At 44.2% G+C, this 57671-nt stretch carries 44 protein-coding genes and 1 tRNA gene (2 of these 45 only partly in view); 17 read left to right on the top strand and 28 right to left on the bottom strand.

Annotated features, from left to right (window positions below; all coding sequences use genetic code 11):
• A protein-coding gene (locus tag CZ794_RS03610) for a glycosyltransferase (RefSeq protein WP_087040247.1) crosses the window boundary here: on the bottom strand, positions 1–1004 show its 5' portion. The gene continues 406 nt to the left of window position 1, outside the view; 1004 of the gene's 1410 nt are visible here — the first part of the coding sequence; the start codon lies at positions 1002–1004; the stop codon falls past the left edge of the window.
• A 107-nt stretch (positions 1005–1111) separates the two neighbouring features.
• Positions 1112–2695 carry a glycosyltransferase family 2 protein gene (locus CZ794_RS03605; RefSeq protein ID WP_087040246.1) on the bottom strand — a complete coding sequence of 528 codons (1584 nt, stop codon included), beginning with the start codon at positions 2693–2695 and terminating at the stop codon, positions 1112–1114.
• Positions 2696–3414: 719 nt separating this feature from the next.
• On the opposite strand from CZ794_RS03605, the gene CZ794_RS03600 reads away from it, so the two are divergent.
• From CZ794_RS03600 to CZ794_RS03590, 3 genes are all read left to right on the top strand, one after another.
• Entirely contained in the window at positions 3415–3819 is a 405-nt protein-coding gene (locus tag CZ794_RS03600; RefSeq protein ID WP_087040245.1) for a hypothetical protein, read from the top strand.
• Positions 3820–4279: 460 nt separating this feature from the next.
• Positions 4280–6637 (top strand): ATP-binding protein, encoded by a 2358-nt coding sequence (locus CZ794_RS03595; protein WP_087040244.1) that lies wholly within the window; start codon positions 4280–4282, stop codon positions 6635–6637.
• A gap of 47 nt (positions 6638–6684) precedes the next feature.
• Positions 6685–7626 carry a response regulator gene (locus CZ794_RS03590; RefSeq protein WP_087040243.1) on the top strand — a complete coding sequence of 314 codons (942 nt, stop codon included), beginning with the start codon at positions 6685–6687 and terminating at the stop codon, positions 7624–7626.
• A gap of 142 nt (positions 7627–7768) precedes the next feature.
• Here the strand turns inward: CZ794_RS03590 and CZ794_RS03585 are convergent, their stop codons facing one another.
• The gene (locus tag CZ794_RS03585) at positions 7769–8137 is read right to left on the bottom strand and encodes a hypothetical protein (RefSeq protein WP_087040242.1); all 369 of its coding nucleotides are present in this window, start codon (positions 8135–8137) and stop codon (positions 7769–7771) included.
• Positions 8138–8469: 332 nt separating this feature from the next.
• On the opposite strand from CZ794_RS03585, the gene CZ794_RS03580 reads away from it, so the two are divergent.
• The 3 genes from CZ794_RS03580 to CZ794_RS03570 all read left to right on the top strand — a co-directional run bounded on the left by CZ794_RS03580 (position 8470) and on the right by CZ794_RS03570 (position 12063).
• Complete coding sequence (locus CZ794_RS03580) at positions 8470–9333, top strand: LysR substrate-binding domain-containing protein (RefSeq protein ID WP_179207232.1); 864 nt, start codon at positions 8470–8472, stop codon at positions 9331–9333.
• Between the two features lie 275 nt (positions 9334–9608).
• A complete protein-coding gene (locus CZ794_RS03575) occupies positions 9609–11033 on the top strand; it encodes an aspartate ammonia-lyase (protein ID WP_087040240.1) in 1425 nt (474 codons plus the stop codon).
• Between the two features lie 268 nt (positions 11034–11301).
• Entirely contained in the window at positions 11302–12063 is a 762-nt protein-coding gene (locus CZ794_RS03570; RefSeq protein ID WP_087040239.1) for a class I SAM-dependent methyltransferase, read from the top strand.
• Between the two features lie 92 nt (positions 12064–12155).
• Here the strand turns inward: CZ794_RS03570 and CZ794_RS03565 are convergent, their stop codons facing one another.
• Positions 12156–13010, bottom strand: a complete 855-nt coding sequence (locus CZ794_RS03565; RefSeq protein ID WP_087040238.1) for a patatin family protein — start codon at positions 13008–13010, stop codon at positions 12156–12158.
• Positions 13011–13160: 150 nt separating this feature from the next.
• On the bottom strand, positions 13161–13571 hold the full coding sequence (cadR, locus tag CZ794_RS03560) for a Cd(II)/Pb(II)-responsive transcriptional regulator (RefSeq protein WP_087040237.1): 411 nt from the start codon (positions 13569–13571) through the stop codon (positions 13161–13163).
• Positions 13572–13739: 168 nt separating this feature from the next.
• Here cadR and CZ794_RS03555 point away from each other — a divergent pair, with 168 nt between their 5' ends.
• Positions 13740–15893 (top strand): heavy metal translocating P-type ATPase, encoded by a 2154-nt coding sequence (locus CZ794_RS03555; RefSeq protein WP_087040236.1) that lies wholly within the window; start codon positions 13740–13742, stop codon positions 15891–15893.
• Between the two features lie 335 nt (positions 15894–16228).
• Positions 16229–17164, top strand: a complete 936-nt coding sequence (locus tag CZ794_RS03550; RefSeq protein ID WP_256958851.1) for a LysR family transcriptional regulator — start codon at positions 16229–16231, stop codon at positions 17162–17164.
• Between the two features lie 214 nt (positions 17165–17378).
• Here CZ794_RS03550 and CZ794_RS03545 read toward each other — a convergent pair whose 3' ends face one another.
• From CZ794_RS03545 to CZ794_RS03525, 5 genes are all read right to left on the bottom strand, one after another.
• Complete coding sequence (locus CZ794_RS03545; RefSeq protein ID WP_218778299.1) at positions 17379–18695, bottom strand: DUF3100 domain-containing protein; 1317 nt, start codon at positions 18693–18695, stop codon at positions 17379–17381.
• Positions 18696–18776: 81 nt separating this feature from the next.
• Complete coding sequence (locus CZ794_RS03540) at positions 18777–19940, bottom strand: M20 aminoacylase family protein (protein ID WP_087040234.1); 1164 nt, start codon at positions 19938–19940, stop codon at positions 18777–18779.
• 18 nt (positions 19941–19958) lie between these two features.
• A complete protein-coding gene (locus CZ794_RS03535) occupies positions 19959–21500 on the bottom strand; it encodes an aldehyde dehydrogenase family protein (protein ID WP_087040233.1) in 1542 nt (513 codons plus the stop codon).
• On the bottom strand, positions 21501–22427 hold the full coding sequence (locus CZ794_RS03530) for an NAD(P)-dependent oxidoreductase (RefSeq protein WP_256958855.1): 927 nt from the start codon (positions 22425–22427) through the stop codon (positions 21501–21503).
• Between the two features lie 385 nt (positions 22428–22812).
• Positions 22813–23244: an Lrp/AsnC family transcriptional regulator gene (locus CZ794_RS03525; protein ID WP_087040231.1), complete on the bottom strand. Its 432-nt coding sequence runs from the start codon at positions 23242–23244 to the stop codon at positions 22813–22815.
• A gap of 167 nt (positions 23245–23411) precedes the next feature.
• On the opposite strand from CZ794_RS03525, the gene CZ794_RS03520 reads away from it, so the two are divergent.
• From CZ794_RS03520 to CZ794_RS03510, 3 genes are all read left to right on the top strand, one after another.
• Positions 23412–24506, top strand: a complete 1095-nt coding sequence (locus CZ794_RS03520; RefSeq protein ID WP_087040230.1) for an ornithine cyclodeaminase — start codon at positions 23412–23414, stop codon at positions 24504–24506.
• 239 nt (positions 24507–24745) lie between these two features.
• Complete coding sequence (locus CZ794_RS03515) at positions 24746–25705, top strand: arginase (RefSeq protein ID WP_087040229.1); 960 nt, start codon at positions 24746–24748, stop codon at positions 25703–25705.
• Between the two features lie 95 nt (positions 25706–25800).
• Positions 25801–27216 carry a YjiH family protein gene (locus tag CZ794_RS03510; RefSeq protein WP_087040228.1) on the top strand — a complete coding sequence of 472 codons (1416 nt, stop codon included), beginning with the start codon at positions 25801–25803 and terminating at the stop codon, positions 27214–27216.
• A gap of 248 nt (positions 27217–27464) precedes the next feature.
• Here CZ794_RS03510 and CZ794_RS03505 read toward each other — a convergent pair whose 3' ends face one another.
• The 4 genes from CZ794_RS03505 to CZ794_RS03490 all read right to left on the bottom strand — a co-directional run bounded on the left by CZ794_RS03505 (position 27465) and on the right by CZ794_RS03490 (position 34799).
• Complete coding sequence (locus CZ794_RS03505; RefSeq protein WP_087040227.1) at positions 27465–29114, bottom strand: BCCT family transporter; 1650 nt, start codon at positions 29112–29114, stop codon at positions 27465–27467.
• Between the two features lie 182 nt (positions 29115–29296).
• Positions 29297–31804, bottom strand: a complete 2508-nt coding sequence (locus CZ794_RS03500; RefSeq protein WP_087040226.1) for a CoA transferase — start codon at positions 31802–31804, stop codon at positions 29297–29299.
• A gap of 247 nt (positions 31805–32051) precedes the next feature.
• A complete protein-coding gene (locus tag CZ794_RS03495; protein WP_087040225.1) occupies positions 32052–33542 on the bottom strand; it encodes a CoA-acylating methylmalonate-semialdehyde dehydrogenase in 1491 nt (496 codons plus the stop codon).
• 75 nt (positions 33543–33617) lie between these two features.
• Entirely contained in the window at positions 33618–34799 is a 1182-nt protein-coding gene (locus CZ794_RS03490; protein WP_087040224.1) for an iron-containing alcohol dehydrogenase, read from the bottom strand.
• A gap of 241 nt (positions 34800–35040) precedes the next feature.
• Between CZ794_RS03490 and CZ794_RS03485 the strand changes: the two genes are divergently transcribed.
• Together CZ794_RS03485 and CZ794_RS03480 are read left to right on the top strand one after the other, a co-directional pair.
• Positions 35041–35817, top strand: a complete 777-nt coding sequence (locus CZ794_RS03485; protein ID WP_087040223.1) for an IclR family transcriptional regulator — start codon at positions 35041–35043, stop codon at positions 35815–35817.
• A 346-nt stretch (positions 35818–36163) separates the two neighbouring features.
• Positions 36164–37144: a YhdH/YhfP family quinone oxidoreductase gene (locus tag CZ794_RS03480; RefSeq protein ID WP_087040222.1), complete on the top strand. Its 981-nt coding sequence runs from the start codon at positions 36164–36166 to the stop codon at positions 37142–37144.
• Positions 37145–37453: 309 nt separating this feature from the next.
• On the opposite strand, the gene CZ794_RS03475 is transcribed toward CZ794_RS03480, so the two are convergent.
• The gene (locus CZ794_RS03475) at positions 37454–38137 is read right to left on the bottom strand and encodes a transglutaminase family protein (RefSeq protein ID WP_256958850.1); all 684 of its coding nucleotides are present in this window, start codon (positions 38135–38137) and stop codon (positions 37454–37456) included.
• Between the two features lie 856 nt (positions 38138–38993).
• Positions 38994–39070 (bottom strand) — tRNA-Val (locus tag CZ794_RS03470).
• 262 nt (positions 39071–39332) lie between these two features.
• Between CZ794_RS03470 and CZ794_RS03465 the strand changes: the two genes are divergently transcribed.
• Positions 39333–40310, top strand: coding sequence for a glutathione S-transferase family protein (locus tag CZ794_RS03465; RefSeq protein ID WP_087040220.1), 978 nt, complete (start codon positions 39333–39335; stop codon positions 40308–40310).
• Between the two features lie 123 nt (positions 40311–40433).
• Here the strand turns inward: CZ794_RS03465 and hemB are convergent, their stop codons facing one another.
• The 5 genes from hemB to CZ794_RS03440 form a co-directional block, all read right to left on the bottom strand.
• Positions 40434–41441: a porphobilinogen synthase gene (hemB, locus tag CZ794_RS03460; RefSeq protein WP_087040219.1), complete on the bottom strand. Its 1008-nt coding sequence runs from the start codon at positions 41439–41441 to the stop codon at positions 40434–40436.
• A 249-nt stretch (positions 41442–41690) separates the two neighbouring features.
• On the bottom strand, positions 41691–43493 hold the full coding sequence (locus CZ794_RS03455) for an efflux transporter outer membrane subunit (RefSeq protein WP_087040218.1): 1803 nt from the start codon (positions 43491–43493) through the stop codon (positions 41691–41693).
• Positions 43490–46720, bottom strand: a complete 3231-nt coding sequence (locus tag CZ794_RS03450; RefSeq protein ID WP_087040217.1) for an efflux RND transporter permease subunit — start codon at positions 46718–46720, stop codon at positions 43490–43492. The genes CZ794_RS03455 and CZ794_RS03450 overlap by 4 nt, the downstream gene beginning before the upstream one ends.
• A 35-nt stretch (positions 46721–46755) precedes the next feature.
• Positions 46756–48156, bottom strand: coding sequence for an efflux RND transporter periplasmic adaptor subunit (locus tag CZ794_RS03445; protein WP_087040216.1), 1401 nt, complete (start codon positions 48154–48156; stop codon positions 46756–46758).
• Between the two features lie 613 nt (positions 48157–48769).
• Positions 48770–49699 carry a polyprenyl synthetase family protein gene (locus CZ794_RS03440; RefSeq protein WP_218778301.1) on the bottom strand — a complete coding sequence of 310 codons (930 nt, stop codon included), beginning with the start codon at positions 49697–49699 and terminating at the stop codon, positions 48770–48772.
• Positions 49700–50376: 677 nt separating this feature from the next.
• On the opposite strand from CZ794_RS03440, the gene rplU reads away from it, so the two are divergent.
• The 3 genes from rplU (at position 50377) to lolA (ending at position 52106) form a co-directional block, all read left to right on the top strand.
• Positions 50377–50688 carry a 50S ribosomal protein L21 gene (rplU, locus tag CZ794_RS03435; protein ID WP_062845087.1) on the top strand — a complete coding sequence of 104 codons (312 nt, stop codon included), beginning with the start codon at positions 50377–50379 and terminating at the stop codon, positions 50686–50688.
• Between the two features lie 91 nt (positions 50689–50779).
• Positions 50780–51037, top strand: coding sequence for a 50S ribosomal protein L27 (gene rpmA, locus CZ794_RS03430; RefSeq protein ID WP_062845086.1), 258 nt, complete (start codon positions 50780–50782; stop codon positions 51035–51037).
• 370 nt (positions 51038–51407) lie between these two features.
• Entirely contained in the window at positions 51408–52106 is a 699-nt protein-coding gene (lolA, locus tag CZ794_RS03425; RefSeq protein WP_087040214.1) for an outer membrane lipoprotein chaperone LolA, read from the top strand.
• Positions 52107–52272: 166 nt separating this feature from the next.
• Here lolA and scpB read toward each other — a convergent pair whose 3' ends face one another.
• The 7 genes from scpB to rplM all read right to left on the bottom strand — a co-directional run.
• Entirely contained in the window at positions 52273–52836 is a 564-nt protein-coding gene (gene scpB, locus CZ794_RS03420; RefSeq protein ID WP_087040279.1) for an SMC-Scp complex subunit ScpB, read from the bottom strand.
• Positions 52837–52960: 124 nt separating this feature from the next.
• A complete protein-coding gene (locus CZ794_RS03415; RefSeq protein ID WP_179207231.1) occupies positions 52961–53800 on the bottom strand; it encodes a ScpA family protein in 840 nt (279 codons plus the stop codon).
• Positions 53801–53805: 5 nt separating this feature from the next.
• Complete coding sequence (locus CZ794_RS03410) at positions 53806–54411, bottom strand: O-methyltransferase (RefSeq protein WP_087040212.1); 606 nt, start codon at positions 54409–54411, stop codon at positions 53806–53808.
• A gap of 17 nt (positions 54412–54428) precedes the next feature.
• Entirely contained in the window at positions 54429–55514 is a 1086-nt protein-coding gene (locus CZ794_RS03405; protein WP_087040211.1) for a tryptophan--tRNA ligase, read from the bottom strand.
• Positions 55515–55630: 116 nt separating this feature from the next.
• The gene (locus CZ794_RS03400; protein WP_087040210.1) at positions 55631–56719 is read right to left on the bottom strand and encodes a lipid A biosynthesis acyltransferase; all 1089 of its coding nucleotides are present in this window, start codon (positions 56717–56719) and stop codon (positions 55631–55633) included.
• Positions 56720–57078: 359 nt separating this feature from the next.
• Positions 57079–57465, bottom strand: coding sequence for a 30S ribosomal protein S9 (gene rpsI, locus CZ794_RS03395; protein WP_062845080.1), 387 nt, complete (start codon positions 57463–57465; stop codon positions 57079–57081).
• Between the two features lie 10 nt (positions 57466–57475).
• Positions 57476–57671, bottom strand: partial view of a 50S ribosomal protein L13 gene (rplM, locus tag CZ794_RS03390; RefSeq protein ID WP_062845079.1) — the 3' portion only. It continues 233 nt past the right edge of the window; 196 of the gene's 429 nt are visible here — the last part of the coding sequence; the start codon falls outside the window, past its right edge — the gene reads right to left on this strand; its stop codon occupies positions 57476–57478.

The raw sequence follows: 57671 nt of genomic DNA, 5'->3' as shown, positions 1-57671 counted from the left end.
CCAATAACAGGCGTACCGCAAGCCAGACTCTCTGCCAGTATCAACCCATAAGGCTCATCCCAAGTACTGGTAAACAGCATGGCTGTCGCTTGGCACAAATACCGATTTACCTCATCTTTTGTGACATGACCCACGTAATCAAACAGCGGTGACGAATTGCGTGTGCGGTCTTCTGCCAATAAAGGTGCCACGTACTCGTCAAAGTACGCCTCGTTACTTTTAGGCCCTGCAATGATGAGTTTTTTACCCGCTTCCAGACAGTATTGCATCGCCAAATGCGTGCCTTTTTCGGGGCAAATGCGTCCGTACCAAAAGTAACTGTCATCTTCGTTATTGGTATCTTTAGCAGTATCGATATCGATATCGAGATTGGCGACAAAAGACGCCACATCGATTCCGTTATACACCACTTGTGAAGGGACAAACTCAGAAAAGAGTCGCTGCTGATGTTGGCTGATGGATGTAAATTGAGTCTTGGTGCCATGACATAATGTCAGAAGTGCCAAGCGCAGCTGAGGAAATATAGGCGTGTGAAAAGTCGTAAAAAAGCGCTCGCCAAATGCTTGACCGGTCATCATAGGGATATGATGCAGACTGTGATTGTGCACAATATCAATCTCACCGCGGGCATCACGATCGATCAAATCACGTAATGCGCTTTGATAGACCAAATAATGATACAGCTCCTCGCGGCTCATCCCTAAGGATTCATGCTCATTATCATAGACCGTCGCATCGAATTCTTCTCGCGTTAAGAAGGGAATTAATGTCGCCTGTGTGTGACTGTCTTCATGCGCATAAAGCAATACCTCGTGACCTTGCGCCACCAGCTCATCACATAAGAGCTGGGTAATCATTTCAAGACCACCCGCATATGGCTGGGCGATTGGGTATAGGCAATGAGCAATGATGGCTATACGCAGTGGCTGGTTTGGTAGAGTAGTAGGACGAATCTTATCAAGATTAGTAGTCGTTAAAAAATCAGATGACGTGTCAAAAGACATAAGAACCTCAAAGTAAAAATAGCAATGGATAGACGCTAAAAATGACTCAAAATAAGTACTAAACAATCAGTACCACGTTTAAAAAACCACCATAGAGCGTTATACGGCTAGTAATTGATGGTTTTTTTATCCTCAAAGACGGCCGTGATGTCAGCTGTTCTTATCGGTTTGACTTGCTTATGCAAAGTAGTGATAGCAGGCTTTGATTTGGTGCTGATACTGGGCGCTTTTTGTGCTGTCGCCACAAAATTATCCATCGCCACTTTTGCTGCTGCCAGCTTCAACAAACAGACAGTCATTGCACACAAAAACAATACTGGTGAGTAAAGCGGTGAAAAAGGCGCAACGCATATCGCGGTTATGAGATTTAGGGTCAGCAGCAGCTTTGGTAAAGCGGCGATATTCGCCAGTTGTACAGAACGACTGGTCTGAATAAATTCTTGCTTTGGGGTACATATAAATGGCTTGGTACGTCCCCACAATACAGGCAACCACGATAGTGCGCCAAGCTCCCAAAAGTTAAGATGCATCAACCATGCTCGCAGTTTTGTATGGGTGCTGGTCTGATAACTGTTATCCACTTGTTTATTCAGCGGTGATTCATCATGACAGTACGCCCACAAACGTCTGCCCAAAAAGACTGCGTAACTGGCGTACACTAAATACAAAGGCGTGAGCACAGACATATCTAAGTGACGATTGAAAAGTGCTACGCCAATCACTAGCAAGGCGCACATTTGCAAAAAGATAAAAAACCCTGTGAAATTGATCCAAGCACTGAGCTGTGAGAGGTGAGCACGCGTATAAGACAAACGCTCAGATATACGCAATATGCTGTCAGATTCTTTGGCGGGCAAAAAAAACGGCTTTGCGGCGTAATCGTGCAACACTTGCATGTTGCCATAGATCCAGCGTCGACGCTGAGACATCAAATCGTTCAACGTATTGGGCAACAATCCTGTGGCAATGACTTGCGGTATAAATTTACTGTGAAAGCCTTTTTGGTGCATGAGAACACCCATCTGCGCGTCCTCGGTAATCGAAGCCCCAGACCAACCGCCCAAACTTAATAGCGCTGAGCGGCGAATAACCGCATAAGTCCCTGTCGATAAGGCACGATCTCGATTAAGAGAGCGATATAGATGATGATTGAAGTAATGGTTCAGCTCGCTTTGCGCATCCACTTGCCTGCTATTGCGATAAAACTGCGGAAACTGAAGTAAGGAGTGGTCAGGATGGCGTTTGATGGCATCAGCAATGGACGATCTTGCTTGTGGCAACGCTTGATAGTCACTATCGACCACCACCAGATGGCTACAGTTGGGATTCATCAATCCCAATGCCAAATTCAACGCTCCCGCCTTAAAACCTGCCACAGCGTCAATATGATAAAAATGCACTTGCTGCGTGGGGTCTAAGCTGGCACAAAACGCAGCTAACGGCTGATATAGCGAGGTTGCCGTATTATTATTATCGATAATAATGATTTCATCTTGAGGAGCTTTTACAGCGAGTAGGGATTGAATGGTAGCAATGACCATTGCTGGTGGTTCAGCGCGTGTCATAAGTTGAAAGCTTAAAGCTGGCTCTTGGCTGGCAGGTGAGTGCGCTTTTTGTAGCGAGTGTTTTATAGAAGTGCTCGCTATATTTTTTAGTGTTTTTTTACGAGGTACTCCATTGTTGACCAACATAATTTGTCCCTATGTGTCATCTAATATGCAGTGCTTTGTGAGCAATAGTTTTGTGAGCAAGAATAAAGAAAGTTAAATATGCAATTATCTGATTGATTATTAGTGGCATATCCAATACGTGAAGTATCATAGCCTAAGGGTTGGCAAGACATTACGGCTTAAGTGTTTCATACACCTTAATAATGTAAGGCTGAGTAAATTTTGTAAAACGCGCTAAACCAACTGTTCGGCTTTGGTTTTGACTAAAATATTAGAGATAAAAAGTGGAGGTGTTCTGACATTGCTTATCAATAAAGCAATACGATGATTTGGGAAAAATTAAAAAAATGTATCATTAAGTAAAATGGTCTATATATAACAAAACATGAATAATCGTCATGATTACACTGTAAATTTCTTTAATGTTGTAACAATAAATTTTTATGATAAATAAGCAATTACGAACCTGTGTTTCTTATAAAAATTTCCTACAATATATTTAATTATATTAATATAATCAGATACATACATAACAACTATAATAAGTATCCGTACTAATTCTCTTAAGGATTTAATAAAAACACACAGAAACACCCTAAGAGTAGTAAGCGCTTATTTTTTAACTGATTTAAACTGACGGTTAAGTTGCATTACTAAGTTCCATTATCACTGAGATTTATTATTCATATTATTAAGTAATGCCATGAACGTTAATTTTATACTTATCTAAGGATAGTCAGATGAAAACAATAGCCTCAAACAACCCACTGCGAAGCAAGCTTTGGCTTGCATTACTTGTTGGTGCTGTCAGTATTAGCGCTTGTAGTAATGAAGTGGAAGAGACGCCTGATAGTACGATGGAACCTACTGAAACGGTAGATACTACTGAGCCTGTAGGAGAGAGTAATACCATGGCATCGACGGATACTATGAATTCGACGGATTCCACCGAGTTAGCGCCAGTCGAAACATCGGAAGGTACAGATATGAGCATGAGCGCACCGATGGACGAACCAGCGATGGATCCAAATGCAAGTATGGGTACGGCAGACAGTCCGATGAGCCCAGATGGAACAGCGACTGACGATATGGCCAATATGGGAAGCACGGATGTAGAACAAGCGCCAGCAGGTACAGCGCAATAAGTTGGACATAAGTCCGATAACATTGCGATATACTCATTACTTTTTAAGCCTATTGCCACCGTTAAAACTGAATACAATAGGTAATAGATAGTCAAATGACTGTCGACTGATAATCACAGCGTTTATTGTGAGTGAGGAAATTATTTTTCTTACTGATGATGGGCGCTGTTTTTTTGCTGGTTCTTTCTAACCCCTCATATCTTATTCCAGTTCGTACAAGTAATATCTCTTCAAAGTCACCGTAAGTTTATTTTTAATAAAATCTCTTTTACCAAGTTAATTCTTCAACTTGTCATGATTCGTTATCTGTTTGTGTGCCTTTTGTCACTCTGTTGTCATAACCACGCCGTATCCTTAAGCGCATTATAAATCGTTGCTGCATTAACCTTTATGGCTATCCACTTAGTGGATGTCGATATTAGGTAATACAAAAAGTAGCACATAGAGATAAGGTGTTTTTATGAGGGGAGCTGGGCGGCTCGGTAGTATCACCACACGTATGCTGATTATCTTAGCAGTGGCTTTTGCACTCATTATTATGATGGTTTATTGGGTTATCGAAACGCAAGGTAAGCCGCGCATATTGGCGATGACCTCTGAGACAGTGGTTGAAACAGGCAACGAAGTGATCAATAGCATCATGACGAGCATCAATCACGTAGACGGATTGGCAAAAGCCAGCAGTGCGATAGCGGGCGGATTGCCAAAACAAGATGCCTTATACAATGTCGCCTTTGACAACCTCATGCGCCAAACCGATCAAAGAATTGTCGGCGGCGGTGTGTGGTTCGATCCCAATATGTATGTTGAGGGACGAGAGCGCAAATCATTCGTGTGGGCGCGTGACCGCTCTGGCACGATGCAGCAGACCGAGCGCTATAATCAAGTCAGCCAAACGCCCAATGCCTATTATCGTGACTGGTGGTATATCCCTGCGATGTATGCGCGTCACGACCACTGCGTCTGGAGCCGAGCGTACTTTGATCCAGTCAGCAATCAGCCGATGATGACGTGTGCCAAAGCGCTATATGGCAGCCGTAACCAAACCTTTGATGGGGTAGTCACCTTCAATTTGCTGTTGGATAACCTCGGTACGGCCATGCAAAAATGGCAAAAAAAGGTAGGCGGCTATATGTTCTTAGTGGATTTGGACAATCGGTTCTTAACCTTTCCGGATCAAGCCATCGTTACCCAAACCACCAAAGACAACCCTCAAGGTGAGATGGTCACCGCGCAGCAATTTGCTGAGAGCAATCCCAGCTTTGCTCCGATTGCCAATAGTCTTAACAAGGTCAATGAGACGCTCATCGATGAAGCGGTTGCCAAAGATGAAAGTCGCTATACACTCGCGGCGCGCAGTATTTTGAGTACCACCAATTTGGGCAAAATCAGTGAGCAAGAATCCAAGCTACTCTCAGCGTTACTCCTTTTAAATGTCGATCAAACCTTTAATCTCGTGGACAGTCATCTGGTAGATACGATAAATGTACCCAATGATTTTGTATTACAAGAGCCAGCGACTGCTTTCGTCTTTCGCATGCCGTTTACGTATTGGAAAATGGTCATCGTCAAACCAAACAGTGACATGATGAGCGTTGCCAATGCACTATCAAACAAGCTGATTCAGGCAATGCTTTTGGGTTTCCTGCCGATTTTGCTACTAACAGCATGGGTGTTCCGTCATTACTTCACGCGCCCATTAAAGCGTATGGCCTTGGCGGTCGCAGACATGGGTAACTTGATTGAGCAAAAACAATATCAAAAACTGGGCGCGCACAAACTGCCCAACTCCAATGTCAGCGAGATTCAAGTCATCAGTGAGCAGACCAACCAATTGATCGCTCGCGTCGTTGAAAACGAAGGCGCGCTTGCCGAAATCAATGTCCATCTCGAAAAGCAAGTCGCCGCTCGTACCCAAGATTTGCAGCAGGCAATGGATGAGCTAAAAGCCTCACAAGTGCAGTTGGTACGCTCTGAAAAAATGGCCACACTGGGGCAAATGGTGGCAGGGGTGGCGCATGAGGTCAACACACCACTCGGCTATGTACGTAGCAATATGGAATTGGTCGGCGACAATCTCACCCGCTTCGACGAATTGATTACGCATACCGATCAATTGTTACAAGCGTTGAAGTCTTCCGAAACTGACCAAGAGCAATTGGCGCAGCTTATCGATCAAACTTTGCAGTGCTGTGAAGACATCAAAGCAGACGAGGTCGGTGAAGACTTGGCAGGTCTGATTAAAGATGGCTTATATGGCGTCGATCAGATTGCAGAATTGGTACTTAGTTTGCGTGATTTTTCTCGAATTGATGAGTCCAAAGTCAAAGACGTCGATATCAATGACTGCATTACTACCTCATTGGTCATGACGCGCAGCAATCTTAAGAGTATGGCAGTCACCACCGATTTGGCGACGCTGCCTTTGGTGCAGTGTAATCCCTCTCAAATCAATCAAGTGCTGCTGAATCTATTCAACAATGCGGCTCAAGCGATTGCACTTGATCATAAAGGCGAGTTGCACATTACCTCATCTGTCGATGAAGCACAGCAAAAGATTGTGGTGCAAGTCGCCGATAATGGGCAAGGCATCAATGAGAGCACATTGGCGCGTATCTTTGAGCCGTTTTTTACCACCAAAAAGGCAGGTGATGGCACAGGCTTGGGGCTGGCTATCAGTACTCAAATTATGGAGCAGCATGGCGGTAGTATCAATGCTCATTCGACCGTGGGCGAGGGCACAACCTTTACCCTTACGCTACCGATACAGTCTAAAGCTCGTGAAAACAAACCCTCACAAGCATTGTTCGAAAGTTGAGAGGTTTCTAACCATTTACTTCAAGAAATTTACTTATAGAGGGTGTCATGCAAAAACCAAAGATTGCCTTTATCGATGATGAGCCGCGCATTCTACGCAGCCTAAAAATGCATTTTCGTCAGTCACATGACGTGTTCATCACAACGGATGCCAACGAGCTGATGCAGTATGTCAGTGACCATGAGGTGCAAGTGGTTATCAGTGATCAGCGCATGCCAGACAAGCAAGGCACAGAGGTGTTGCGCGAGGTCAAAGAAGCTTCGCCAAATACCATTCGCATTTTATTGACAGGTTACGCTGATCTCAATGCAGTGATTGACTCAGTCAACGAAGGCGAGATTTATCGCTATATTACTAAGCCGTGGCAGAATGATGAACTCAAAAAAATCGTCAATAAAGCCACGGAGATTGCTCAGCAAACCAAAGGCATTGCACAAGATATCACTGAGACAAAGGACACTCAAAACCTTGAAGCCAATAGCCATAAAGGCAAGCGCAATATATTGGTATTGGATGATGATGAAGAGGTCTATCAGCAAATGAAGCAGTATTTTAAAAATACCTATAGTGTCAGTTGGGCAAGCAACCTTGAGCAAGCGGCAAAGCTGTTACAGAAAAAGAGCTTTGGCGTCACCATCACTGATGCCACGCTCAATGATGAAAACATCACGCCCATCGTTTATGCGTTAAAAAATCTTCAGCCGGATCTGATGGTGATTATGTTGACGGAATTTAAAGACGCGCACATGGTTATTGACTTGATTAACAAAGGTCAGGTATATCGTTGTCTACCGCGCCCGACCAATTTTACGATGATGAGTATCAGCCTTGATCGCGCCTTTGGCCATCATGAAAGATTGGTACAACAGCCCATATTGGCCACGCGGCATCATGTTGAAGAGGTCACAGAGTCAGAAGCATTTAGCTTTTCTGACAAGCTAAAGGGGTTTTTTAACAAATTCAGAGGGTGGCGTATCAGTCGACAGTAATACGGTCGATTCTCAATAAAACAGAACTAGAATGTTCCTTACATGCTGCTAAACAGAAGCTGCGCAACATTCATACCAGTCGCACTGTATCGGTTTTAACGTAAATCAACTATAACGAACGGCGCAAAATAATCGCCCTTTCTTAAGCCATTTGTATCACACCAATTTTTTTCTCCAGCTCTATGATTTGTAGCTTATAGTTTTTATAGTGATCTTTTTGGCTCGCTTCTTTTTTCTTCAAAGTTTTTTGCGAGATAAGGGTATATAGCGAGTTCAACCCTTTTTTGATACTTTTGATTTCTTTTGAGGATAGGCTCATATTCTTATCAAAATCGGGAGATTTGATTTTTGCGCATAACTCAAAAAGCGTCAGGTTAAAATTTTGATAGTGCTGGTGTATGAAGTCTTCTGTTGATTGGTTGCTATACTGAATGTTTTTTTGCATCAAGATAAGCAAAGCGCTATCAATCAAATTCTTTTCATAATCTGTCAAACACAGGTAACTGCTCATTATATCGACTCGCTGTTATTGCAATAAAAATCTTCATAGATATCAGTAAAATACGATGATTGTATACACTGTTTTCTCGTGGGTTGAGGGTACGTCATACTGCTGGTAATCCAAAAGAATCAACGCATTCTATAGAACAAAAATGAACGTATAATGACAATCGATGAGGTAAAAGGGGGAGACTGGTATCAACTTGTTTTGCGTACTGCCAATATCATATTTTCGTAGCTCTTGTCTGCGAAGGCACAGCGAACAAAAAAATATAATGTTGGCAGCAGGGTATCATTGTTATACCTTATCTGACCTTGATGATAATAAGTGTGGTGACATCAATGATAAGAGAGCTTAAAACCTTTGTAGCCGTTTGCGAATTGGACAGTTTTGCCGCAGCCGCTCGGCATATTAACCTGACCCAATCGGCAGTCAGTGCACAGATTAAAACCTTGGAAGACAATCTGGGGTTGGCATTATTTACCCGCTCTGCTCGTGCCATTACGCTCAATCCACAAGGCACTCGCATTTTACCCATTGCCAAAGAAATTCTGGCGCTTTATGCCACCATGCAGCTGCCGTCAGATACCGATATTGCAAGCTACTATGGGCAGCTTAGGATTGGCGCGATAAACTCAGTACAAGTGGGCATTTTACCTGAGGCGCTAAAAGCGATTACTTTGCTCGCCCCGCTCATGCAGACAGAGATTGTTCCTGGGCGTGCGATAGAGCTGTTTGAGAAGCTCGAAGTCGGAGAAATAGATGCGGCCATCACCATACAGCCCTCTTTTGCATTGCCAAAAGACATCGTGACCCAGTCTATTATGACCGAACCGTATGTGCTCATCAGTCCCAAAAAATGGCCTTTTTATAGCTTGAGGCAGACGCTTGAGCAGCATCCTTTTATTCATTACAGCCTACAATCCTCAGCAGGGGCAAAACTGAGTAAGTTCTTCAAACAGCAAGACATCAAGGTCAATACAATCATGGAGATTAACGATCTGGATGCCATCGTTAGGATGGTGGAGTCGGGCTTGGGCGTGGCCTTGATACCCTATGCTGGACTCTGGATTAGAAGTGCTGCACCCGTTCAAATCCATCATTTGGGAGATAACAGTTTGGTGCGAGAGGTTGTATTGGCTTATCGGTATGCCGATCGTCAGCAGCCACCAATCACGACATTGAAGCAAGTGCTGGGACTGTAAGCTTTTTGCAAAAATACCTGACACGTATCACTACCTAGGAGAGCAACCGTATCTATAATACAAATTGCTAAGCACGAATATTTTTGGGACTGAGAACAGAATATTTACGTTTTTCTCGCGCTCGATTCTCGGTTACGATGGCTCTGCTTTTCAGTAACGCCAATACAGTTTTTTAAGTACGTAAATTTTTAAGTACATAAATCTCTAAACACATAAGTATTAAGTATGGCGCGTTGACTGATTTAACTGATCCCATTTCTAAGAAGACCAAAAATATGAACAATATCGACAACTTGACCAATGATAAAGTCCTCACTCGTATTGAAAAAGACTTACTCGGCGAACAAGCGGTTCCTGCAACCGCCTTATATGGTATTCAAACACAACGCGCCGCCCAAAATTTTGATATTACCGGTATGCCAATCAGCCATTTTCCTGATTTGATTAAGGCGCTTGCCATGGTAAAAGCAGCTGCTGCCAAAGCCAATTATCAGCATGGTTTACTTACCGAAGATAAGCTTAGCGCCATTACTGACGCGTGTACCGATCTGATCAATGGCGAGCATCATGAGCAGTTTATTGTTGATCTCATCCAAGGCGGGGCAGGTACGTCGACCAACATGAATGCCAACGAAGTCATTGCCAATATTGGACTAAAGAAAATGGGCTTTGAGTATGGTCAATACAGTCATTTGCACCCCAATAATGATGTGAACCGCTCTCAATCAACCAACGACGTCTATCCTAGCGCGGCACGTTTGGCGATTGTGTTTGCCGCAAAACCACTCAAAGAAGCCATCCTGAATCTACAGCACAGCTTAGCGGCCAAAGGACAAGCATTTGGCAGTATTCTCAAGATGGGCCGCACCCAATTACAAGATGCGGTGCCAATGACGCTCGGTCAAGAGTTCAATGCTTTTGCCAGTGACGTGGGCAGTGAAATAGCGCAAATCGAACAGGCCTGCTTGCAACTATGCGAATTGAATCTGGGTGGAACTGCGATTGGGACAGGTATCAATGCGCCTAAAGGCTATGCCAGCTTGGCGATTGAAGAGCTGGCTGGCATCAGTGGTTTGCCAGTGACACTTGCCGATGATTTGATAGCAGCCAGCGCTGACATGGGTGCCTTTATTACGTTTTCTGGTGCCCTCAAGCGCCTATCCATCAAGTTGTCTAAATTAAGCAATGATTTGCGTCTATTATCGAGCGGGCCACGCACAGGTTTGGGCGAAATCAATCTACCTGCCATGCAGCCAGGCTCGTCCATTATGCCGGGCAAGGTTAATCCAGTAATTCCTGAAGCCATGAACCAAACGGCATTTCAGGTGATGGGTACGGATATGACGATTACCATGGCAGCAGAAGCAGGGCAATTACAGCTGAACGCGATGGAGCCGCTGATTGTTTATAACCTGCTCAACAATGCGCGTCTATTAGAAAAGTCGATTCGTATGCTTGATGAGCGCTGTATTCAAGGCATTACGGCCAATGAAGCCCGCTGCGCACAACATGTCGAAAACAGCATCGGTATCGTGACAGCATTAGTGCCACATATCGGCTATGAAAATGCCAGCCGTATTGCAGGACATGCGTTGCTTAGTGGGTCAGGTGTGGCAGAGCTTGTCAAACAAGAAAAGCTACTCAGTGATGAGGAACTCGCGGCAATCTTGTCACCAGATACAATGGTCAGCAGTATTTAAGTAGGTTTTTAATCAGCAACGGCAAAACCCTTATTTGACTATCGTAACAGTTAGATGTTTTTCCAGTAAAAAATCCTCAGTTTAACAACTGAGGATTTTTTTGTAGGGTTCACCAGATGTGGGCTAGCAACTTATAAACATCTTTGAAGCGTGGTATGCGTATTGTTTTCAAATGTATTATGCGGGTATAAGAGATACAAATGGATGGTTTCTTTGAGAGATATCTCGAACTATGATATGAGTAACCAATCACATAAGGGATGAAAGCATGCAGGACTTAGCGTTCAAAGATCATTTCTCCAAAGTTTCTGAAGGGTATGCCACTTATCGGCCTTCATACCCACTCGACTTAGTAGATACACTTGCTGGCTTGTGTGCTGCACAAAACCGTGTGCTTGACTGTGGGTGCGGTACAGGACAGCTGTCTGTATTGTTGGCCGAGAGGTTTAATGAGGTGATTGCCACTGATGCAAGCGCCGCCCAAATCGCTAAAGCTCAAGAAAAAAACGGCGTGATTTATAAAACAGCGCTAGCTGAGCAAAGCGGATTGGCAGATGAATCGGTAGACTTAATTACCGTCGCTCAAGCAGCGCATTGGCTAGACTTAGAGACATTCTATAAAGAGGCGTCGCGTATTGCCAAGCCTCATGGTGTCTTAGCGTTGATTACCTATGGTGTTTTGCATGTAGAAGGGGCCGTTGATGTCTTGATCCAGCAGTTCTATTATCAAACCCTTGCCCCGTATTGGCCAGCAGAACGACAGCATGTAGAAAATGGGTATCAAAGCCTGCCTTTTCCATTTGCAGAAATCAAAGTACCTACGATCAATATGCAGGAGTTCTGGAATTTAGACCAACTTATTGGCTATTTAAATACGTGGTCAGCCGTCAAAGAAGCCAAAAATATATTGAGTTTCAATCCAGTGGATCCGCTTAGAGTCCTCTTAATACCTGAATGGGGAGATCCTGAGCATAAGAAAAAAGTCACGTGGCCATTATCCATCCGTGCTGGCAAAATAAACAGTCAATAAGTCTGGATAAGCCAGCGGTAGATAATGGATAGACAAAAGGCTTATTAGGTTGCTCTAATCATCAGATATTAATTTTTACCACACTCTCTAGGTTAAAGCTTATGCCAATCTTCCATCGCCTTGTGTCCAACTTCTAGTCCTATATCATAGCTATAACGGATTTTGGCTTTGTTTTTGGACAATCGACTTGCCATATTTTTTAAGTCGGGTGGACAAACTTCTAAAATCTTTTGTGATGAGGGCGTCTGTAAAAATTGTACCGAGTCATTATAGCGTTGGGTTCGCGTGAGTAGACTTTGGGAAAAACCAGCTTGCTCTTTAGCAAAATACTTGGCCAATAGCTGATCACCTTTACTGCTTGCTTTGGCGTAATTTTGCGGGCGGGTACGTATGACCATGAGTTTATCGACATGATCTTGCCTAGCTGCCCAGTGCACAGGCAAAGCATCCGCCACACCACCATCAAAGTAGGGTTCGCCGCATATCTCGACCGCTTGTCGAGTCAGCACTGGGATAGAGCTTGAGGCTCTCAATCCATCCAAAATATTGTCTTTAGCCGCTTTGATATAGATTGCTTCTCCTGAGATAGCGTGCGTCAATACCATGTAAAAGTCCGCGGGATTGGCGAACAATTGCGTCTGATTCAAGGGATATTCTTGTTCGACTACGTTCCACATCCACTTTAAATCCAATAAGTCACCGCCTTTAAAAAAACGACCATAGTGGATAAATTCAGATCGAAGGGAATGATCCAAAAAAATGTGTAGGGTGCGACCTTGTTGTGCTGCCAAATAGTTAGCAACGTTGGTTGAACCTGAAGAAACCCCCACACAAAGATCAAACGGATTAAATTGTTGTTCTAAAAAAGCGTCTAAAACACCGCTGGTAAATGCGCCGCGCATGCCGCCGCCTTCAACCACTAGGGCTTGTCGATGTTGTGTTTGCATTGAAAACCTCGAGTCAATAATGATAAGTATACTTTGGTGATTGTTTTTCTGTGCCATGTGGCAGTGTTAATTATTTTATATCAGCACGCTGTCGGTATGTACGTTTTCACAAATAGAGCAGCTTCTTCAAATGTAATCAGAATAAGTATTTTATTTATGACAAGAGTTATCGGCAAGTGCGTGCAGTATTCCGCAGGATTCAGCTGGCGCTTCGGTGACGCATTTTTGCCGCAGCGCGAGCAGGTGTTGCTTTAATTGTACCAACTCTTTCATACGTGTCTCTACCGCATCGATATGCTCATCCAGCAACACATTGACTTCACCGCAATTTTCATCAGGCTTGTCCCTATATTGGAGCAGGGTTCGTACCTCATCCAACGTCATATCGAGCGTGCGGCAGTGTAGGACAAATTGCAGACGTTCAAAATGCGCCTTGTTGTACAAACGATAGTTGCCTTGGCTACGTGCAGGCTCTGGTAATAACTTTTCTTTCTCATAATAGCGGATGGTTTCGACCGTCGCGCCTGTCCGTGTGGCAAGCTCGCCAATCTTGATAAGCATGTTTGTCTCCTTGAACCGCTCACTTCAACTACTTAAGATTAGAGTAACTATAAGGTTGGACGATAGAAAAATCAAATGACTTAACTGTCAAGTGACTTAACCGTCAAATACCTTGACCCTAAAGCCACTATAGGGTTCATACTGCCTCTAATCAGAGGAGAGATGACTATGCAATACCAGATTGAAGGGATGGACTGTGCAAGCTGTGTTGGCAAGATTGAGCGCGCGCTGATACGTATGCCTGATGTCTCTGAAGTTCAGCTAAATTTTGCGACCCAAAAACTAACGCTAACCCTAGCGCCTGATGCAGCGACTGACAGTAAAGACATCGAAAAAACCATTAAGCGTCTTGGGTTTGGTGTGTCAGTGTTGACTGATCAACAAACGAAGGGTAGCGCTGATGTGAGCCAACCAGCGATAGAGGATGAGCGTTGGTGGCAAACCATAAAAGGCAAACAGGTGATTGGTACGGGGCTTTTATTCATTGCTGCATATGCGGTGTCTTTGATTTTCCCTGAATATGGCAAATGGGCGTTTATTACCGCTGTGGCTATCGGGGTTTTGCCATTTGCCCGTCAAGCTTTTGCATTGGCGTTGGCAGGCTCGCCTTTTTCGATTGAAATGCTTATGTCTGTGGCGGCTATCGGTGCCCTTATCATTGGCGAAGCGGAAGAAGCCGCGGCCGTGGTGTTCTTATTTTCAGTTGGTGAGCTGCTAGAGAGTGTCGCGGCTGATCGTGCTCGCGCAGGCATTAGAGCGTTATCATCGTTAGTGCCGAAGACTGCCATACTTTTGGATGCACAAGGCGAGCCACGTCAGGTGGCAGCGGCTTCACTACAAGTGAATGATCAGGTGCTTGTGCGGCCTGGTGATAGGGTGTCTGCTGATGGCGTGATTGTTCAAGGTTGCTCAAGCCTTGATGAATCACCTGTGACGGGGGAGTCTGTTCCTGTTGCCAAAACCATAGACGATGACGTTTTTGCTGGCTCTATCAATGTGGAGGGCGTCCTACAAGTACGTGTAAAAAAAACAGCGGCGAATAATACGATTGCTCGTATTATCGAGCTTGTAGAGCAGGCGCAAGCATCCAAAGCACCGACTGCGCGCTTTATTGAGACCTTCAGCCGCTACTATACGCCTATCGTTATGGTGATTGCTGCGCTGGTCATTACCCTCCCACCGCTACTGATGGGAGCAGAGTGGGCAACGTGGCTATATCGTGGCTTGGCGCTGTTGTTGATTGCGTGCCCTTGTGCCCTTGTACTGTCTACACCAGCTGCTATTGCCTCGGGTTTGGCTGTCGGTGCGCATCATGGCATGCTTATCAAAGGTGGTCATATTATGGAGCTTGTGGGTCAAGTCAGCACCGTTGCTTTTGATAAAACGGGCACGTTGACGGAAGGCAAACCACGGGTGACCGATGTCATTGGTTTTAAAACAGGGCATGGCGATGCTGAGGGTCACGATAAACTACTGTCACTGTTTGCAAGTGTCGATGCTACCTCCAGTCATCCGCTTGCTATCGCCATTGTGGATCATGCCAAAAGCGCTAACGTCGTCATACTGGAGTCTTCTAATGCTTTTGCGACTGTAGGTAAAGCGGTTCATGCAACGGTTGCTGGACGTGTTTTAACCATTGGCTCACCAATCTATGTCGCCAAAAAAGCCCCATGGTCGTCTGAGCAAAAGATTCAGATTGAGACACTACAAAACGAGGGTAAGACCGTATCCGTGTTGTTTGATGAGCAAGAGAATGAGGCGCTCGGGTTGGTCGCTCTACGTGATGAGTTACGAGAAGAGTCACAGCAGGCCATAGCACAGCTTAATAAGATGAATGTGCGCTCTGTCATGCTTACAGGTGATAATAGCCGTACGGCACAAGCACTTGCCAGCCAGCTAGACATAGAGTGGCAAGCGGAGCTGTTACCTGAAGACAAACTTTGCCTACTCCGTGAGATGCAAGCCTATAGTAAAACAGCGATGATTGGTGACGGCATCAATGATGCGCCCGCGTTGGCAACGGCAGATGTCGGCATTGCTATGGGCAGTGGTACTGATGTGGCTATCGAAACGGCTGACATTGCACTACTAAAAAGCCGCGTGACAGATGTGGCTAACCTAATCGCTTTATCACGCGCCACCATGAGCAACATCCATCAAAACGTCATTTTTGCACTGGGTTTAAAAGGATTGTTTCTCATAACGACTGTGTTTGGCATAACAGGACTTTGGATTGCGGTATTGGCTGACACTGGTGCTACTGTGCTGGTTACGCTCAATGCGTTACGTTTATTGCGCTTTAAACCAGTGTCTTCCATTTAATAAACACTGACCAATAAAACGATTGCGGCTACATCAAAGGTCGTTTTATTCACTCGTCAGCGGTCAATGAATTTAGCTTGAAAGTAGTAATAGAAATGATCCATACATATTGCGTCGTATTTGTATTAGATATTCGCTAGGGGTTTGCGCCAGCTTAGCAGTCTGTTTTAAGTGATCTGTTAGCTGAATCAGAGGTCTGTTTGGCTGGCTGATTTGGAATATATTTTTTGCTATACCACCAGTACTTTTACAGGGTAGACTTAATGGTATGCCGCCACTGACTCTCATTGCTCCATACGTGAGTCAAAGTGCGGCACTTATTTAATGACACTGAAATGAAACTGAGAAGAGCGCAAGGACAAGCAATGACAGAGATTAATGGCAAGCGATTATCTTATCTTTATGAAGCAGTCACGATGGGTACGATACGGGCGGCGGCAGATAAGCTCAATATTGCTCCCTCGGCCATCAGTCGACAAATATCTCTGTTAGAAGAAGAATTAGCGAGCACGCTTATTGAACGGCACCGCAAAGGGGTAACGCCGACAGAAGCTGGTGCTATCCTTTTACAGTTTTACCGAGAATCCCTCTCTGCTGAAGAAGCTTGTGTTTCCAAATTACAGGCGTTGGTGGGGTTGCAGCGGGGGCATATAAAGCTAGCTGTGGGCGATGGCTTTATTGCAGATTTGATGCTGGGCCCATTATCTGAGTTTTCCCGTTCATATCCGGCGCTCACGCTATCAATCAGTACGAGCGGATCAAACGAAGTGATTCGTCAGGTTGAGGAGGACGAAGCGCATATTGGGCTAGTGTTTCATTCTAGCAGTCATCCGCGCATCCGCTCACAGGTTGTCAGTGCTCAGCCAATGTATGTGATTGTCTCGCCTGACCACCCATTAGCCGATCGAGATACACCGATGCAATTGGAGGAGCTTTTAGAATACTCAGTGGGACTGGCTGAGAGTCGTTTTGGCGTACGTCAGTTAGTGGCGATGGCGGAATTTCAGCAAAAGATTCGATTTAATCCCATCTTAACTACTGACTCATTCAATGTGCTAAAGAATTTCGCGCGCTCAAATATGGGGTTTACCTTTCTACCGTATTTTGTTGTGTCGCAAGAAGTCGAAGACGGACATCTGATTGCAATTCCTATAGACAATACGCTACTGGCAAGCGGTGAAGCGCATCTCATCACGCGGCTCGGTCGTCATCTATCCCAAGGCTCGCATGAACTGCTACAGCATTTGAAGTTATGGATGAAAGAGTTATAGGAGGGCTATAGTCAATGAAAATTAATATCGATATATCATGCACTGCTCATATCAATATTGTGGCTTGCTGCGTGTGCGCAGACAGAGGCGGTAAAAATTAATATGAGCAGTAGCGTAGCGCTTTTAATGTTTTTCAAATATACATTCCCATCAGGCCAAGCACCGACGACTTGTCAGTGCCGTGACTCATGAGACCAATACAGATGGATACCTTTTACAGCAAGGCTTGGGCGACTATGGCAGAACCCAAGAAAGTGCCGGTAAAGGTGAGCAAGGCAACCACGGCAATTTTAAACCCAAACTTTTTAAACAAATTCACTTCCATCTGAGAGATGGCAAACCCAGCATAGGCAAGGACAGGCGTAATAAGCTGTAATACGCCTAATTTATCTGTCTCTACTAAGACATACTCACTCATCGGAAACTGTGGCAGAGATATCAAAATAGCCACAATGGATATCCAAGCGATAGCGGGGACATTGACCGGAATGATTTCCTTTAGTAAGACACCAACGATACAGCACCCGAACAGTATCAACATAGCAGGTAGTGCAGAGATGGGATCAACGCCTTGGCCTACCCAGTTGCTGAGTAATAGCACGATACAGATAACTGCCAACAGAGATAAAGACTGCTTGACTGACAAAATAGATTGCTCTGGTATTTTTAGATCAGGATCTGTTTGCGTCGCAGCAGTAGTGTCATTTTTCTTCTTAAACTTGCTCGTGACTTTATATAAAAACTCTGTGAATGGCAGTGCAATAAATAAACTAACAAATAGCCCTGTCGCATAAGTCAAAAGGTTGGAGGTCGCCGCAAAGGCGGTAATAGTCTCCGCTTGTGCAGGCACGGTTTCCGCGAGCGCTGCTGAACAAGCACCCATCATACTGCCACTACCAATACCACAAGCCATCGCCAATGCACGAATATCCATGATACCCATAGAGGCAATAATACCCGCCATCAGTGAAAAATAGATGGCACCAAACAACGTACCCATCACGTAGACACCCATGACACCGATACCTTCAGGACTCTGGAGTCCATACTTATCAGCAATGAGCGCAATATTCGGTTCACGAGCAATTGAGTGAGTAGCACCAATAGCCTCTCTACCCATACCAAACACCAATACAGCCACAGGTAATGCAATAAGCGCAGTCGTTATGTTGCCCAATTCTTGTAGTAAAAGGGCGGGGCCTGCGGCTATTATTTCTTCTACTTTAGGACCGACACCAACACCAAACTTTGCAATAAAAGGCATGATACTTAAGAGGACCGCATAGCTTGCAAATTTTGCTCGGTCTCTTGAGATAACCGCTGTCATTGACGGTATGACGTTGGGGTTTAACAATAGCGTAAATATAAATGCATACAGCAAAGGCAGTAAGACTAGCGTGCCAATACCAATGGGAATCTTGATAATCCCGATCCATTCTGCAAGTAGTGATGCAACAATCACTAATAAATGTAGCTTCCAATCAAATAAGTACTTGGTCATTGTACTTGGTAGCACACTGGTATTATTCATAGCAACTCCCTTTGCAATTTATAGTTTCTACATAACGGTTTCTACGTGTTGTTACTGCTTATTAGTTTATACAGACTCAGTTTATGCAGACATCTTTGGTAGTTGAGACTCCACTAAAGACACCCATACTTTGATACCGGTCTCGATAGCATCGTCATTAAAGTCATAAGCGGCATTGTGTAATGGTTTGGAGGGGGTACTACCATCAACACCTAACCAAAAATAAGCGCCTTTGACGACTTGACTCATAAATGAAAAATCTTCAGAAGCCATGGACGGCTCTACATCAGTATTGACCTTATCAGCACCGAGCGCGTTAGTAGCAGCTTCTTTGATTTCAAGATAGGCTTGGCTGTCATTAGTGGTGACTGGATAGCGAATATGGTAATCCATCTCGCCTGTGACCCCGTATAAAGGCGGTAATACTGTCACCATTTCTGTGAGCATGTCTTGCATGGACTGGCGTACGTCCATATCAAAGCTACGAACCGTTCCTTTTAAAATAGCGTAATCAGGGATGACGTTGGTTGTGTCACCACTGTTCATCTGCGTGACGCTAATGACACCTGATTTGAGGGGAGATATTCGACGAGAGACAATCGATTGAATGTTGGTAATCAATGCCGCGCCTGCTGCTATAGGATCAGCGCCTAGATGTGGCATCGCTGCGTGAGTGCCTTTACCCGTTAACGTAATCTCAAAGGTATCAAACGACGCCATCATCGGCCCATTGTTGACCGCAATCTCTCCCACAGGTAGGCCTGGCCAATTATGTAACCCGTAGACGGCATCCATAGGGAATTTATCAAACAACCCATCGTCAATCATCGCCTTAGCACCGCCTAAGACTTCTTCAGCAGGTTGAAAGATAAAATAAATGGTGCCGCTAAAGTTTTTATGTTGGCTTAAATGCTTTGCTGTACCAAGCAGAACGGACGTGTGACCATCATGACCGCAGGCATGCATACAGTTGTCATGAGTGGATTTATGCGCAATATCGTTTTGCTCTTTTATTGGTAGCGCGTCGATGTCCGCTCGTATACCGATAGTAGGACCTGAGCCGTTCTTTAGAACACCGACGACCCCTGTACCGCCTAATCCTTGATGCACTTCAATCCCAAAGGACTGCAATTTATCAACAATAAATGATGAGGTCTTAAACTCTTTAAAACCAAGCTCTGGTTGACTATGAATCTGCTGACGCCACTGCTTTACTTCACCTAGTAGGGTTTCGTTAATTAACATGTATGTTCTCCTTGCGTATTACTGGATTGAGTAGCCAAATTGGATAGCAGAATCTTTTGCGGTTTCGACCCAGACACTTTTGGTCTGTGTATATTCGAGCAAACCTTCGTAGCCACTCGATCGGCCATAGCCACTCTCACCGAAGCCACCAAATGGCGACATGACGTTGATTGATTTATAGCTATTTACCCAGAATGTTCCGGCATTTACTTGCGCGGCCATCCGATGCGCGCGGCCGACATCAGCCGTCCAAACAGCACCCGCTAAACCAAACCGACTGTCGTTTGCTATCGCGACTGCCTCTTCTTCTTCATCGAATGAAATAACAGAAACGACAGGTCCAAAAATCTCTTCTTGTGCGACTCGCATGTCATTTTTTACATTGGCTAAAACAGTTGGCTGATAAAAATACCCATTTTCGCCGCCACAAATAGCACCTGCCTTGCCACCTGCGGCAACAACTGCCCCTTCGGCAATGCCGTCCGACACTAACGAGTGTACGTGGTTAAACTGTTTTTGATTATTAATCGGACCCACCATCGTGCCTTCATACCAAGGCAAACCCATGGGCAACTTACCGGCTGCTGAAGCTACACGCTCCACGACTTCTTGATAAACATCACGATGGACCAATAACCGCGAACCCGATACACAGCTCTGTCCAGCAGCAGAAAACACGGCAGCTTGCGCACCCACGACCGCACGGTCAAGATCGGCATCTGGGAAAATAATATTGGCTGATTTTCCGCCCAGCTCTAGCACGCAAGGAATGACACGTTGCGCAGATGCCGAAGCAATGAGCGCACCAGTCTTTGGTGAGCCAACAAAAACCACTTTTTTGGTGGCTGGATGCGCAATGGCAGCAGATGCCGTGGTGTGTCCCAATCCATTAATGACATTGACCAAACCACGCGGGATACCTGCTTGCTCAAGAATGTTGACGAGTGCGGTTGTGCTGAGTGGGGTTAACTCAGACGGCTTTAGTAAGACGGCATTTCCTGCACAGATAGCAGGCGCGATTTGCCAACCTCCGGTAAATATGGGTGCGTTCCAAGGGGTGATTTGCGTGACGACACCATACGGCTCATGACGAGTGTAGTTTAAGTGAGTGGTTGGCACAGGGATAACTTGTCCCATAATCTTGTCACACCAGCCAGCATAGTATTCAAACATCTCGGCAACTTTTGTCACCTCAACTCGGCAATCACGAATAGGCTTACCGGCAGAGATACACTCTAGGCGTGCTAGAGATTCTGCGGCTTCGCGTATTTTCATACTGCACTGCCACATCAACTGACCTCTGGCACTGGCCGTCATTGACCACCATGCTTTTTGAGCTTTGATGGCAGCAGCGGCTGCATTAGCGACAATATCTTTTCCCGCATCACGATAGCTTAAAAACACCTGACCAGTTGCTGGGTTAGTCAGATCGATGTTGTCTCCATGACCTGCAATCAATTCTCCATCAACCCAGCTGCCAAACTCTGAAGTACCTAATAGTTCATGAAGAAGTGCTTCAACTTGCTGCTCACCATTTTTTTCTACGTTAAAGCTCATCATCTATTCTCCCAAGCCAGCATTTTTTACAATACAGTTAAAGTCATCTTGATCAGGTATGTTTGCTTCACTCTGCGCCCAAATATCGGCTACCTGCTGCGCCAAAGGCAATTCTAGCCCCATCTCTCCGATCATGTTTTTTGCCAGACGCACATCCTTACGCATCAGCGCCATCGTAAAACCAGAATCAAAATTGTCACTCAGAATCCAGCGAGGGAAGTTTACTTCACTGATTGCACTACGACCTGAACCCGCATTCAAACCAGCAATAAGGTCTTCAGGATTCAGTCCTGCCTTAGTACCCAGAGCGACTGCTTCAGCGGTGGTTACAAGATGGGCGGCACACAGGAGGTTATTAATGAGTTTGGCGGCATGTCCATTGCCAGACTTGCCCATGTAGACCACTTTTGAGCTTAAAGCATCCAGATACAGCTGGGCGCGTTCAAGGGCGCTGTGTTCACCGCCGACAACCATGACCATAGTACCGGCTTCGGCACCTGCTGGACCGCCGCTGACAGGGCAGTCCAATAACTGATGGCCTAGCTGATCCAGCTCCGTCGACAGTGCTCGCGTTACTTCTGGTTCTGAGGTGGAGGTGTCAATAATTAAGGTGTTGGGCTGAGCATGGTCGATGATGCCGTCTTTGCCTTTAATCACTGCTTGGACATGCTTTGCCATAGGCAAAGATAGAATGATGACGCTAGATTCAGCACATAGCGCTTTGATATCTGTAACGACATTGACACCGATTTCCTTGGCAGCTTGGCGTTGGGTTTCTCCTATGTCCGTACCGAACACATTAAAACCTTCGCGAAGTAAAGACTGAGCCATCCCGTTACCCATACGGCCCAATCCGATGATACCTATAGTGTTTTTACTCATACCCATTCCTTTGTTTTTGTATCTTCTTTCAGTTTTATTGTAACCAATCGAACATTAAGAAGAACTACAACGGATGACCTTTTGTGTTCTAAAAAAGGCAACACTAATACAAGCAAGTTGATTTACTTTTCACGGTATCTTGTGGTCTCTATAAATTGGTGAAGCGCTTATACAATAGGCATAGCGGTCACAATGGGCTGAGGAATCATCTAAATGATCAGAGTATGTAAACAGAAATTTTCGCTACAGTTTTTATGTCATAGGCATAAAAAAGCCCCAATCGTTAAATTGAGGCTTGCTAAATTTGGTAGGCACAAACAGATTAGAACTACTGATAATACTTTCTATTATATCAATGTAGATGCATGAAAATATGTAGAGTGAAAAACCGAATGTTTTTAAGGGTCTAGTCCTCATTAGAGATATAGTGACATCACAAACTCGACAGCAGAACACTCGTTTCGCTGTTCAGAATACCGTCAATCTCTCTTACTTGACGCAGCACTTCATCAAACTCTCTCAAACTTGTCGTGTGTATTTCTGCTACCAAGTCCCACGCGCCATTGGTCGTATGGAGCTTAATCAATTGCGGGATGCCACGCAGCTTCCTAATCACTTGTGACGTAGACTTTCCTGTTACTTCAATCATCATCATCGCTTTGACGGTTTCTTTATCTAGCGCTTCATGCACGCGAATCGTAAAGCCTAAAATAGCGCCGTTATGAATCAATCTGTCTAATCTGTTCTGGACAGTGGCACGTGAAACTTTAAGTTTTTTTGCAAGAATTGAGATGGTTGCGCGGCCATCTTGTCGAAGTTCAGATATCAGCTCGCTATCTAAAGAGTCATAGGTGTAGTACGCCATAAAAGTGCCTCCTCCATTAGTTTTGACATTATGCTAAGTAATACTTATCAATATGTCAAAAATACATCAATATTTAATAAGTTATTGACATTTTAACTGACATTTATAGTTGGTAGCATATTAATTGTCGATTCAACAAACAATATTCATGGAAGGGAGCAAAACTAATGTCTAAATTTATTGTGTCACAAAAGCAGGGTGTGCCATTTGTTAGCGTACAGGCGATGGCTGAAATCATCAGTAATCATGGTATCGAACAGACTATAAAAGAATTGGTAGATGCGTTAGAGCAGGATTATCTTCGTTGGGATCAATTTGAAAAATCCAGTCGTTTTGCTTCGCATTCCAAAGACGGTGTCATAGAGCTCATGCCTGTCAGCGATGGTGACATGTTTGCGTGTAAATATGTCAATGGCCATCCCATCAATACCAAGCGTGATTTACAGACGGTAGCAGCTTTTGGCGTGTTGTCTGATGTTGATACAGGCTATCCCATCTTGCTGACAGAAATGTGTATTTTAACGGCACTACGCACGGCGGCAACCTCGGCACTGGTTGCCAAACACTGTGCGCCTAAAAATGCTGAGACTTTGGCACTCATTGGTAATGGTGCGCAAGGAGAGTTTCAGGCGATGGGTATGAAGGCAGTGGTTGGTATCTCCAAAGTGCGTTTATATGATGTCGACCCAGCTGCATCTGAAAAAGTGGCGCATAACCTTGCCGATTCAGGCCTAGATATTATCATCTGCAAAACCGTAGAAGAAGCGGTTGACGGGGCTGATATCATCACCACCTGTACCGCTGATAAGAAAAACGCCACCATCCTGCGTGATGATATGATCAAAAAAGGCGTCTATATCAATGCCATCGGTGGTGATTGCCCTGGCAAAACTGAGCTGGACGCCGACATTCTGCTAAGAGCCGATCATGTCATTGTAGAGTTTGAACCACAAACCCGTATCGAAGGCGATATTCAGCAGCTCTCTCAAGACTTTCCTGTGACGGAGTTTCACCGCATTGTGAAAGGTGAGAAAGACATACGCACCAACGAGAACAACTTAGTGGTATTTGATGGTGTCGGTTTTGCCTCAGAAGACTTTACGGCTCTAGTGTTTTTGCGTGATTTGATCAAAAAACAGGACGCCTATGAGCTGCTTGATTTGATCCCTCATCAACAAGACCCTAAAAACCTCTATTCGGTGGTGAAAGCTCATAGTAAAGATCATAGTACGGTGACGCATGAAGCTGAGTCTATGGCGTAAGTGGGGGTTGTAGGTTTGAGCCGTTATAAAGTATTTGATCCACTATAAAGTAAATAGGCGCTGCTGAAATAAATTTTGCGCCGCCTCTGTCTGCGAAGGCACAGCAAGCCAGAAAAATTTGTTTCAGTAGCGTGTGATACGGGATATATCTTTCTTATTCAGGACTGACTATAGCTAAGTAGTGAGAAAAAAATAAATTCAAATGATAAAAAATTGTTTTATTTAATGGAGACGAAATAATGAATGATCTAATGAAAAATGTGCGAATAGTAGAAGTGTATTCAGATGTCGCAGGGCATAAAAAAGGCGCGTCACTAGGAATTGATGCATTGCGCGCGTCATCAAAAGAGATGAATGCAGACTACTATGAAAAACTGCAACTTGACAGTATCAAAAATGAATATATCCATGAAGAAGAATCGCCATTTAAACATGCAAAATACGCTGATGTGATTGAGCCTGTTATCTCTAAATTGGCACATAAAATAAAAGAGATAAGAGAGGAGAATCAATTTCCTATTGTTATCGCAGGCGATCATTCTAGCTGTGCAGGAACCATGCATGGTCTCAAAATGGCGCACCCTGATGCTGAGATCGGTGTGGTGTATATAGACGCGCATGCTGATTTTCATTCACCATACACCAGTGGATCAGGGAATATGCACGGCATGCCTTTGGCAATGGCCTGTGCAATCGATAACTTGGAATGTAAACGCAACGAGCTCTCTGATGCAGAAAAAGAATATTGGGAGCGACTAAAATTTATGGCGTCCAACGAGCCATCAATTAAGCCAGAAAACGTGGTGTTTTGTGCGGTTAGAGATTATCAAGAAGAGGAAATGGAATTAATCAAAAGACATAAAATTCCTCTATACAGCGTGGCTGAAATAACCAAAAAAGGCATCAGCGCCACAGTAGCCGAAATCTTTAAAAAACTAGAGTATTGCGATCATATTTATGTGTCGTTTGATGTTGATAGTGTTGATCCTTTATACGTTCCAGGAACCGGTACGCCTGCAATGAATGGTCTATCTTATGAGCAAGCCATGCAGCTCAATATAGAGCTCATTAAAAATGAAAAAGTATGTTGCTGGGAAATGGCAGAAATCAATCCTTTATATAACAATTCAAAAGATGACTCAACGAGAATATTTAAAATTTTAGAAGAGGTCACACACTCTCTTTTAAATAATTACTAGTATGAAATATCAAGAATGAGTTAAAGGATATTTAGCCTAAAAAATATCACATAAATTTTTAGGTTAGTCAAAAAGGGACGAAAGGTAAAAATAATATGGACATTATTAAAGCCAGCACTGCAAATCAAGATGCTAGCAGTGCTAATACCAGTATCAATATCAAACAGTTTTTAAAATTCTTTATACCCTCTATGATAGGGTTGATCGTCTTTGTATTTCCCATTCCCTATGTAGATGGTAAGTTTGTCAGCTACTCAGACGGATTTACCATTCCTATCGCTGTGTTAAAGGATTATATACAGGGTTACATGAGTGACTTCTTGCCATTGCTTGTTGTCATCTCAATTATGATTACGGTGGTTGGTAGCTTATATACCAAAATCATGAAACCTGCATTGATTTTAAACAATCACTTTTTGAATAACTTACTGAACGTCAAAACATCTTGGCTAATGCTTAGACTACTTGGTGCGTTTTTTGTCGTCGTTACCTATTTTCAATTTGGGTTTGAGACCATATATTCAGACAGTATTGGTGGTTTATTGTTATATGAGCTCATGCCCATATTGTTTATTGTATTCTTTTTAGCAGGGTTATTGCTGCCGTTATTGCTTGATTTTGGCTTATTAGAATTTGTTGGGGTTTTATGCACCAAAGTCATGAGACCGTTGTTTGGTTTACCGGGCAGATCCTCTGTCGATTGCTTGGCATCATGGTTAGGTGACGGCACTATTGGCGTATTACTAACGGATAAGCAGTTGCAAAGTGGATTTTATACCAAAAGAGAAGCAGCCGTAATTGCGACCAGTTTTTCAGCGGTTTCGGTTACCTTTTGCTTGGTTGTTATTTCTCAGGTCAAGCTAGAAAGTTACTTTATCAACATGATTGGCGTGGTTGCGTTATGTGGTATTGTTTGTGCGCTCATCGTACCAAAGTTATTCCCTTTGTCTAAAATTGAAGATACATATATCACAAAGAACGATGAGGTGGATTGCGAAGCGATTCCCGAAGGAAGAACGCTATTCAACTATGGCTTACACAAAGCCGTTCAAAAAGCAGACAAGAGCCCCAGTTTTTTGACTTTTTTGAACGATGGGTTAAAAAATATCTTGGACATGTGGATAGGAATACTACCTATCGTCATGGCAATCGGGACGTTGGGGTTGATTGTGGCAGAAAAGACACCTGTATTTGATTATTTAGGTATGCCATTTATTCCATTCTTAGAGCTATTGAATATACCGTTTGCCGCAGAAATGTCTAAAACGATCATGGTGGGTTTTGCAGATATGTTCCTACCGGCTATTATCGGCTCTTCAATAGAGTCAGAGTTAACGCGATTTGTCATCGCTTGCTTATCAGTCTCTCAATTGATCTATATGTCAGAAGTTGGCGGATTGATTCTAGGAACAAAAATACCTGTTAGTTTCTTCCAGCTATTGGTGATTTTCCTATTAAGAACGGTTATCTCATTACCGATTATTGCGTTATGTGCTCATATGATTTTTTAATGATATTCCACTGTGAATCTGGCCTTGAAAGAGAAGATTGTAAATAGAGCCTGCTGAACACTCATTGCCGTATGCCTGAATAAAAATTAGCAAATAAAAAACCACCTATCAAGGTGGTTTTTTACTATTAACATCGACCTATAGTTTTAGTGATAAAACTGCTACGACGACCTATAACTTAGAAGTGCAACCTACACGAAACATCGCGTAGCACGTGTTTTATGCGCCTGACCATTAGCGTTTCAATCTCAACTCTTTTCCTCCACTAAATCTACCGTATCGACTTCAGGATGAGTGGTGTCATAGAGAACTGCTTTTATAAGGGCTATTCCCATAAGTACCATGACGAAACTGAAAGGCAGTGCACCAATCACCATTGCCGTTTTGATTGCGCCCAAGCCACCACTGATCAATAGGACCCCAACAACCAATGCTAATATAACACCCCAAAAGATAATGTGTGGACGACCTTTTGGACCTTCATTACCACCTGAGTTGATAGTGTTGATAACCAAAATGGCCGAATCTAGCGTGGTGACTAAGTAAGTTAATAGTAAGACCAGAACTAAAATAGCCATTGCCCAAGCTGCATTAGGAGATAGCATCACATCAAGCATTGCCAGCAACTGAGACTCTTGACCGACGCTTGAGATAGCATCAGTACCACCTAATGTTAAATCGATTGCGGTACCGCCCACGACTGAAAACCAAATAAAACACATCAGTGCAGGTAGGATGACCGTACCGAATAGATAAACACGAATGCTACGACCACGTGAAATACGGGCAAAGAACACCCCGACGAAAGGACCAAAGGCGATCCACCACGCCCAATAGAACACAGACCAGTCTTTTTGCCATGTGGACAACGTATCACCGACAGTCGTACCATCTGGCTGCCAAATCGTTATTAGCAGGGCAGGAAGTGCAACCACATAGTCAAACAAACCTAAGAAGAAAGATTGCAAACCAAAGAATGTCGAACCAAAGATTAAGAAAAAGGTAAACAGAATAAAGCTGAGCCACATGTTGAGATTAGACAGCCATTTGACCCCTTTACCAAGCCCTGACAATGCAGAGACGGTAGCGACCCCAACGATGACAATCAATGCAACAATAATCGCGGCCGCGGATGATTTTCCTTCAGCGTTGAGGAGCCAGTCGCCCATGCCAACACGGTACATGCTAGAAACAAACTGCTCAACACCAAACCCTAATGTTTGTGCGACGCCCAAAAGCGTTGCAATGACAGCGACAATGTCAATAGCATCACCAAGCCTACCAGACAGCTTTTTGCCAAAGATTGGCGCAAGCCCTGAGCGAATAGTAAGCGGCAGTTTGCGTCGAAAAGAAAAATAAGCCATCGAAAGACCGACTAAAGAATAGCAAATCCATGCGCTAAATCCCCAATGGAGAAAGGCCCATTTATACGCGTATCGCACGTTATCAGCACCATAGCCTGTTGCCATACCTTGAATAACTTCAGGGTTATTACCAAAGTGATACATTGGCTCTGCGGTGGCAAAGGTCAGCATGCCCACACCGATACCGGCACCAAAAATCATCGCAAACCATGAGAAATTAGAAAACTCAGGTTTGTCCCCTTTGTCTCCTAAGACAAGCTTGCCATAACGCGGAATGAAGGCTAGGAACATGGCAACAAGTAAGAAAAAGGTCACCGATAAGATATACCATGTCGAGAAGTTACTGAGCAAGAAACTGTTGATAGTGCCTAGTATGGCAAGCGAGCTTTCAGGGAAAATCACTGCCCAAAGAATAAGCAAGCCGAGTAAAATTTTTGCAGTAATCGTAACGTCTTTATTAAACCCTTCGTAAAAGCCTTTTGTGGCGACTTTGATGGGTAATTTGGTTAAAGGTTTTCTACGGTTGAATTTCATATCTAATCCTTTAGATAGTATGCTTCTCGTTGAAATGCGTCTTAGGTTCCGTAATCCTTCTGGTCGCCTAATCCATATCATTCAAAGAAGGTCATTATTTGGCCTATGCACAAACCCAACGGCGCTAAACGTGGCACCAAACAATGACACTTCCTGATTTAAATGGTTCATTAAATTTGTGGTTAACTTGGTAAGTATTCTTGACTCCAGCTATCGCTTACATAACCGCTTGCGATACTTTCCTCAATTTGTGACTCGCTATAACCAAGCTCTTTCATGATTTGACGCGTTGAATGACCGAACTTTTCGGGCCGAGAAAGCGCGTATATCTTGCTATGCGTTGGACGAATGGCATAGGGGTCAAGCTGGGTGACTTTGTGACCACTTGGGTGGTCCTCATAGGTTGAGAATGAGTAACTGCCACGATCAATACCTGGCGTGTCATCTGCTAGTCGGCTATATTCTGCGCGTAGCGCATTGATATCAGCACAGATAACGGCAGCAATATCCGCGGCTTGCAAACGATCTACCCACTCGTGAGCAGGTATCTTCTGGAATGCGTTAGACAAGAATGAGGCACGGTCACTTTTTGCTAATTGGCTAAAACCTTCTAAGCCCTCGACTCTCTCGAAGTTGTCTACGTCAACTTCATGCGCGTTTAACAATACATAGTTACCTGAGGAGGTATAGTAAAAGCGCGTTAATTCATCATGACCATTGGTTTCGCGGCCTGATGGCTCATCAAACAGCCCACGTTTTGCAAAGTCATAGCAATAAGGAATCTGTAGCAAGGCACTATTGGCAACCAGTGATGTCCGTCCGCGCCCGATACGTCCAGTACGGAATTTTTGATAAAGGGCCACACCAATACTCATCGCACCGCCAAAACCGCACATAACGTCGATGGTACCGACGTGAGCATGCTCTTCAGGCGTGTCCATTGCACCGCCGCAGCGCAGCATGATACCCGTGCAAGCCTGTACCACATCGTCATAACCAATGAAGTCGCTACAGGGACCTTTACGTACGCCACTGAAGCAGTCTAACTTACAGAAGATGGCTTCAGGATTTAAGGCTTTTAGGCCTTCAGCATCTAATCCCATTTTCTTAATCTGTGTATCGGTGGCATTCCAGACGATCACATCAACCGACTTGACCAATTTTTCAAACAGCTCGCGGCCTTCGCCTTTGCCAATATCAGCAAGGATAGAGCGTTTGCCCGTCATTTGAGAAAGACCATAAATAACGGTGTTCCAGCTGTCGTACAGTGGAGTGGCAGAATCCAGTTTGATGACCTCTGCGCCAAATCGTGCCAAGTAAGCGGCCGAATGTGGTCCTGCAATCACATTACAAAGATCAAGGACGCGAACGCCGTCTAACCAACCACGCTTTTCACCGGTTTCGTTGACTGAAGGCAATTTGGTTCTAAAGTTCTGGAACTTTGCTAAGGCCTCATCAAAGGTACTCGGCTTAGGCGGCTTGGGTTCTAACATAAGCTCACCACATTCTTCTAGCCACACAATTGGGCCTGGCTGAATCATCTTGCCATAAGTAGGATCATCGACCTCAATCATCAGACCTGCCGTTTCTGCATGATCATCGCGGATCCACTCTTGTAGCCAACGCTGCGGCGCGCCAGGGATTCCGCGTTTACCAAAGATTTTTTGCCATTCTTTAGAGGTACGTAGTAAAAAGGCGTCTTTCATTTTTGCAGCGATATGATCTGCCCAGTACTTTGGCATGGGGTAAACGCCAAGCGAGGTATCGGAGGTCCACTCACTAGAGGGTAGATACGTGTCATCTTCCTCCGTCAGGCCTTCTGCCACCAATTCATCGTACAATCCAAGCACTTCTAAGCAGCGCTTGGCATGATGTTTGTGGCTTGGGCATACCACATAAAACATGCGACCATCTTTACACATATAGCTGCGGTAAAAAGGATCGAGCAGTTCTTGCAGATCTTCGTAGTTCATATTCATTGGGATGCCTTCAACGCGGCGGCGTTGAATTTCAACTTCGCGCTGGGTTAAATAACGCTCAGGCATGTCTTCAACTTCTATTGAGTTGTAGCAGAGCCCTTCCATAACAGCAGCGGCAAGCGGCACTTCAATCGCATCACCAAGGCCAGTATTTTCACGGGCTTGTAGGGCAAACACAACTGAAGAGCCAGCCAACATGGCACCATAAGCTGAAGGTAGTGGTAGGGGTGAGAACGATGGGTTGATGCCCATGAGGACACGGTTCAAACCCATGTCGGTAAATACGCCCGAGCTTGCTGAAACGATACTTTCGTAAGCACGTAGCTCACGGCGTAGCTCATCATTTGACGCAAATCCAGGGATAGACAAGGTGATCAGCTGCGGACGTTCTGCACGTAACGCGACCAAATCGAGTCCCATTTCTGCCATTTTGCCTGGGCGAAAACCTTCGATGACGATGTCGCTTTTCAAAATGAGTTGGCGGGCCTGTGCTAAGCCTTCCTCTGTTTTGAGATCGAGTTTGAGCATCAATTTATTGCGATTTAATATGGCGTTGGCAGGGCTTTGCCATTTTGGACCTGACGGTGGGTCTATGTGAACCACAGTAGCGCCTAGGTCACCAAGCATCATACCTACAGCAGGACCAGCAATATATTGACCAAAATCGATTACTTTGACACCTTTGAGTGGCAATTCACGAGTTTCTTGCATAGTCATCCATCCTTAGAATTTTATTATGCGATTGCTATTAAAAATTAGAGCTAGTAAAAATGAGAACGATAAAAATAAGTGTTTGCTTGGCGGCGATAGCATAGAGATGAGCGGCCGCCAAACTGTATCGCTAAAGTGCTCGCTATCTATCCACCGGTGAGGTAGATAAAAAGCAAGCACCAGTGATTTACAAATTATTTGCTATTTTTGAGGACACCAATAACCCAGCACTCAACAGACAAGAGGATTAAGTTGGCATAGAGAACTGTTTTTCATCTCTCACTGCCGTGCTAGGCCAGCGCTGAGTGATGGTTTTGCGGCGAGTGAAGAATCTAACGCCGTCTGGTCCGTACATCGCCAAATCACTAAACAGTGAACGCTTCCAACCACCAAAGCTCTGTGATGCTACGGGTACTGGTAGCGGGATATTGACGCCAACCATACCGACTTCAATGTTGTCGATAAAGTGACGAGCCGCTTCACCATCGCGAGTATAGATACACGTACCATTACCATATTCATGGTCATTGATAAGTTGCAGTGCTTCAGCCATGGTTTCTACGCGCATGACTTGCAGTACTGGACCAAAAATCTCGGATTTGTAGCTGTCCATGTCTTTAGTAACATGGTCAATCAATGTTGGACCAACAAAGAATCCTTCTTCATAACCTTCTGGCTGAACGTCAGAGCCATCCGTAACTAGGGTTGCACCTTGATCGGCAGCACTCTTAATGTGCTCGACAACTTTAGATTTGTGCGCTTTGGTAATGACAGGGCCAAAGTCGTTGTTTTTCTCTGAATGCACACCGAACTTGAGCTCTTCGATAGCAGGCTTTAACGCCGCAATCATTTTGTCAGCGGTTTCATCACCAACGGCGACGGCAACAGATAACGCCATGCAGCGTTCACCTGATGAACCAAACGCTGCGCCTAGCAGTGAGGTTACAACATTATCCAAATCTGCATCTGGCATAACGATCGCGTGGTTTTTTGCGCCGCCTAATGCTTGGCAACGCTTGCCTTGCGCCGCTGCGGTCGTGTAGATATATTCAGCGATAGGGGTAGAGCCTACAAAGCTGACTGCTTTAACATCTGGATGATGCAAAATAGCATCAACAGCATCTTTGCCGCCATTGACGACGTTGATAACCCCTTCTGGAAGCCCTGCTTCATGTAGTAGCTGTGCAATAAATAGGGTAGAGCTTGGATCGCGCTCAGATGGCTTTAGAATAAAGGTGTTACCACAAACGATTGCCATCGGGAACATCCATAGTGGCACCATCGCAGGGAAGTTAAACGGGGTGATGCCAGCGACAACACCTAGTGGATGAAATTCACTCCAAGAGTCGATATTGGTGCTGACGTTACGGCTGTGCTCACCTTTTAGTAGCTCAGGTGCAGCGCACGCATATTCAACGTTTTCGATACCACGTTGCAATTCACCTGCAGCGTCATGAACGATCTTACCGTGCTCTTCACCGATTAGGCGGCAAATCTCGTCTGCATTTTGCTCAAGCAACTCTTTGAATTTAAACATGACGCGCGCACGTTTTAGTGGCGAGGTTTTGCTCCATGCCGGAAATGCCGCTTTGGCCGCAGCGACTGCTTCGCCGATGGTTTTTTCGCCACCTAACGCAACTTTTTTACTGACTTCACCCGTTGAAGGGTTGTAGACGTCTTGAGTTTGGCTGTCATTGTTGACTAAGCTACCGTTAATAAAGTGTCCGATAGTTTGCATAGTTTATGTCCTTTAAACATGTTTGTTATTGGTGAATTGATAAGTAAATGAAGGCGATTTTGATAGTACAGAGCGCTATGCGTGATCTGTACTATTGTCATCCCACAGCATGGTATAAAGCTGAATCATTTCTTCAAGATTGGGTATGCGAGGGTTATTGTTAGGAGAACCCGATGCAAATGCTTGCTCACACATCGTGTTGACAAGCTTGTCAAAGTCGGCACGCTGCACACCAAATTCCGCGAGTGTGGGAACGTGCAATTCTTTGTTTAAGTTTTTGAGAAAATCGATCAAGCGGACATTGGCGTCATCATCTGTATCACTAGAATCAGCAACGCCTAATGCACGCGCGCAGTCAGCATAACGATCGGGCGCGCTTGAGATGCCAAATTCAGTAATGGTTGGCAGCAGCATGGCATTTGAGAGGCCGTGCGGTACATGGAAAAACGCACCAATCGGGCGGCTCATACCGTGTACAAGCGCAACTGAGGAGTTACAAAAAGCGATACCAGCTAAGGTAGAGCCGAGCATCATCGCCTCGCGGGCTGCTTCGTCTTTACCATTGTGATAAGCCGTTTGGATATTAGGTCCAATCAGACGTAGAGCCGCCAATGCTTGCTGATCGCTATAGGCATTGCGTTTGGGGCTGATGTACGCCTCGATGGCATGCGTCATCGCATCAATGCCCGTGTCTGCGGTAGTACGCGGCGGTACACTGAGCGTCAGGCTAAAATCGATAATCGCTGCTATAGGCATGAATCCCATACCCACGCACAATAGTTTTTCGTTGTTGAGATCATCTGTAATGATGGTAAAACGGGTAACTTCTGAGCCAGTACCCGCAGTAGTTGGTATGGCAATAATAGGTAGGCCCGTTTCATCGACTTGACGCGGGAACTTATAGTCACGCATATCGCCACCAAATCTGCCCAAGATAGAAATGGCCTTAGCGCTATCGATAGGGCTGCCACCGCCTAGCGCGATAAGACCATCATAGTCTTTCGCTTTGACTTGAGAGACGCCAGCGCTGATAGACATTTCAGTAGGCTCTGGCACAGTGTCCGAGAACACATCCGCGCTGATTTGCGCTTCTTTTAAAATGCCTTGAATATTATCGACATAGCCAAGCTTAACCATCATATCGTCAGTGATAATCAGGGGGTTTTTGATACCCAAACTCTTTAATATCTGCGGTAGCTTTTGGCAAGCATCGCGGCCAATTTCCATCGTTCTTGGCAGAAGGATACTGTGCGACATAGTTACTCATCCTTGTATTAATAACTTCCATTATTAGCTTGATAGGCCGTTTATCCGCCGTAAGAAGAGCCGACAAAATAAATCATGCCTAACAATAAAATTTCACATAACGATAAATATTTTCTCGTTATGTGAAAGGTAACAGAATATGTTTATGATGACAAGACGCAAAAGCATAAATTTTATCGCTATAATGAATAAATTTATTTGCTGAGCGTCAGCTAAAAGTTTGGAGTAAGTAATGAGTGAGGCTAAGAAGAAGAAAGGATCAAGCGTGGAGCGTGTTTTGCAGATCGTAGAAGTGCTGGCAAGCTCCCAAAGACCGATGAGTGTCAGTGATTTATCAGAAACATTAGAGGTACCCGTACCCAGTATGTATCGATTACTGGATCAGCTGCAGAGCCTTGGGTTTATCCAATTAGATCTGCCAGGAAAAGTCACTTGCGGAAAGCGCACTTACAAGCTTGCGATGAACTTATTACAAAACAGTGATTTCAAAAATGAGCGGCTGGCGATACTAAATGAGCTATCAGCGAAAATAGGGGAGACAGTTGGCATTGCGATTTTACAAGACTTGGATGTGGTGTATGTCGATCGCGTTATGTCGGATTGGCCACTACAAATATTTTTACCGTCGGGCTCTCATGTACCTGTTTGGGCCAGTGCCAGTGGTAAGTTATTACTGGCGCAGCTGTCGGATGATAAATGTGAGCGTATCGTTGAGAAGATGTCGATACATGCGCTCACGACCAATACTCAGACAGATAAACAGCAACTGATGCAAACGATTATAAAAACACGCGAGACCAAAGTGGGTATAGACAACGAGGAGTTTATTCCAGGAATGGTAGCTTGTGCGGTCATGATTCCTAATGGCGAGCAACAAGCATTTGCCACGCTGTTTACCCATGGTCCCACCGTCAGAAAAAGTATGGATGAATTACTCAGCTATTTGCCGCTGATGCAAGAGGCTGCTGATGAGTTGTCCATCATTTTTAATCAAAATTATGAATTATGAATAGAGAAGTAATTTGTAAAATACAGCAGTGTATTAACTCTCAATCAAGACATCATCGCTTCTATAACGCATAGAATAATAAAAAAGGTTGGCAGTACCATACGCAATATGGTGCTCCCAACCTTTCATTGTTGAAGCGATTTAAAGGCTTGTACACACATATCTTGTTATCATAAATCGATTATGTTATTTTTCATAACGATAACTTTTATATCGATATATGAAATTATATTAAACTTAAAACATATTATTGAAATGCTAATACCTAACTGAGGTAACTAAAGGCAAAGAATCTCCTTGCCAAAAATACTGAGGTTATAACTCTAAGCATGTACAAGGAGTGAATATGAAAGCCTTTTTAGTAGAGAAAGTAGCTGAAAGAGAATTTTCTAGCGCGATACAAGAAGTTCCTGTTCCAGAATGCAATAAAAATGAAGTCATCATAAAGACAACTTATTCTTCATTAAATTATAAAGATGCTTTAAGCTCCATCGGTAATCCTGGAGTAACTAGAAAATTTCCTCATATCACTGGCATTGATGTAGCCGGAGTGGTGCACGAAACGACATCCGATATCTTCGCCGTTGGAGACAAGGTACTGGTTACAGGCTATGACTTAGGTATGAATACGGATGGTGGTCATTCAGAATTTGTTAAAGTCCCAACTTCATGGGTTGCGAGAATCCCAGATACGATCACTGACAAAGAAATCATGACTTTCGGTACTGCGGGATTAACGGCAGCTTTAAGTATCAATGAGTTATTAGACAATGGTCTAAAGCCAGAAGACGGTGAGATTTTAGTCACTGGTGCGACTGGTGGCGTAGGCTCTATAGCGGTTTCTATACTGAAAAAAATTGGCTTTACCGTTGTTGCCGTATCAGGAAAAGAGGAACAAATTGATTATCTTAAACAGATTGGTGCGTCAGAAGTTATTCTCAGAGACACTTTTAATGAGAATGCTAAAAAGCCTATGATGGCTGAGAGATATGCAGGGGTTGTGGATACGGTAGGCGGTGATATTTTAGCCAATGCCTTGAAATATATAAAATACGATGGGGTTGCTACTTGCTGCGGCCTCACAGCATCACATGAACTCAATACTAATGTATTTCCATTTATTTTGAGGGGCGTAAGACTAATCGGTATCGATTCGGTCGAATGTAAGCTTGAGAAGAAGCAAGCAGCATGGGACAAGCTGGCTAGTGAGTTCAAAATAGCGACGTTAGATAGTATCACTAGTGAGATTGGTCTAGAAGATATTAAAACCACTTACGTATTGATGTTAGAAGGAAAATCCGTAGGCCGATATGTAGTAAAAATATAAGAAACGTCTATCTTATTGTCTTTATGGTACATCTCAAAGAGAGTCTTAATTTTTTAGAATTAAGACTCTCTTTGTTTTTTAAGGATTCTCTTAATAGAGCTAGAGGGTCACGTGTGTGATCTAATTGTAGTAGACCTTAGTCTTGTTTATTCTTGTATACGCAACATGGCATACTTACCATGTTCTTAATCCGCAGGCTAAAGAACGTGAAGCGTGCGCAACCGATTGAACAAGCCAATGACCGTCTTCCGCCTATTATGGCGATGGTCATTGTCTTAAATGTAGGCACATATGTATCTGATCTGCACTCTAAGCCTGTCTGGTTACGGATACTGATTGGTTGATCAAGTCCACAGAGCCGAACGCGGTTAAGAACGCAACACTGGACGCGTCAGCGCCAACACCAATGCGAGCCATTGTGTTGGCATCTGCCATGCCAGTCGGATCAATGAGGTGCCAGCTTCCCGCAAGAAAAACCTCGGCCACAGCATGAAAGTCTTGTGGCGTCACATCAGGTGCATAAACGCTTGCGAACCTAGCCGGTATCGACGATGCACGCGATAGTGTCACAAGAACGTGCGCAAAGTCGCGACATACGCCTTGACGTTGAATAAAGCTGTCGAGCGCGGTAGTCTGTGTGTGGCTCGATCCAGGCACATAGCTAAGCGCTGACTCGATCCAATCGCGCATCGCAGCAATCCGTGCGCCACCAGAGAGATTGCCAAACTCGGCTTCTACGAATGCTTGAAATTGGTCTGATGGGCAATAGCGAGATGGCATCAAATGCTTGATCGTCTCTCCAGGCAAAAGATGAAGAGGCGTTTGGGGCAGTGCTGATATATCCAAGGTAGGGCGGTCAACGTCAATTTCTGCGAGGTAAGTGCAGCTAAAATCCCCTTCGGCGTGGATCCAAATTCGCTCTCCTATGCCATCATCGGCAGTGATCCGTGAAAAATGCGCAACGTCTGATGTCCAAATCTCGGCCGAACGCACTCGCTGGTCTACAAGATCGGCGGCTTCGATCTGAAGCAAAAGGTCCATCTGCTCTGAGAGTCGATAATGGAGTGTGACGTTAAGTTTCAGGATCATGTTTGAACTCCCTAAGGGTATGGGGCTGGCGGGCTGACGATCTCGTGGGGCTGAACTGCTCCGATTATATCAGAGACTGGTTTACTTGAGTCAGGCGGCAATGCCTGACAGGGTTAAATTACCATAATACCGCTTTTCAAACTCAAAAGGTGAGACATAACCAATGGTACTATGCAGTCGGGCTTTACTAAAGCTGATGAGGGGGTGAAAGTCGATTAATTATCGATTTAGTTTTGTAAGATGAGAGCTTTACTCGAAATGCCACCCATCTAAGGACTGCCAGTTCAACATCGTTCACTCCATACTGCTCTTTTCGCTACTCACTAACTTCAGACATATATGGTGCGTGGATAGTTTTATCCTATGCATTATCGTATGAATCGATTGTTAGGCCAACGGGAGCAATCATGTCTTTGGGTATGTTGTCTGCTAGCACTTGATTTAACGCTGGCATCATTCCCATAACGGTAACAGACGATATGGACAATGTGCCTAACAAGTCGCTGGATAAAGAAGAGTAAATGAATTTCAAGTCGGTTTTAGGAAAATTAGGGTAGCGGTCGAAAGTGTTGTTTTAAAGGAAAGGCAAAACAGAGAGAAGGCGCAACTTAGGCACAATTTGGGTACACAAGTTTTTTCATAATGTTTGTTAAGAGCTTGAAAAAGAGAGTTTAAATCAACGTAGAGCTTCTATTCTCACACCCCCCATATTTTACGGACAAAAAAAAGCCCCAATCGTGAGATCGGGGCTTTCTAAATTTGGTAGGCATAAGCAGATTCGAACTGCTGACCTCTACCATGTCAAGGTAGCGCTCTAACCAACTGAGCTATACGCCTATTTAGGTTGAGCATTTTAGCAAGTTTTTCAGACTTTGCAAGTCTTTTTTATACCAATATCCATTTATCATCAAAATACTAAGAAAAAAGCCTTTTTATTACGTGCGTACTTACTAAAACAATAGCCACGACCTGATTTTGATACAATGTTGCGAGCAACAGCACACTTGAGTGGCAGCAGCAGGTAGAAGTGCTACCGTGGGTATCAAAGAGTGATAAAAACACATTCACTAAATAAAATTAAAACATATAGGAGAACAAAATGGGCTTACTAGTCGATGGTCAATGGCAGGACAAATGGTATGACACAGATGCCAATGGTGGGAGCTTTAAACGTGAAGATTCAGGTTTTCGAAATTGGGTAACTGTCGATGGTAGCGCAGGGCCTTCAGGAAAAAGTGGCTTTAAAGCCGAAGCCAACCGCTATCATTTATATGTGTCTTTGGCTTGTCCTTGGGCACATCGAACCACCATTTACCGCAAACTAAAAGGGTTAGAGGACATGATTTCGATGTCTGTGGTGCACCCGTTTATGGGCGACAAAGGATGGACGTTTGCAGAAGGCGAGGGTGTCATTGCTGATCCGTTATTTGACGCCGATTATTTATATGAGATTTATACGACCGCCAAGTCAGATTATACAGGCCGCGTGACAGTTCCTGTGCTGTGGGACAAGCAAACCAATACTATCGTAAGTAACGAGTCAGCCGAAATCATTCGTATGTTTAACTCAGCCTTTGACGAAGTTGGGGCAGCGGAAGGCGATTTTTTACCATCAGAGCTATTGGCAGGAATCGATGATATCAATGCGTTCGTCTATTCTGCAGTAAACAATGGTGTGTATAAAGCAGGATTTGCAACCACCCAAGAGGCCTATGAAGAGCCAGTAACAGAGCTGTTTGATGCGCTAGACACACTAGAGGCACGTTTAGCAGAGCGTCGTTATTTGATGGGTAAGACGATAACAGAAGCTGACTGGCGTTTATTTACCACATTGGTGCGTTTTGATGCCGTTTATGTTGGGCATTTTAAGTGCAATATACGCCGTATCGTTGACTATCCAAACCTTTGGGGATATCTGCGTGAGTTGTATCAAGTATCAGGTGTGGCAGAGACAGTCAATATGACGCATATCAAGACGCACTATTACACCAGCCATGCCAATATCAATCCTACCCGTATTATCCCTATTGGCCCTGCTATTGATTTTACGACAGCACATCATCGTGATCAGCTATAGACATGTTTGCTTTATACATGTGAGCAAAAACGGCTCAGCATAAATAGAATTTCAATAAAAAACACCCCAGCGACTATGAAGTAGCTGGGGTGTTTTACGATGTAAAAGGCATTTTAATTGATATTAAGCATTGTTTAGCTGACGGGCCGCCTCTAAGGCAAAATACGTCAAGATACCGTCAGCACCCGCACGGCGGAAACCGATCAAAGACTCCAAAATAACAGCGTCGCTTAGCCAACCATTTTGAATGGCAGCCATGTGCATGGCATATTCACCAGAGACTTGATAAGCGAATGTCGGTATACCAAAGGTGTTTTTTACTTCGCGGATGAGGTCTAAATATGGCTGACCTGGCTTGATCATGACCATGTCAGCACCTTCATTGATATCCATTGCCACTTCATGTAAGGCCTCAGCACGATTACCAAAGTCCATTTGGTACTGTTTCTTATGTCCGCCTTTTAGATTGCCAGCACTACCAACGGCATCACGGAATGGACCATAGTAAGCAGAAGCATATTTGGCTGAGTAGGCCATAATGGCAGTATTGGCAAAGCCTTCTGCTTCAAAGGCATGACGCATGGCTTTGATGCGACCATCCATCATATCGCTAGGAGAGATAATATCAGCACCAGCACGAGCATGTACCAACGCTTGCTTGACCAACACTTCAACGGTTGCATCATTGACGACATAACCACTGTCATCAAGTAAGCCATCTTGACCATGTGACGTATACGGATCTAATGCCACATCAGTCATGACGACCATTTCTGGTACAGCGTCTTTGACAGCTTTGACCGCGCGTGCAGCAAGCCCGTCTTCATCATAAGCTGCCTTGCCATCAGGGGTTTTTAGTGAGCTATCAACGACAGGGAAGATATCAATTGTCGTCACACCTTCTGCCAACAATTCCTTGGCATAGTCAATGAGCAAATCGATGGATAAGCGCTCAACTCCTGGCATGCTTGCAATGGTTTCGCGCTGATTGGTGCCTTCTAATACAAAAACAGGGGCAATAAAATGCTTGGGATGTAGCTCAACTTCACGAATCATCGCTCGAACATTGTCGTTATAACGCAAGCGACGTAAGCGAGTTTCAGGAAATTGGCGATTAAAAGTATAAGTCATGATTTTTCCTTATTTAATTATCAGTCACTGCTATCGTGATACTAAAACGATGGTCTTACATAAACGGCTGCATTTAAACCATTCAGTAAGCGCTATTTCATTTTACGGTGCGTATATTATAGTGCCACTACTATACCCAATAGCAGATGACAAAAGCAAAAAACCCCACCAAGTCGGTAGGGCTAATTGTGCTTATCAATGGTTAATATAAAGATATATTAACGCTATAAGAGTAAGCGATGGTGGATATTATTCAGTAATTTGTGTGACAGGTACTTGCTCAACGTTGTCTTCATTCTGAACGGTTTGTCTAGTCACCACGCCTACAGCTGTCTCTTTTTTACCGTCATCATTGACATCGACAACCGCAGTAGGTTTAAAGGTAGTGACTTTTTCGCCTTGCGCTTGTTTGATGTTAGCCGCTTCTTGCGGTGATGCGACACGTGCTGAGCCAGCGGCATCAATAGCATTGACGGCTTTTGCTTTATTGGTGTTGGTTGGCAACGTCAGCACCTGAGCCAAATTGGTATGCTGCGGTACTGGTATGATCGTTGGTACGTCTAGATTGGCACCGCCACCCAACACTTGATACAGCTCGATTTGGCTAACGATTTTTTGTAATTCCAAATCTAAAATACCTTGCTGCGTTGAGAACAACGAACGCTGCGCATCGAGCACGTCTAGATAATTATCAATACCCGCTTTAAAGCGTGCATCAGCGATTTGATATGTCTGCTCAAAGTTATCTTGCAGGCGATATTGAGACTCTAGCTGTTCACCAAGTGTGGCACGCGTCGCCAATACATCTGACACTTCACGGAAAGCCGTTTGAATCGAGCTTTCATAGTTTGTCAGCGTTTGTTCACGTTCAATCTTGGCCACATCATAGTTGGCATCCAAACGACCAGCATCAAAGATAGGCACACTAATGCTTGGGCCAAATGACCAACCAACTGAGCCGCTTTTGAACAAGTCATCCAAACTACCACTACTGACACCGATATTGCTCGCCAAACTGATAGAAGGGAAATAAGACGCTCGGGCAACTTCAAGATTGGCGCCAGCTGCTTTCAAGTTATATTCCGCTTGTAATACATCAGGACGATAGCGTAGCAACTCACTTGGCAAGCCAGCATTGAATATTTGCTGACTGGTAATATTGCTGACGGCAGGCGTTGGGATCAAGTTGGTCGGAATGGGCCCGCCAACCAAAAACTGTAGCGCGTTGCGTGATGTCAAAATACTGCTTTGCGCACGTAACACGGCAAGTTTGGCGGTCTCCAATGATGCACTGGCTTGCAAAGAAGGCAGTTTTGGATCAATACCTGCCTCAAAGCGTTTGCCAGCAATAAACAATGATTGCTCACGGCTTTCAACCGTTGCTTCTGCCAGTTTTAGCTGAGCCAAGCTGTAACTTAGATTGGCATAACTTTGCGCAATATTACTAATAAGACTGATTTGAGTCGCATCTTTAGCCGCTGTTGTGGCCAAAAAGCTTTGTAACGCTTGATCTTTTAGGCTAGAGATTTTGCCCCAAAAATCAAGCTCATAGTTTGCCAAGCCAAGATTGACGCTATAGCCGTCACTGGTAACGCTTCTTTGACGCTGGCGAGTATAGCCTGCCGAACCATCAATACTTGGCAAATCATTGATATCAGTAATCTGATATTGTGCTCGCGCTTTTTCGATGGCCAAACGCGCACTTTCAAAGTCTTTGTTGTTTTCAAGACCTAACGCAATCAGACCTTTTAGACGATCGTCACTATAAAAATTCTGCCAACGCTGGCTGGCAATACTGGGCTGCTCAGCCGTACTCGTCGTTTCTTTATCGAACGCACCATAAGTTTGTCCAATTGGAATATTCGGCTCTGCTAGGACAGGGCGCGTATCAGCTTTTGGGATAGTATTACAAGCAGCCATACTCATTGCTAAGGCGGTTAAACCCAATAAACGACTGCTGTTTCTGCGGATCCGTGATAAAGCGGGCTGAGTCGCGGTAGGAACTTCCGTTACCGCGACTGAGTTGATGGTAAATGTTTTTTGGGCACTCATTGTGTATTATCTCCAAAACTTACAGGCTGATAACTCTCAGAAGGCGTTGGGTTATGTGGATCAGGCGTACCATTGCCTCCGTCTCTATCGTTTGGCTTATTGTTCTCATATTTATGCGGGAACAGGCTACGTACCCAAATATAGAACATAGGGATAAAGAATATACCCAAGAAGGTAGCGGAAACAACCCCACCAAGTACACTAGTACCAATGGCATTTTGACTGCCTGAACCAGGACCTGTGGCGATGAATAATGGCACAACACCCAGTCCAAAGGCAAGTGAGGTCATAATAATAGGACGCAAACGTTGACGCGCTGCTGTCATTACCGCCTCGGTAAGACTATAGCCTTCCTCTTGGTGCTCTTTGGCAAACTCAATAATCAAGATGGCGTTTTTCGCGGATAGACCAACCACCGTGAGCAGACCCACTTGCAAGTAAATATCATTACTAAACCCGCGAAGTAGCGTAAATATCACGGCACCCAATACCCCAAGAGGGATAACCAATAGGACTGAGAACGGAATCGACCAACTCTCATACAGAGCAGCCAGACATAAGAATACCACTAGGATTGAAAGGGCATATAGCATTGGCGCCTGGGCGCCTGATTTTTGCTCTTCAAGTGACATACCCGTCCACTCATAACCCACACCTTCAGGTAAATCTTGAATCATAGTCTCCATCGCACTCATCGCTTCACCAGTACTTAAGCCTGGTGCTGCGCTACCTTGAATGTTCATTGATGGCAGACTGTTGTAACGGGTAAGACGTGGTGAGCCAGATTCCCATTCGCTGCTGGAGAATGCGTCAAATGAGATCATATCACCGCCATCATTACGTACATACCATTTGCCGATATCATCAGGGTTGGTACGGCTACTTGGTTCACCTTGAACATAAACGCGTTTGATACGTCCACGATCAACGAAATCATTGATGTAACTTGAACCCCAAGCGGTAGAGATAACGCTATTGATATTGGCCAATGACAAGCCATAAGCGGCCGCTTGCTCTTGGTTGATGTTCACTTTTAACTGCGGCGCATCTTCTTGACCGTTCGGACGTACGCCTGCAACTTGATCATTTTGCGCGGCCATACCTAGTAGCATGTTACGTGCTTCTAGTAAGCCTTCATGTCCAAGGTTGCTTGTGTCCTGAATCATCAAATCAAAACCACTGGCGTTACCAAGCTCGGTAATGGCTGGTGGTACAATTGCAAATACTTGCGCCTCGTTTAGCTGGGTAGCAAAGTAACCCATGGCACGGCCCGCGACACTTTGCGCGGTGTTTTCTGCCCCAGAACGGTTTTCCCAATCTGACAAACGTACGAAAGCCAGTCCCATGTTTTGCCCTTGACCCGCAAAACTAAACCCTGCAATCGTAAAGACGGATGCGATATTATCGGTCTCTTGCGTTTCATAGTAGTCACTGACTTTATCTAATACGTCCTGCGTCTCATTCAGCGTAGAGCCAGCAGGAAGCTGAACCAAGGTGAACATAATACCCTGATCTTCTTCTGGTAAAAACGAGCCTGGAATACGCAAGAAGACGACAGCCATGATACCGATGATGGCTGCATAGCCGATCAGATATAACCATTTAAAACGGATACTTTTACCAACAAAGTTTTCATATGAGCGGCTAAGTTTAAAGAAGCCACGGTTGAACCAACCAAAGAATCCTTTTTGTTCTTCACTATTGCCTTTTTCATGACTTTTGCTACGTTTGAGCAACGTCACACAGAGGGCAGGGGTAAAGATAAGTGCCACTAATGCTGATAACACCATGCTGGTGATTAGGGTGATAGAGAACTGACGATAAATCACCCCCGTTGAACCACCAAAGAAGGCCATCGGTACAAATACAGCGGATAGAATCAACGCGATACCGATAACGATTTTACTGATCTCACCCATCGACTGCGTGGTGGCATCTATGACAGAGATATGGGGGTCTTCTTCCATGATACGCTCGACGTTTTCAACGACGACGATGGCATCATCGACCAGTAGACCGATGGAGAGTACCATTGCAAACATGGTGAGTACGTTAATACTGAAGCCAGCCACATAAAGTACGGCAAAAGTACCAAGTAAAACGACAGGTACAGCGAGAGTCGGAATAATCGTTGCACGCCAGTTCTGTAGAAAAATGAACATGACGATAAATACAAGCACAATGGCTTCAAGTAGCGTCATCACAACTTGTTCGATAGATAAACGAACAAATGGCGTTGTGTCATATGGAACAACAGATACTAGACCAGCTGGGAAGTTTGCTTCCAGCTCTGCCATACGCGCGCCGACAGCTTCACGAGTTTCAAGTGCGTTTGCACCGCCCGCCAATGAAATACCAATACCCGCTGCTTCTTGACCGTTATATAGCGAGATGACGCTATAGTTCTCACTACCGATTTCAACATCGGCAACATCACCCAAACGCACTTGTGCGCCAGAGACATCGGTTTTCAGTAAAATGTCTCTGAATTCTTCAGGCGTTTGCAGATAGCTTTGAACCGTCACGGTGGCGTTGATAACCTGTTGGTCAGTATCAGCTGGTGCTTGACCTAGCTGGCCTGCAGAGACTTGCGCGTTCTGCGCACGTACTGCTGTAACCACATCAGATGGCACCATGTTATAGCTACGCAGGCGAGCAGGGTCTAACCAGATACGCATGGCATAAGTCGAGCCAAACACCTGTACTTCACCCACGCCTTCGACACGGCTGATTTGATCAACGACATTTGAGTTAACATAATCGGCAATATCACTGCGGTCCATGCTACCGTCTTCAGAGACGAAAGCCTGTACCATCAAAAAGCTGCTAGAAGATTTATTGACGTTGACGCCCTGACGCTGTACTGATTCAGGGAGTGAGCTCATAGCGGCTTGTAGCTTATTCTGTACTTGTACCTGTGCTGTATCAGAATCTGTGCCGTTTTCAAAGGTCAATGTGACCGAAGCACTACCATTCGATGAGCTTGATGACGACATGTACATAAGGCCGTCGAGACCTTTCATACGTTGTTCAATAATCTGTACAACTGAGTTTTCGACGGTTTGTGCGTTAGCACCAGGATAGCTTGCACTGACTGAAATAGTCGGTGGCGCAATACGTGGATACTGTTCAATCGGTAGATTAATAACCGATATCACCCCGATGAGCATGACCAAGATAGCCAGTACCCATGCAAAAATAGGGCGATTAATAAAAAAACGTGACATAGTATATCCCTAAGTCTTCCTATCTTTGAATGGAATTATTGAGCAGCGGCTTCTGTTTGTTTTTCGCTAGAATTATCATTGCCAGCTGGTTTCTTATCCACGGTCTTTGCAGCTTGTTGCGGCGTTTTGGCGGTTGCAGCGTTTTGTGTAGATGGTGCTGGATTGGCATTTTCTAACGGTTTTACGACCACTTCTTGTTCAGGTTTGACTTTACTGCCACCAATGACAACGACCTTATCACCTGCTTGCAAGCCATCCGTTACCACCCATTGTCCATTATAGGTACCATCGATTGTCACTGGACGCACTTGGATTTTGTTGTTTTGATCGGCGATATAAACTTGCGTTTCCCCTTTAGGCGTACGCATAACCGCACTTTGCTGAACCAATACAGCATTATTGATGACGCTTTGTGTCAAACGCGCAGTCACATACATGCCTGGCAACAACAAGTTATTGCTGTTCGGGAAGATGGCACGCAAGGTCACAGCGCCTGTTGACTCATCAACTTTTGCTTCAGACAAAGCAAGCTTACCGCGTACTGGATACACTGAGCCGTCTTCTAGTACCAACTCAACCGAGTTCATACCTGGTTGTGCCTTACCTTCAGATATTTGCTGGCGTAGTTTCAACAGCTCAGAAGAGGACTGACTGATATCAACATAAATAGGATCTAAACGTGAAATAGTGACCAGCGGATCAGCCTGACCTGCGCTTACCAATGTCCCAGCAGTCACGCTAGAGCGATCGGTGCGACCAGTGAGCGGCGCACGTACGATAGTACGGTTAAGATCCAAATTGCTGGCAGCCAAGTTGGCTTCAGCTGTTTGAATACCAGCTCTCGCATTTTCAATACCTGCTTGTGCCTGTCCCACAGCGGCCACCGCACTTTGTTCCGCCGCTTGTGCGGTGCGTACTTGCGTTTGCGCCTGATCGTATTGTTGCTTTGAGATTGCATCAATACTTACCAAGCCTTGAAGACGCTGTAGATCATTTCGAGCTTGTGCTAATGATGCCTGACGACTCGCAAGCTCAGCTTTAGCATTATCTCTAGTTGCCTGTGCTGTCAGTAAGTTGGCTTGAGCCTGCTGCACCGCTGCCTGACCACTGGCGATAGAAGACGCATAATTATCGGTATTGATACGATAAAGTGGTTGGCCCTTTTTAACGTTACTTCCTTCACGAAACAGAACTTCGTCAATGACACCATTGACCTGTGGGCGAACGTCAGCCGTTTGGTAAGCTGCCGTACGTCCAGAAAAGGTCTGCACTTGAGGTACGGTTTCTAAAGTGACAGTCTGCACGTTGACAACCGCAGGCGGCATTTGCTGCTGTGCGGCTTGTTCACCAGCAGCGTCCTCGTTTTTGCCACAGCCGATAAGTACAGCTCCAGATAGTATAGATGCTATTACAAGCGCAAGAGTAGAGTGCTTCATCAATGTCCTCGGCAATATGTGTGAAATAAATAATGACAGTATAAAAAAATTATCAATAAATCTTAGCGTATCGAATATTAAAATTAGTATTTACCCCAAGCATTTATACTATCTTTGCTCAATTAATCTTCAATGACACTTGATAGTCAGAAGTTTCCTACTAAGCCGTGCAATAGATATATATGTTTGGTATTGGCGTAAGACTTTGTAACGCTGAAAGTGTAGCTAAACTACAGATTCAACCTATAAATTTAATGAGTAATTATAAACTATAGGGGTAACCCCACAGTCAAGTAATTGAATATAAAATTTGAGACAAAAAATGACAAGGAAGGGGTTTTGAGGCGAATAAAATATCGCTATCGCAAGCACTGGCTTTACTAACAGCTATTCAGAAGGTATACAATCTTCAATTGAAACCTAATGTAAAATTTTGTGAAAACAGCAAAACCGCACGGGCATTAAGGTCTTAAAACCCCTATAAATCAGCTTTGTAAACAAAAAAATAATTTTGGCAACCCTTAATTTTGATTGGAGCAATAATAGCGTAATGGCTGTGCTTGAGAGACGACATTTACCATGCTATTACTGCTCACAGTCAAAGCAGACAAGTCTACAATAAGCGGGCACTCGCCAATTCAGTCAGCTGATAGAGACCTTTGCGATAGTGATTGTCGGGTAAGGTTGCCAAGGCTTGTTGCGCCAATCTGGTTTCTTCGAGCGCTCGTTGCTTACAGTAATCCAGCGAGCCTGAATGACGTACCAATTCGATAAGCTGTTCTGCATTTGGCGTTTTGCCTGTTTGTACAGCGATGCGTAATTGATCGTAGCCTTCGGCATTGCTGTTTTTTAGCAACTCAAGCGCCTTAATAGTGGGTAGGGTTGGCTTGCCTTCTGCCAAATCATCACCCAAGTTTTTACCCATCAATACGCTGTCACCGCTGTAATCAAGGACATCATCAATGATTTGAAACGCATTGCCAAAGTGTTGACCAAAGTCACCTAAAGCTTGCAGATACTCTGTTTTATCTTGCAAAATAGCAGCGCCTTGGGTGGCCATCATAAACAGACGTGACGTTTTGCCATCGATAATCCGTAAATAGTCTTCTTCCGTTGCAGCAGGATTGTGTTGATGTTGTAGCTGTAACACTTCACCCTCAGCGATATCACAAGTACCATCTGAGAAAATCTGTAATAAAGGCAAGCTTTGAAAACCAACCAACAGATTAAATGCGCGAGCAATCAAATAATCGCCGACCAGTACCGCAGTGGCATTGTTCCATGTCGCATTGGCTGTTGGCTTACCACGGCGCTGTCCTGATTCATCAATCACATCGTCATGAACCAAAGTAGCCGTGTGCAGCATCTCAGTAATCGCCGCCAAATGCATGGCTTTTTCTGACGGTGCATCATCGAACATACGAGCGCATAGCAAAGTAATCAGCGGACGCATGCGCTTGCCACCAGCATCGATAACATGCTGAGAAACACTCATCACTAATTGAACTTTCGAATTTAGGCTACCAAATACTTGCTTGTCCATAATCTCAAAATCATCGGCCACAATGTTTTGGATATCAGCATAGCTAAGTGTCGATTGAGGATTGGAAAGGGTGTTACTTATAGAGTCGCTGGTTATAGAGGTGCTGGTCATAATAAATAGTCATATTAATAAGAATAAAGAGAGTGTTTATAGCCTTGGTTCTATGTGTAGTTAAGGCAACGTTTTACCTATAATAACATAGCTCGGTATCCAAATTGTCGGTTAAAGCACGCTAATAATGGCGTAATAAATTTTTATCAAAATGAGACTAATTATCCAAGAAAAATGGCTCTGAGTCACTAAAATGGACTCAGTTAGTTAGGATAAATTTATTATATATCTTATGAATATACGCTGACGTAATAAAAGTACAAAAGGCTATAAGTAACTGATTATATAAGCTATAATAGCCGTCTTTAGGCATGTGGCACTATTAATTGTGGTGGTATGACGTACGCTTGTATTGGATAGCAGTTTTGCTGTGCTTACAAACAGTGTTGTATATCGTCAGATGAGATAGAATTTTTAGTGTCATTACATTACAAAGACAAGCTACGCTACTTGCTTTTCTAAGCAAAAAGACGTAAAATCTTGCCTTTAATTTTTCCCTGTCGTGTTCGTCGTAAAAGCGTTGGTATGATATCAGCCACGGCACACGGGTTAAACGGAGTCATACAATGTACGCAGTAATCAAAACTGGTGGTAAACAGCACCGTGTAGTTGTCGATGAGCTTTTGAAAGTTGAACTACTAAAAGCAGAAAAAGGCGAAACAATCAAATTTGAAGACGTGTTGATGGTTGTTGACGGCGAAAACGTCAAAATCGGTCAGCCTGTTGTTGATGGCGCTAGCGTAGAAGTTGAAGTTGTTGAGCATGGTCGCGGCGAAAAAATCCGTATCATCAAGCACAACCGTCGTAAGCATTATCACAAAGAGCAAGGTCACCGCCAATGGTACACCTTGTTAAAAATCAAAGCCATTAATGCCTAATTACTTATTTAGCTATCATTGCTAAACAGCGCACTAAATGCTTAAGAGTTGTCGCATTAGCGATAAGTCACATTAACAAGGAGATTTTCTCATGGCACATAAAAAAGCTGCCGGTTCGACTCGTAACGGTCGTGATTCAAACCCAAAAATGCTAGGCGTAAAAATCTTTGGTGGCCAAGCCATCACTGCTGGTAACATCATCGTTCGTCAACGTGGTACTGAATTCCACGCAGGCGAAGGCGTTGGCATGGGTCGTGACCACACTTTATTTGCACTGAATGACGGTGTTGTAAAGTTTGCGACCAAAGGTAAATTTAACCGTCGTTATGTAACGGTTGAAAGCGTATAATTGCACATTTCATTTGATTTACTTATAGAGTGGATCATTGAAGTGACTAAAAGCTCCTATTGCCATGTGGTAGTAGGGGCTTTTTTTATTGAATGATGTTTATATTTTTTGGTAAGAAAAGCGATAAAATAGTGTAAAAGCATGTGCTGTAGCGTTTAGCATAGTGTAACTATACTGGTTACAAGTGTGTATGGCAGGCGTAGTAATGATTGCAAATCATGACTAGGCGCGTAATAAAAAAACTGGCACACTGTCTCCATCGTTTATGACTACCAGCATTTTGTTGGTCATCTAAACCATTATAGAAAACAAAAATTTTATTAAAATATTTTATTTTTAAGTAATTACGTATTTTGAGAGAGGATTCACGATGACTTTATTAAGTAAGCAATCAGTTAAACAGACAACTTTAAAACAAAAGATAATGAGCGGCGCTTTAACAGGGGTATTGATGACATCGCTTGGTGTGGCAGCGCCTATGATGGCGTTGACTCAGTCTGCGACAGCGGCACCTGCTGACAACTTAACTGCTGCCAAACGTTTGAATAAATTGCTAACCAATACAAAGAGTATGACGGCCAATTTTAGTCAAACGACCAAAGGCGCTAGCAGCGGTACTTTTTCGGGCACGATGAATGTACAACGTCCAAACAATTTTCGCTGGGAAACGAAATCGCCATCAGAGCAATTGATCGTTGCTAACGGCAATTCTATGTGGATATATGACAAAGACTTGGAGCAAGCGACCAAGCAAAACGTCGATAGTCAAGTTGGCAATACACCAGCACTATTGCTGTCAGGTGATCCAAGTAAAATTGACAAAAATTTCAAGATCACTCAGCCGTACGATAATAAGAACTACTATGTGCTGTATCCAAAATCAGGTGACGCGAGCTTCAAGAGCTTATCTATCAGCTTTAGCGGTGGTAAGCCTGTGATGATGGTACTGAACGATACTTTAGGTCAGACTACATCGATTAAATTTAGCAATATTAAATTGAACCCAAGCATCAATAGCAGCCAGTTTAAATTTACACCACCAAAGGGTGTTGATGTTATCAATCAATAATCACTAGATATTAAAGGTGATCAACTTCAATGTTTCTTATGATTCATTGAGACAAGCATCATAAAAAAGGACAGGCCTTCTTGGGTCTGTCCTTTTTTTGGGACATAAAAATTGTTTGGAGTAATTTTGTCAGGGTGTAATGATGTATTTTCAAAAAGTGCTGACACTATTGCATTGCTTGAATGGCTTCCATATCTGGCATCGGCGGTAGCTCGTCCAAGTGCGTCAATCCAAAAGCATCTAAAAATTGAGCAGTAGTATGCAGTAGCGCTGGGCGACCGAGCGTGTCTTTGTGGCCCTTTTCGACGATCCAGCCTTTATCAAATAACTGCCTCAATATATTGCTGGATAAAGTAACCCCGCGTACATGCTCGATATCGCTGCGTGTCACCGGCTGCTTATAAGCAATAACGCTTAACGTCTCGAGTAGGGCTTGGCTAAGACGTTCTTGACGCTGCGGAAAAACGCGCTGTATAAGGGAACTGTAGCTGTCAGCAATTTGCAAGCGATACCCACTAGCAGTCTCATGCAATCTTAATACACCAGTGTCTAGCCGTTCTTGTAATAATCCCAAAGCGTCTGTTAATTCTTTTGTAGACACAGACAGATATTTCTTCAACGCACCAGCAGTGAGCGGCGCTTCTGAAGCATGCAGTAGTACTTCAATATGTCGGCTTATCTCTTCTAGGCTTTTACTTTTCTCAGACGATACAGTCACAGAGATAGACATTGGCTTTTGAGCCTTATTTTCGTACTTTGGGTGATCAACATCTGCCATTCGCTAGGTACTCTTTTTTACTATTATGTTATCAGTCATAGCAACCTCACTGATTATTTATATTAGGCTCGTTACGTTATACCAGCCATTGAAAGGTTAAATTTTCAAATTTAGCATTTGTATCAGCTTGATGGTTATCAACAACATCCCTTGAAGTGGGGCTATTGTCTGTATCATTACTTACCACACCAATAAGCTGTCGCTTCATCAATTCAAGTACAGCGACAAAACTGACCACCACACCAACCTTGCCTTGTGACTTATCTAATAGGTCGTAAAAGGAGCGGGCACTTCCCATACTGAGCTGTCGACTGATACTGGCAATACGGTCAGCAAGCGGTACGGTATCAACTTTGATGGTATGCATTTGATAGTCGGGTTGCAGCTGCATTTTGAATAGGCTATCAATCAGCAAGGTAGGAGAGTAACTTGGCAATTCAGTACTCATCACATCTTGACTTGGCATACTGACCATCGCCAAAAACACATCTCGCTCTAGACGCACTAAGTTATCCAAACGCTGACTGGCCGCCTTAATCTGCGCGTACTCTTCTAGACGTTCAATCAATTCGGCTTTCGGGTCGCGCTCATCAGTAGGCGTCTCTGGCTTGGGTAATAATAGCTCAGTTTTGATGGCGATGAGTGTTGAAGCCATCAGCAAATAATCACCTGCCAATTCAAAATGGGCTGTATCCAGCTCACTGATATAAGCCAGATATTGCTCAGTGATGGGTAATATCGGCAGCTGAGTCAAATCAACGTTATTCTTTTTGACCAGATACAATAAGAAGTCCAATGGACCTGCAAATTGCTCTAACCAAATAGCAAATGCTTGTGGTGGTACATAGAGGTCATCTGGAAGGTGTTGTACGGGTGTCTGATAGATGCGCAGCGCAGTCGTGTTGGATGTATCCATAAGTCTTAAGGTTCCTGACATACTGCCATAAATAATCCAGCACCAATATCTAGCGTGTGACAAAGATAACGAGGGTTGTTGATAAAGGCTGCCAAGAAATCGCTCACCTCATCGCGATGAGAGATGACATTATCGACGATTAGTACACTACCGACGTCCAATGCCTTATACAGACCTTCGATATAATCAAGATAGTATTGCCGCTCTGCATCCAAAAAAACCAAGTCAAAGACGTCTGTATTGTCATTCAAACAAATCAAGGCATCTTGCACGATGAGTCGAACAGACGCAGACAGCCCCGTATTTTGCAGATGTTGGTGAGCAGCTTCACTGCGGTTTTTGTCGATGTCTAGCGATATAAAGTCACATTCAGCCTGATGCCGCAGACCATACGCCAGCCACAAAGTTGAAAACCCAGTTGAGGTACCAGTCTCTAGTACCTTTTTGGGCTGTCTGATCGTGGCAATATTGGCCAAAAACTGGGCCGCATCTGATTCGACATGGCGATGACGATCCAGCCGATTGGATTGTTCAGAGTCATACGTACTGTCCGCCTCGTATAAAGACTGACAGTAAGATAAAAAATGGCTTGGATTAAATGTCGGCATCATGAACGATAAGAAATCATTTACTTAAGCTTAGCAAGCGGACGAATACCAATGGCACGGCGCGTCTTATCTAGCTGCTTACGGCTATGACGACGCGCTTTTTCTGCACCCATTTGTAAAATCTCTTCTAGCTCTTTTGGATTGGCCATGAGTTCTTGATAGCGCGCGCGGAATGGAGCAATCTCGTTATTGATTTGTTGGAACAACTGCTCTTTGGCATCGCCCCAGCCAATACCTGCTGCGTATTGCGCACGCAAATTGGCAATTTCTTCAGGCGTGGCAAACGCTTTATAAATCTCAAAAATAGCTGACGCATCTGGGTCTTTTGGCTCTTCTGTCAATTGTGAGTTGGTCACAATACGCATGATGGCCTTACGCATCATTTTTTCAGGATCGGCTTGGCTATTAAACTCGCCAAACAACGGAATCACGTTGTTATAGCTTTTGCTCATTTTGCGTCCATCGAGACCTGTGAGTAGCGGCGTGTTGTCGTCGACCAACGCCTCAGGCTCAGTGAACAATGGCTTATAACGATGATTAAATGTACCTGCTATATCACGCGCCATTTCAATGTGCTGAATTTGGTCACGGCCAACAGGTACATGCGTGGCATTAAACATCAAAATATCAGCAGCCATCAATACAGGGTAGCCAAACAACCCCATGTTAATCCCTTGGTCAGGATCAACGTCTTCTTTTTCCATATTAGCATCGACCGCTGCTTTGTAGGCATGAGCGCGGTTCATAAGTCCTTTGGCACATGAGGAGCTCAAAATCCATGACAACTCCAAAATCTCAGGCACATCTGACTGACGATAAAAGGTCACACGCTCAGGATCGAGACCACAAGCAATCCAAGTAGCAGCAATCGCTTTGGTTGACTCGTGGATGATCGCTGGATCATGACAACCAATAATGCTGTGATAATCCGCTAAGAAGAAAAAAGCGTCGCTATCGCTGTTTTGAATAGACTGGATGGCAGGACGAATCGCACCAACATAATTACCCAAATGTGGAATGCCAGTTGGTTTGATACCCGTTAAGATACGCTTGGCTTCGATTAAGTGGTCAGAAGTCTGATCATTAGGAGTGCTGTTATTACTCATGTGAAATCCATTATTTTGTTTATCAAATTATTATAAATGCATGATCAAAGGGTCAAAATACTAATCGCAAAGTATAGCAAATTTTTCAAGCCGTTTTCTTAGCAATCATCGTCTGCTCATTTGTAAATATCCGTACGACCATTCGGCCCATGCTTAAAGCGACGATGAAACCACATCCACTGAGTAGGGTCAATACGAATCAGCCCTTCTAAAACTTCATTGACTCGAGTAGCATCAGCGACCTCATCACGACTTGGATAGTTTTCTAACTCTGGCGTAATCGTTAAATGATAGTGGGGACGCTTACCACGTGGTAGGTTGTCTGGTGTTTGACGATAAGTGTGCAATGCCATAACAGCAGGTGGGTGCTCCTTATTACCTAGCTTGGCCATGCGCCGTGATGCAGTAATTGTGGCAGCGGGTACGCCAAAAAAGGGTGCCATGACTCCCTGTTTTAGGCCATAGTCTTGGTCAGGAGAGTACCAAATGACGTGTCCTGCTTTGATAGATGTAACTAAGCTTCGCATATCACGGCTGGAGATTTGCTTACCGAATATATTGGTACGGCCATTATAAATAAACCAGTCCAATAAAGGATTGTTTTGCGTACGGTACATGCAATCAACAGGAAAAAACTGGGCACATAATAAGCCGCCCAAATCAAGCATCGTGTAATGAGCGCCTAATAAGATAATCGGTCGATTGTCTTTTTGAGCGTTGACGAGGTGTTGTAGTCCAGAGATAGACACCGTTCTGGTAAAAACATCTGGACGAAACCATGCGCATAAGGTCTCGAACACACCGATACCTTGATTGACAAATACTTGCTTGGCCATTAATTCACGCTCAGCTTCAGGCTTTTCTGGAAAGGCAAGCTTTAGATTGATCAACGTATCACGGCGACGTGAGCCAGCAGCTTTATAAATGAAACTACCAAGCTTACGACCCAACCAAAACTGCCAGCGCAATGGCAAATATATCATCGGTAGCATCATCAAAAATAACAACCAAATACCCCAGTATTTTGGCAATAAAAATTGCCATTGAAATGGTTTTTTATCTGCGTGCGCGGTACGTTTTTGTGTTTGCTTAATCGTTGGGGTGCCAGCAGGGATAGCAGTCGATTTGTTGGACGGCTGCACACTTGGCGCTGGGGTAGGGTTTGGAGGTTGCTTACTGGGGTCGTATTGTTCAGGCGCTTTCATAATGTCCTTTTGGGGCACAGTTTATGGCATCGAGTTGTAACTATCTTCTGGTATGGAAGCTGATGATAAAATTTAATATTATGATGGGGTAGCGTCAAGCGCTTTGCAAGTAAAAATCGACAACGGGGATCTGTTGCACATGGCTAACGTTGATTAATTGATAAGAAAGATAATGGTTTAAGTTGTAAGTCAATGCTATAAAAACCTATTATCACTCAGAGAGCCGTATACAGACATAAAAAAACCTTACAAGCTGTGACCAGCTTATAAGGTTTTGCAAATCTACACGCTTATTTAAATTCGATACTGTGGCTCCGAGAAAAAGCCAATAGAAACAAGAAAATAAGCGAGAGCTTTGATTAACGTTTTGAGAATTGTGGACGTTTACGTGCTTTACGTAGACCCAATTTCTTACGTTCAACTTGACGTGAGTCACGAGTAACAAAACCAGCTGCTTTTAGGGCAGGCTTCAAAGTTTCGTCAGCTTCGATCAATGCACGTGTAATACCGTGGCGAATTGCACCCGCTTGACCACTAATACCACCGCCTGCAACAGTGACATACAAATCGTATGAGTTAGCAGAGTCTAGTAGTTCTAGAGGTTGGCGAACAACCATGCGTGAAGTTTCACGGCTGAAGTATTCGTCAAGTGGCTTACCGTTAACAACGATGCTGCCAGTACCTTTTGATAAAAATACACGAGCAGTAGACGTCTTGCGGCGACCAGTTCCGTAATTGCGTTCCATAAGTATATCCTTAGATGTCTAGTTCTTTAGGTTGCTGTGCAGTATGTGGATGTTCAGTACCCGCATATAGCTTTAGCTTCTTGATCATTGCATAGCCAAGAGGGCCCTTTGGAAGCATACCCTTGACTGCTTTGTGTAGAACATCTTCAGGCTTATGTGCAATCAGCTTTGTGAAGTTGGTTTCTTTAATACCGCCTGGGTAACCA

This window comes from Psychrobacter sp. JB385, assembly GCF_900163785.1.
In the GTDB taxonomy this organism is placed as follows: domain Bacteria; phylum Pseudomonadota; class Gammaproteobacteria; order Pseudomonadales; family Moraxellaceae; genus Psychrobacter.
This window is presented reverse-complemented; position numbering and strand designations above follow the sequence as displayed.

What these genes read in the sequence shown, in the direction of transcription:
- CZ794_RS03605 (WP_087040246.1), bottom strand. Translation starts at nt 2,695, where the DNA reads ATGTTGGTCAACAATGGAGTACCTCGTAAAAAAACACTAAAAAATATA.
- CZ794_RS03600 (WP_087040245.1), top strand. Translation starts at nt 3,415, where the DNA reads ATGAAAACAATAGCCTCAAACAACCCACTGCGAAGCAAGCTTTGGCTT.
- CZ794_RS03595 (WP_087040244.1), top strand. Translation starts at nt 4,280, where the DNA reads ATGAGGGGAGCTGGGCGGCTCGGTAGTATCACCACACGTATGCTGATT.
- CZ794_RS03590 (WP_087040243.1), top strand. Translation starts at nt 6,685, where the DNA reads ATGCAAAAACCAAAGATTGCCTTTATCGATGATGAGCCGCGCATTCTA.
- CZ794_RS03585 (WP_087040242.1), bottom strand. Translation starts at nt 8,137, where the DNA reads ATGAGCAGTTACCTGTGTTTGACAGATTATGAAAAGAATTTGATTGAT.
- CZ794_RS03580 (WP_179207232.1), top strand. Translation starts at nt 8,470, where the DNA reads ATGATAAGAGAGCTTAAAACCTTTGTAGCCGTTTGCGAATTGGACAGT.
- CZ794_RS03575 (WP_087040240.1), top strand. Translation starts at nt 9,609, where the DNA reads ATGAACAATATCGACAACTTGACCAATGATAAAGTCCTCACTCGTATT.
- CZ794_RS03570 (WP_087040239.1), top strand. Translation starts at nt 11,302, where the DNA reads ATGCAGGACTTAGCGTTCAAAGATCATTTCTCCAAAGTTTCTGAAGGG.
- CZ794_RS03565 (WP_087040238.1), bottom strand. Translation starts at nt 13,010, where the DNA reads ATGCAAACACAACATCGACAAGCCCTAGTGGTTGAAGGCGGCGGCATG.
- cadR (WP_087040237.1), bottom strand. Translation starts at nt 13,571, where the DNA reads ATGCTTATCAAGATTGGCGAGCTTGCCACACGGACAGGCGCGACGGTC.
- CZ794_RS03555 (WP_087040236.1), top strand. Translation starts at nt 13,740, where the DNA reads ATGCAATACCAGATTGAAGGGATGGACTGTGCAAGCTGTGTTGGCAAG.
- CZ794_RS03550 (WP_256958851.1), top strand. Translation starts at nt 16,229, where the DNA reads ATGAAACTGAGAAGAGCGCAAGGACAAGCAATGACAGAGATTAATGGC.
- CZ794_RS03545 (WP_218778299.1), bottom strand. Translation starts at nt 18,695, where the DNA reads ATGAATAATACCAGTGTGCTACCAAGTACAATGACCAAGTACTTATTT.
- CZ794_RS03540 (WP_087040234.1), bottom strand. Translation starts at nt 19,940, where the DNA reads ATGTTAATTAACGAAACCCTACTAGGTGAAGTAAAGCAGTGGCGTCAG.
- CZ794_RS03535 (WP_087040233.1), bottom strand. Translation starts at nt 21,500, where the DNA reads ATGATGAGCTTTAACGTAGAAAAAAATGGTGAGCAGCAAGTTGAAGCA.
- CZ794_RS03525 (WP_087040231.1), bottom strand. Translation starts at nt 23,244, where the DNA reads ATGGCGTACTACACCTATGACTCTTTAGATAGCGAGCTGATATCTGAA.
- CZ794_RS03520 (WP_087040230.1), top strand. Translation starts at nt 23,412, where the DNA reads ATGTCTAAATTTATTGTGTCACAAAAGCAGGGTGTGCCATTTGTTAGC.
- CZ794_RS03515 (WP_087040229.1), top strand. Translation starts at nt 24,746, where the DNA reads ATGAATGATCTAATGAAAAATGTGCGAATAGTAGAAGTGTATTCAGAT.
- CZ794_RS03510 (WP_087040228.1), top strand. Translation starts at nt 25,801, where the DNA reads ATGGACATTATTAAAGCCAGCACTGCAAATCAAGATGCTAGCAGTGCT.
- CZ794_RS03505 (WP_087040227.1), bottom strand. Translation starts at nt 29,114, where the DNA reads ATGAAATTCAACCGTAGAAAACCTTTAACCAAATTACCCATCAAAGTC.
- CZ794_RS03500 (WP_087040226.1), bottom strand. Translation starts at nt 31,804, where the DNA reads ATGCAAGAAACTCGTGAATTGCCACTCAAAGGTGTCAAAGTAATCGAT.
- CZ794_RS03495 (WP_087040225.1), bottom strand. Translation starts at nt 33,542, where the DNA reads ATGCAAACTATCGGACACTTTATTAACGGTAGCTTAGTCAACAATGAC.
- CZ794_RS03490 (WP_087040224.1), bottom strand. Translation starts at nt 34,799, where the DNA reads ATGTCGCACAGTATCCTTCTGCCAAGAACGATGGAAATTGGCCGCGAT.
- CZ794_RS03485 (WP_087040223.1), top strand. Translation starts at nt 35,041, where the DNA reads ATGAGTGAGGCTAAGAAGAAGAAAGGATCAAGCGTGGAGCGTGTTTTG.
- CZ794_RS03480 (WP_087040222.1), top strand. Translation starts at nt 36,164, where the DNA reads ATGAAAGCCTTTTTAGTAGAGAAAGTAGCTGAAAGAGAATTTTCTAGC.
- CZ794_RS03465 (WP_087040220.1), top strand. Translation starts at nt 39,333, where the DNA reads ATGGGCTTACTAGTCGATGGTCAATGGCAGGACAAATGGTATGACACA.
- hemB (WP_087040219.1), bottom strand. Translation starts at nt 41,441, where the DNA reads ATGACTTATACTTTTAATCGCCAATTTCCTGAAACTCGCTTACGTCGC.
- CZ794_RS03455 (WP_087040218.1), bottom strand. Translation starts at nt 43,493, where the DNA reads ATGAGTGCCCAAAAAACATTTACCATCAACTCAGTCGCGGTAACGGAA.
- CZ794_RS03450 (WP_087040217.1), bottom strand. Translation starts at nt 46,720, where the DNA reads ATGTCACGTTTTTTTATTAATCGCCCTATTTTTGCATGGGTACTGGCT.
- CZ794_RS03445 (WP_087040216.1), bottom strand. Translation starts at nt 48,156, where the DNA reads ATGAAGCACTCTACTCTTGCGCTTGTAATAGCATCTATACTATCTGGA.
- CZ794_RS03440 (WP_218778301.1), bottom strand. Translation starts at nt 49,699, where the DNA reads ATGGACAAGCAAGTATTTGGTAGCCTAAATTCGAAAGTTCAATTAGTG.
- rplU (WP_062845087.1), top strand. Translation starts at nt 50,377, where the DNA reads ATGTACGCAGTAATCAAAACTGGTGGTAAACAGCACCGTGTAGTTGTC.
- rpmA (WP_062845086.1), top strand. Translation starts at nt 50,780, where the DNA reads ATGGCACATAAAAAAGCTGCCGGTTCGACTCGTAACGGTCGTGATTCA.
- lolA (WP_087040214.1), top strand. Translation starts at nt 51,408, where the DNA reads ATGACTTTATTAAGTAAGCAATCAGTTAAACAGACAACTTTAAAACAA.
- scpB (WP_087040279.1), bottom strand. Translation starts at nt 52,836, where the DNA reads ATGTCTATCTCTGTGACTGTATCGTCTGAGAAAAGTAAAAGCCTAGAA.
- CZ794_RS03415 (WP_179207231.1), bottom strand. Translation starts at nt 53,800, where the DNA reads ATGGATACATCCAACACGACTGCGCTGCGCATCTATCAGACACCCGTA.
- CZ794_RS03410 (WP_087040212.1), bottom strand. Translation starts at nt 54,411, where the DNA reads ATGATGCCGACATTTAATCCAAGCCATTTTTTATCTTACTGTCAGTCT.
- CZ794_RS03405 (WP_087040211.1), bottom strand. Translation starts at nt 55,514, where the DNA reads ATGAGTAATAACAGCACTCCTAATGATCAGACTTCTGACCACTTAATC.
- CZ794_RS03400 (WP_087040210.1), bottom strand. Translation starts at nt 56,719, where the DNA reads ATGAAAGCGCCTGAACAATACGACCCCAGTAAGCAACCTCCAAACCCT.
- rpsI (WP_062845080.1), bottom strand. Translation starts at nt 57,465, where the DNA reads ATGGAACGCAATTACGGAACTGGTCGCCGCAAGACGTCTACTGCTCGT.